The sequence below is a fragment of the Streptomyces sp. NPDC054872 genome (genome assembly GCF_053610705.1).
This window is the reverse complement of record NZ_JBSGYY010000058.1, coordinates 1-48,985: the sequence shown is the minus strand read 5'-3', so window position 1 is coordinate 48,985 and position 48,985 is coordinate 1. Positions and strand designations below refer to the sequence as shown.

The window sequence follows — 48,985 nt, the reverse complement described above, 5'->3', positions numbered from 1 at the left end:
CGCCGACCTCCTAGATCTACACCAACCAGATCGACGGCAGCGTCCGATGTGTTTAAGAGACCTGGACCTGCATAAGACGCCGTCGGAGCAGGTAGTTCCCGAGACCCCGGCGCTCGAGGTGCGTCACAAGCCCCTTACATCTATGACGACTTGAAGAATCCGGTCACGCGGTGTCCGATCTGCCGACGGGGGCCCGTTTTGTTATTACAGAACCTTGTTGAACAAGTCACAGGTGCATGTAGGTATTGATCTGCGCGCGTCAATCAGACATGGTTTCGTCCCAACGCCCGGAGATCTTCCGGATCTCGGGGGCCGTTGCAGCGAAGTTTTGAAACCCCCCACATCCCCCCACATCACCACGAGGAGACCCCTCTTCATGGCAACTCACAAGCGTGTCCGCTCGGTGAAGCTCGTCGCGGCGATAGCCACGGCGGCCACCGCGGTCGGCGTCACCGTCTTCGCCACCTCGTTCGCCGGCGCGGCAACCCCCGCCGAGGGCAAGGTCTACGGAGCGAACGCCGAGGGCGCCGTCTCCGGCAGCTACATCGTCATGCTCGACGAGAAGGCCGACAAGGGCGCCAAGACCGACCTGGCCGAGGAGTACGGCGGCGAGCTCAAGCGGAACTACTCGTCCGCGATCAACGGCTTCTCGGCGAAGAGCCTCACCGAGACCGAGGCCAAGCGCCTGGCCGCGGACCCGGCCGTCGGCAAGGTCGTCCAGTCCAAGAAGTTCTCCATCGACGCCACCCAGGACAACCCGCCGTCGTGGGGCCTGGACCGCATCGACCAGGCGGACACCGCGGGCGACAAGAAGTTCACGTACCCGGACGCGGCCGGTGAGGGCGCCACGGCGTACGTCATCGACACCGGTGTCCGCGTCAGCCACAAGGACTTCGGCGGCCGCGCCACGTCCGGCTTCGACGCCATCGACAACGACGACAACGCGGACGACGGCAACGGCCACGGCACGCACGTCGCGGGCACCATCGCCGGTGACGCGCACGGCGTCGCCAAGAAGGCGAAGATCGTCGCGGTCCGCGTCCTGGACGACCAGGGCTCCGGCACCACCGAGCAGGTCGTCGCGGGCATCGACTGGGTCACCAAGAACCACAAGGGCCCGTCGGTCGCCAACATGAGCCTGGGCGGCGGCGCCGACGAGGCGCTCGACGCGGCGGTCCAGAAGGCGATCGCCTCCGGCGTCACCTTCGCGGTCGCGGCCGGCAACGAGTCCTCGGACGCCGGTCAGGGCTCCCCGTCCCGCGTGAAGGAGGCCATCACGGTCGCCTCCTCCACCAAGGACGACGAGCAGTCGGACTTCTCCAACTTCGGTTCGGTCGTGGACATCTACGCCCCGGGTTCGGACATCACGTCCGCCTGGAACACGGACGACGACGCCACCAACACGATCTCCGGCACGTCGATGGCGACCCCGCACGTCGTGGGCGCCGCCGCCGTCTACGTCGCGGCCCACCCGGACGCCAAGCCGGACGCCGTCGCCAAGGCGCTGACCGACGGCGCGACCGCCGACAAGATCTCGAACCCGAGCGAGGGCACGCCGAACAAGCTGCTCAAGGTCGTCGAGTAACACCCGGTCGGGCAACACCCATAGGACCGACGGCCGTCGCGCCCACCCCCACGGGGTGCGACGGCCGTCTTATGGTGTGCGGATGACGGTCAAGGCATACGCGGCGCTCCTGCGCGGCATCAACGTGGGCGGCAGCCGAAAGCTGCCGATGGCGGAGCTGCGCACGCTGCTCCCCGGTCTCGGATTCGGCGACGTACGCACCCATCTGCAGAGCGGCAACGCGGTCTTCACCTGCGCGGCCGACGACGAAGACGCCCTGGCGGCGCGGGTGAGCGAGGCCATCCAAGGGCACTTCGGCTTCGAGGTGAGCGTCCTGGTGCGCGACGGGGCCTACCTGAAGGCGGTCGCCGACGCCTGCCCCTTCCCCGCCGCCTCACTCGAAGGCAAGCAGCTGCACGTCACGTACTTCTCCGAGCCGGTCGACGCGACCCGGCTCGACTCGATCGACCGGGCGGCCTTCCTGCCCGAGGAGTTCCGGATCGGCGACCGCGCGCTCTACCTCTACGCGCCGGACGGCCTCGGCCGCTCCAAGCTCGGCGAGGTCCTGTCGCGGCCCGCCCTGTTCAAGGGCGTCATCGCCACCACCCGCAACTGGAACACCGTCACCAAGCTGGTGGAGCTGACCCGGGAGCTGGACCATGGCTGACCGGGTGCCCGCCGTCGACGCGGCCATCGAGGCCGAACTGCGCCTGCTCGCCCCCGAGGTGCGCGCGTCGCCCGAGCTGCTCGGGCAGCTGCTGCACCCGGAGTTCACCGAGTTCGGCACCTCCGGCACGCACTGGGACCGCGCGTCGATCATCAAGGCCCTGACCGAGAGCACGAACAGGACGGGACGCCCGATCATGACCTCCCGTATGCGCGGCACCCAGCTCGCCGACGACCTCGTGCACCTCACCTTCGACACCGACAGCAACGGCCGCCTGGCGCACCGCAGTTCGCTGTGGCGGCTGTACGAGGGCGAGTGGCTGCTCTGGTTCCACCAGGGAACGCCGTTTGACGAGGACGGGCCGCCCGCAGCCTGAGGCCGCCGGACGCCTGATCTTCACGGCCCGATGTGCGAGGCTCGGCTCCATGCGCTACATCATCATCGGAGCAGGGGCGATCGGCGGCACCGTGGGCGGACGCCTCGCCGAGAGCGGACACGACGTGGTCCTCGTCGCGCGAGGTGCGCACTACGAGGCGGTGCGGGAGAACGGCCTTCGGCTCAGGACGCCCGAAGGGGAGCTGACACACCGGCTTCCCGTCATCCAAGACCCCGCCGAACTGGGTGAGTTGCGGGCGGACGACGTGCTGTTCCTCGCCGTGAAGACACAGGACTGCGCGGCCGCGCTCGACACCTGGGGCGGCCGTCCGGTGGCGGGCGGCGGTACGGCGGGCGAGATCCTTCCGCTGGTCTGCGCGCAGAACGGCGTGGAGAGCGAGCGCATCGCGCTGCGCCGCTTCCGGCACGTGTACGGGATGTGCGTGTGGCTGCCCGCGACCCACGTCGAGCCGGGCTCGGTCTCGGCGGCGGGTGCCCCCTATACGGGCATACTGCACATCGGCCGCTACCCGCGGGGCACGGACGACACAGCCCGGCTCATCTCCGCCGACCTGGAGAAGTCGAAGCTGCTCTCGCCGGTCGTGGCGGATGTGATGCGCTGGAAGTACGGCAAGCTGCTCGCGAACCTGGCCAACGCCGTCGAGGCGGTCACCGGCGTGCTCTCCGACAACGAGGCCGTCGCGCTCTACCGCCGGGCCCGCGCGGAGGGCGAGGCGGTGCTCGCGGCCGCCGGCATCGAGGCGGTCGGCGAGCAGGAGCAGAAGGAGGCCCGCGGCGACCGCATCCGCTTCGAGCCGTTCGACGGATCGGAACGCGGCGGCGGTTCGTCCTGGCAGAGCCTGAGCCGGGGCACGGGCACCATCGAGGCGGACTACCTCAACGGCGAGATCGCCCTGCTCGGCCGTCTGCACGGAGTGCCGACGCCGGTGAACGACGCCCTGCAGGCGGTGGCGAACACCTTCGCGCGGGAGCGACGCGCGGCGGGGTCGATGCCGGTGGCCGAACTCCTGGGCCTGGTGGCTCGCGCGCAGGAGCGGGTCAGCTGAGCACCGAGGTCATCAGGAGCGTGGTGCGGCCGTTGTCCTCGGGGACCGAGCGGCCCTGGGTGAAACCGAGGCGCTTGAGGACGGTGAGCGAGGCGGTGTTCTCCGCGTCCACCGTCGCGTGCACCTCGGCCAGGGACAGCGTCTGGTGGCCGTACGCGGTGAGCAGGCGGGCGAGCTCCGTGCCGAGACCCTTGCCCCAGCTGCCCCGGAAGAGGCCGTAGACGATCTCGTGGCCGTCGAGCCAGCTCTCGGGCGACGGCTTTATCTCCGCGTGGCCGATGTAGTGCCCCTCGTGCCGCACGGCCCACACCGGGAACTGGTTCTCGGCGTACACGAGGCCGAATATCCGGCAGAACAGCGCATGGGTCTGCTCCACGCTCTGCATCCCGTCCCCGAACCAGCGGCCCACGGCCTCCTCCTGGAGGAGTGCGACGAACTGCTCCTCGTCGGCGGCGACATAGGGGGACAGAATCAGGCGCTCGGAACGGAGTACGGGGGTCATCGGCGTGACGGTAGGCGCACGAGCGGCACTTCAGCAACCCGATTGACTAATTCATGGGCCGCGGCAGCCCGATCGGATTGGGGAAGGGGATGACCTCCGTCGCCAGTATCTGCCGCACCGGCCGTTCCAGTGCCGCCAGGAGCGTGTCCGCGTCGCGTGCGGCCAACGGGCGCAGCAGCCGCGCCGACAGGCGATCCGTGGCGTCCTCGATCAACTCGCGCTCCGTGCGGCCGTGTTCGGTGATGCGCCCGTCACCGTCCACCAGGCCGCGTCCGCGCAGCCGGTCCACCGCCTGCTCCCACTCCTGCTCCTGCCACCCTCGGTCGTGCCGGATGGTGTCCTGGTCCACGCGGCCCGTGGCGGCGGCGAGCACCAGCGCCTCGCAGGCGTCGAGGCCATGGTCGGCGAGCGCGGCGACATGCGCGTCGCCCCGGAACTCACGTACACAAGTGACCAGTTGCCACAGCCGCTGCACCGGGTCGGTCCGCTCGCTCACGTCCCGGTTGGCGGTGAACAGCGGGCGGGCCAGCGACGGGGCGTCCTCGACCATCGCGGTGAGCGGCGGACAGAGCGCGAGGGCGTGGTCGTCGATGTCGGGGACCAGTGCGCGCAGGGCCCGCGCGGTGTAGGCGGCGCGCTCCTCCACGATCCGGCCGGGCGACACGTACTGCCAGGCGGACGGAAGGGCCCGCTCCACCATGCCCGGGGCGAAGACACCGAGCGCGGCCGTCGCCGGACCCGACTCGACCGGGCCCATGGGAGCAGTGCGGGCCGCGAAGTAGCCCATCCAGAAGCCCTTGAGGCCGAGCGCCCTGCCCAGGTCCCGGCAGTGCTCCTCGAAATAGATCACGGCGTGCAGGGGCTCGGTCCGCAGCCAGAGCGTGCGGGATCTGGAGAGGGTCATGAACCCACAAGCTAGGCCAGCACGGGAACCCGCGCCACCCGCCCGACCACACCGTTCTCGCCACATGCCTCGTCGTAACGCCGTACGAGCAGCCGCGCCAAACCCGCCGACGGGCCGAGGACTTGGGCCAGGACGTCGGCTTCGGCGGCGCCGCGCTCGATGCGGTCAGGCAGGAAACCGGGCGCGATGACATAGGGAGCCACCGCCACTCTGCGCACCCCGAGAGCGCGCAGCTCCCGCACGGCGTCCTCCGTGCGGGGCAGAGATGCGGAGGCGAACGCAGGCCGCACGGCGCACCAACCGGTGTGCCGCCACTCCCGCGCGATTTCAGCGATCACTGCGATCGCCTCCGGGTCCGATGACCCCGCCGAGGCCAGCACGACCCCGGTCGAGGACTTGTCGGCGGGGGTGAGCCCCGCCTCGTACAACCGCTGGTCCAGAGCGGTCAGGAGCAGGGGAGAGGGGCCGAGCACCGCCGCCTGCCGGATGCGGAGGCGGGACGGCGCCTGGGCCAGGACCGCCGGGATGTCCGACTTCGCGTGGAACGCCCGCGTCAGGAGCAGGGGGAGGGCGATCACGTCGCGTACTCCCTCGGCGTCCAGGGACTCCAGGACCTCGGGGACCGAGGGCGAGTTGAAGTCCAGGAAACCCGTCTCCACCCGCAGCCCCGGTCGCTGTTCCCGCACCCGGCGCATCAGGGCGCGCACCGTCGCGGCATGCCGCGGGTCGCGGCTGCCGTGGGCGACGACGAACAGGACGGGACGGGGGTACATGGTGTGGCCTCAGCTCTTCACGAGGAGTCCGCGGCTGCGCAGCACGCGCCGCTCAAGGGGGCTGAAGATCAGCAGGTCGATGGCGATGCCGACGATCAGGATGAGGAGGATCGCGAAGAACACCTGCGACATGCTGCTGTTCGTGCGGCCCGCCTCCAGGAGCTGGCCGAGCCCCATGCCCAGGTCGGGCGACTGCGCGATGATCTCCGCGGCCATGAGCGAGCGCCAGGAGAACGCCCAGCCCTGCTTCAGACCCGCCAGATAGCCGGGCAGCGCCGCCGGCATGACGATGTGCCAGGTGTGACGCAGACCCGTCGCGCCCAGCGTGCGGCCGGCCCGCAGGAACAGCGGCGGCACCTGGTCGACGCCGGCCACCAGGCCGTTGGCGATCGAGGGAACCGCGCCGAGCAGGATCACCGCGTACATCATCTGGTCGTTGAGACCCAGCCAGATCACGGCGGGCGGCACCCACGCCACCGACGGCAGCGACTGCAGGCCCGACAGGATGGGGCCGATCGCGGCCCTGATGAACCGCACCCGGGCCACGATCAGACCCAGCGGCGTACCGATCGCGAGGGCCATCAGGAAGCCGAGCAGACCGCGCGAGACGGACGTCCAGATGTACTCCAGGAGCGTGCCCTGCAGCCAGGCGTCCTCGACCTCGTCCCATACGACGGAGGGCGCGGGCAGCTTGTAGGAGTCGGTGACCTTCGCCCAGACCAGGACCTGCCACACCACGAGCACCAGCACGATGGCGGTCACCGGCGGCAGGATCTTCTGGACGAGGGTCTGACGGAAGGGCGTACGCCGGGTCTGGACCGCGTCCAGGGCGTCCAGGCCCGCCTCCAGACCTGCCAGGTCCTGGCTGCTGTCCCTCTCGGCCTTGTCGACCGGAGTGTCAGTGCTGGCCATGTCGGCGGATCTCCCCACGCAGTTGTTCGGTGATCTCGACGGACAGTTCCGCGACGGCGGAGTCCTCGATGCGGCGCGGGTGGGGGATGTCGACCCGCCACTCGTGCGCCACCCGGCCCGGACGCGACGAGAGGAGCACGACGCGCTCGGCGAGGCGCACGGCCTCGCGCACGTTGTGCGTGACGAAGAGGACGGAGACGTTCGTCTCGCGCCAGATGCGGGTCAGCTCGTCGTGCAGGACGTCACGCGTGATCGCGTCGAGCGCCGCGAACGGCTCGTCCATCAGCAGGATCTTGGCGTCCTGCGCGAGCGCGCGGGCGAGCGCCACCCGCTGGCGCATGCCGCCGGACAGCTCGTGCACCCGCTTGCCGTAGGCCCCCTGGAGCCGTACGAGACCCAGGAGCTCCTCGGCCCGCTCGCGCCGCTCCGTCTTCGCGACGCCGCGCAGCTTCAGGGCGAGCTCGATGTTCTTGCCCGCGGTCAGCCACGGGAACAGCGCGTGCTCCTGGAACATCAGGGCGGGGCGGCCGTCGGTGGCGATGTCGCCCGCCGACGGCTTGTCGAGCCCGGCCACCAGATTGAGCAGCGTCGACTTGCCGCAGCCCGAGGCTCCCAGGAGGGTGACGAACTCTCCCGGAGCGACATCGAGCGTGATGTCGTCCAGGACGAGCTGCTGCCCGGCGGGTGTGGCGAAGGACTTCGAGACATGCTCGATCCGGGCTGCGTGCGGGGCGGCCGCGATGTCGTCCGCCGCCTTGGCGAGGGTGGTCGTCGCCATGGTCGTCACCTCCTGGGAACTGGTCTGCGTCCGGGGTTACTTGACGCCGAGACCGGCGTCGTCGACAGCGGGCTTGCCCTCGGCCTCGAGCACCTTGTTCAGCGGCTTGAGGTCGTAGATGCCCTTGAGGTTGGGCTTGTCGAGCAGCCCCGCCTTGACCGCGTGCTCGGCCTCGGAGTCCAGCGTCGCGGCCAGCGGGTCGTCCGTGGTCTGGATGGACTTCCACGCCGGGTCGATGACCTCGGCGGGCAGCTCCTTGCCGGACGCCTCCTTGAGGGCGGCGTTCGCGGAGGCCTTCGCCTTCTCCGGGTTGTCCTTGATCCACTGGTTGGTCTTCACCGAACCGCGCAGGACGGCCTCGACGACCTTCGGGTGCTCCTTCAGGAATTCCTGCGACACGATGATGTTCGTGATCACGAACTTCTTGTCCGGCCACAGGTCGGCCTCGTCGAGGATCGCCTTGCCGCCCTCGGCGACCAGCTTCGACGCGGTCGGCTCGGGAACCCAGGCGCCGTCGATCGAGCCGGACTTGTAGGCGTCAGGGGTGATCTTGTTGTCGGTGCGGACCACCGAGACGTCGCCCTTGCCGCTCTCCGCGTCGACCTTCCAGCCCTTTTCCTTGATCCAGTTGAGGAAGGCCACGTCCTGGGTGTTGCCGAGCTGAGGCGTCGCGATCTTCTTGCCCTTGACGTCGTCCAGGGACTTGATCTTGTCCGGGTTGACCACCAGCTTCACGCCACCGGAGGCCGAGCCGCCGATGATGCGCAGGTTCTTGCCCTGGGACTTGGTGAAGCCGTTGATGGCGGGCGACGGGCCGATCCAGCCGATGTCGATCGACTTCGAGTTCAGCGCCTCGATCTCCGAGGGGCCCGCGTTGAACTGCGTGTACTTCGCCTTCGTCGCGCCGAGTTCCTTCTGGAACAGGCCTTCCTGGTCACCGACGAGAGCGGTGGCGTGCGTGAGGTTCGGGAAGTACCCGATCTTCACCTCGTCCAGGCCCTCGATCTTCTTCGCACCGGCAGCCACCTCGGCCTTGTCGTCCTCCTTGTCGGCGGAGGATCCGTAGCCGCAGGAGGTGAGCACCACGGCGAACAGCGGCAGGGCGGCCACGGCGGCCAGGGCGCGTCGGCGGCCGGTGGTGCGTGGAGTGCGGAAGCTGGCAGGCACGGGAGGTGGTCCTCTCGTCGGCCCGGTCCCTACGCCCTCAGGGCGTGGCCGGGAGATCGGCAGGTTTTCGTCTTCGCAGGTGGAACTCGCGGGGGGTGTGGGCGCGCAAGCGGTGCGCGTACGTCACTACGCACATCGCCCGACTCCGCCCTGCCCCGCGCCGAGGGCGCCGCTGCCGATGCGGCCGCCCTCCTTCGCGAAGGTCGAGAAATAGTCGATCGTGGCCATGGTCAGAAGTCCCAGCCCTCGTCGTCCGCGGCCTTCTTGGCCTCTTCGACCGTCTCGACGGTTTCGGCGAACGCGTCGCCCGCCATGCCCGCCGCGAGCGTCGTGCCGTCGGCCGGGTCGATCAGGAGGAACGAACCGGTGCGGCGCGAGGCGGCGTACGAGTCGACGGCGATCGGCTCGGCGGTGCGGACCACGACGCGGCCGATGTCGTTGGCGACCAGCTGCCCCGGCTCCGGGTGCTGGGAGAGGTCGTCCAGGGTGAGCCGCGAGGGGATCTCCTTGACGATCGCCTTGACCGTGCGGGTGGTGTGCTTGAGCAGCACCCGCTGGCCGACGGTCAGCGCGGTGTCCGCGACGTGGCAGACCGTCGCCGTGAGGTCCTGCGAGGTCCCCGGCTGGTCACTGCTCGGCACGATCAGGTCGCCGCGCGCGATGTCGATGTCGCTCTCCAGGAGCAGCGTCACGGACTGCGGCGTCCACGCCACGTCCACGGACTTGCCGAGGAGGTCGATGCCCGCGATCTTCGACGTCTTGCCCGAGGGCAGCACTGTCACGGACTCGCCGACCCGGAAGGTGCCCGCCGCGATCTGTCCCGCGTAGCCCCGGTAGTCGGGGTGCTCCGCGGTCTGCGGGCGGATCACGTACTGGACGGGCAGGCGCGCGTGGCAGGAGGTCAGGTCGTGGCTGACCGGGACCGTCTCCAGGTGCTCCAGGACGGTGGGCCCGCCGTACCAGTCCATGTTGGAGGACGGCTCCACCACGTTGTCGCCGGCGAGCGCCGAGATCGGGATCGCGGTGATCTCCGGGACGCCCAACTCGCTGGCGTACGCGGTGAATTCCTCGGCGATCCTCGCGAAGACGGTCTCCTGGTAGTCGACGAGGTCCATCTTGTTCACGGCGAGCACCACGTGCGGGACGCGCAGGAGCGCGGCGACGGCGGCGTGCCTGCGGGTCTGCTCGATGACGCCGTTGCGGGCGTCGACGAGCACCACGGCGAGGTCGGCCGTCGAGGCGCCGGTGACCATGTTGCGGGTGTACTGCACGTGGCCCGGGGTGTCGGCGAGGATGAACCGGCGCGCGGGGGTGGCGAAGTAGCGGTAGGCCACGTCGATGGTGATGCCCTGCTCGCGCTCGGCCCGCAGACCGTCGGTGAGCAGCGCCAGGTCGGGCGCCTCCTGGCCACGGCCGAGGGACACGCGCTCCACGGCCTCGAGCTGGTCGGTGAGGACCGACTTGGAGTCGTGCAACAGCCGTCCCACGAGGGTGGACTTGCCGTCGTCGACGGAGCCCGCGGTGGCGAACCGCAGCAGGGTGGTGGCCGACAGCTGCTCGGCGGAGAGCGGCTGCGCCTTGTCGGGTTCGGTGGTGCTGGTCATGTTTAGAAGTACCCCTCGCGCTTGCGGTCTTCCATCGCGGCCTCGGACATCTTGTCGTCGGCGCGGGTGGCGCCACGCTCGGTCAGCCGGGACGCGGCGATCTCGGTGATGACGGCGTCCAGCGTGGTGGCGTCGGAGTCGACGGCTCCGGTGCAGGACATGTCGCCGACGGTGCGGTAGCGCACAAGGCGCTTCTCGACCGTCTCGTCGTCCTTGGGGCCGCCCCAGTCGCCGGCGGTCAGCCACATGCCCGAGCGCCGGAACACGTCCCGCTCGTGCGCGAAGTAGATCTGCGGCAGCTCGATGCCCTCGCGGGCGATGTACTGCCACACGTCCAGCTCGGTCCAGTTGGACAGCGGGAACACGCGGACGTGCTCGCCGGGGGCGTGGCGGCCGTTGTAGAGCTGCCACAGCTCGGGGCGCTGGCGGCGCGGGTCCCACTGCGAGAACTCGTCCCGCAGCGAGAACACCCGCTCCTTGGCGCGGGCCTTCTCCTCGTCACGGCGTCCGCCGCCGAAGACCGCGTCGAACTTCTCGCTCTGGATCTTCTCCGTGAGCGGCACGGTCTGCAGCGGGTTGCGCGTCCCGTCGGGGCGCTCGCGCAGCTTGCCCGCGTCGATGTACTCCTGGACGGAGGCGACGTGCAGCCGGAGGCCGTGCTCCGCGACGACGCGGTCGCGGTACTCGAGCACCTCGGGGAAGTTGTGCCCGGTGTCCACGTGCAGCAGCGAGAAGGGGATCGCCGCGGGGGCGAACGCCTTCAGCGCCAGGTGCAGCATGACGATCGAGTCCTTGCCGCCGGAGAAGAGGATCACCGGCCGCTCGAACTCTCCTGCCACCTCGCGGAAGATGTGCACCGCCTCGGACTCCAGCGCGTCCAGGTGGGACAGGGCGTACGGGCTGTCCGTCCCCTCGGTCACGGTGGCCACGGTCGTGGTCATGCCAGACCCCTCTCGATGAGCAGCGCGCGCACGGCCGCCGCGGACTCCTGCACGGTCTGGTCCTGGGACTCGATGCGCAGATCGGGTGACTCGGGTGCCTCGTACGGGTCGTCGACCCCCGTGAGCCCGGAGATCTCGCCTGCCGCCTGCTTGGCGTACAGGCCCTTCACGTCGCGTACGGAGCAGACCTCCACCGGAGTGGCCACGTGCACCTCCAGGTAGGGCGTGCCGCCCGTCTGGTGACGCTTGCGCACCGCCTCGCGGCTGTCGGCGAAGGGCGCGATCACCGGCACCAGGACCTTCACGCCGTTACGGGCGAGCAGTTCGGCGACGAAGCCGATGCGCTGCACGTTCGTGTGCCGGTCCTCGCGGCTGAAGCCGAGGCCCGCCGAGAGGAACTCGCGGATCTCGTCGCCGTCGAGCACCTCGACCCGGTGGCCGTCCTCGCCCAGCTTGCCCGCGAGTTCGTAGGCGATGGTGGTCTTGCCCGCGCTGGGCAGGCCGGTGAGCCAGATGGTGGCTCCGGTGGTCACGTGCTTCTCCGATTCGTGTCGAGGCTCGGTCATCAGTGGATCCCGCACTCGGTCTTGGCGTTGCCCGACCAGCGTCCGGCGCGCGCGTCCTCGCCCTCCAGGAGGCGGCGGGTGCAGGGCGCGCAGCCCACGGAGCCGTAGCCGTCCATGAGGAGGGGGTTGGTGAGCACCCCGTGCTCGGCGACGTAGGCGTCCACGTCGTCCTGCGTCCAGCGGGCGATCGGGGAGACCTTGACCTTGCGGCGCTTCTCGTCCCAGCCCACGACCGGGGTGTCGGCCCGGGTGGGGGACTCGTCGCGGCGCAGGCCCGTGGCCCACGCGGCGTACGAGGTCAGGCCCTCCTCGAGGGGCTTGACCTTCCGCATGGCGCAGCACAGGTCGGGGTTGCGGTCGTGCAGCTTCGCGCCGAACTCGGCATCCTGCTCGGCGACGCTCTGCCGCGGCGTGAGCGTGATGACGTTGACGTCCATCACGGCGGCGACGGCGTCACGGGTGCCGATGGTCTCCGGGAAGTGGTAGCCGGTGTCGAGGAACACGACGTCCACACCGGGGCGGGCGCGCGAGGCGAGGTGGGCGACGACGGCGTCCTCCATCGAGGAGGTCACGCAGAAGCGCTCGCCGAAGGTGTCGACGGCCCACCGGAGGATCTCCAGGGCGGAAGCATCCTCCAGGTCGCGCCCGGCCTGCTCGGCGAGAGCCTTCAACTCCTCGTCGGTGCGCTGCTCATGATCCTGAACGGTCGTCATATCTCTTCCCCTCCACCGTTGTCGCGCTGAACTCCGCGGGCAAGCAGCCCGAGGAACTTCAACTGGAAGGCTCGATTGCACGCGGCGCATTCCCAGGCGCCGTGACCGGTCTCGTTGGGGCGCAGGTCCTCGTCGCCGCAGTAGGGGCAGTGGAAGGGGGCGGCACGCTCGCTCACTTCAGGGCCTCCTCGCTGGCGCGGGCGACCCAGGTGGCGAAGCGCTCGTCGTCCGCGCGCTCCTCCTGGAAGCGGGTGAGGACCCGCTCGACGTAGTCGGGCAGCTCGGCCGAAGTGACCTTCAGGCCACGGACCTTGCGGCCGAACCCGGCCTCCAGGCCGAGCGCGCCGCCCAGGTGCACCTGGAAGCCCTCGACCTGGTTGCCCTCGTCGTCCAGGACCAACTGCCCCTTCAGACCGATGTCGGCGACCTGGATGCGGGCGCAGGCGTTCGGGCAGCCGTTGATGTTGATGGTGATGGGCTGGTCGAACTCCGGGATCCGGCGCTCCAGTTCGTCGATGAGCTGGGCGCCGCGCGCCTTGGTCTCGACGATCGCCAGCTTGCAGAACTCGATGCCGGTGCAGGCCATGGTGCCGCGCCGGAAGGGGGAGGGGTTGACGCGCAGGTCGAGGGCTTCGAGCCCGGCGACGAGGGATTCGACCTGCGCCTCCTCCACGTCGAGCACGATCATCTTCTGCTCGGCGGTGGTGCGCAGCCGGCCCGAGCCGTGGGCGGCGGCCACATCGGCGATCTTCGTGAGCGTCGTGCCGTCCACGCGGCCCACGCGGGGGGCGAACCCGACGTAGAAGCGGCCGTCCTTCTGCTTGTGCACGCCGAGGTGGTCGCGCCAGGTGCCCGCGGGCTGCTCGGGGGCGGGCCCGTCGAGGAGACCGCGCTTGAGGTACTCGTCCTCCAGGACCTGCCGGAACTTCTCGGGCCCCCAGTCGGCGACGAGGAACTTCAACCGGGCGCGGTTGCGCAGCCGCCGGTAGCCGTAGTCACGGAAGATGCCGATGACGCCGGTCCACACCTCCGGCACCTCGTCGAGCGGCACCCAGGTACCGAGCCGCACACCCAGCTTGGGGTTCGTGGAGAGGCCGCCGCCGACCCAGAGGTCGAAGCCGGGCCCGTGCTCGGGGTGGTTCACCCCGACGAAGGCGACGTCGTTGATCTCGTGCGCGACGTCCAGCTGAGGAGAACCCGAGATGGCCGTCTTGAACTTACGGGGCAGGTTCGAGAACTCCGGGCTGCCGATGAAGCGGCGCTGGATCTCGTCGATGGCGGGGGAGCCGTCGATGATCTCGTTCTCGGCGACACCGGCGACGGGCGAACCGAGGATGACGCGGGGCGTGTCACCGCAGGCCTCGGTGGTGGAGAGCCCCACTGCCTCGAGCCGCTCCCAGATGGCGGGAACGTCCTCGATACGGATCCAGTGGTACTGCACGTTCTGCCGGTCGGTGAGGTCGGCGGTCCCGCGCGCGAACTCCTGCGAGATCTCGCCGATGACCCGCAGCTGCTCGGTGGTCAGCCGCCCGCCGTCGATCCGGACGCGCAGCATGAAGTACTCGTCGTCCAGCTCCTCCGGCTCCAGGATCGCGGTCTTGCCGCCGTCGATGCCCTGCCGGCGCTGGGTGTAGAGCCCCCACCAGCGCATACGTCCACGAAGATCGTTCGGGTCGATGGAATCGAACCCACGCTTGGAGTAGATCGTCTCAATGCGTGTCCGCACATTGAGACCGTCGTCGTCCTTCTTGAACTGTTCGTTGCCGTTGAGCGGCGTGAAGTGGCCCACGGCCCACTGGCCCTCACCACGGTGACGGCTCGCCTTGCGCCGGGGCGCGGCAGTCGTGGGCTTTTCGGGGGTGGCAGCCATGGCTATACGTCCTTCAAGGCGGGCTGAGGGCGGGGCTGACCTGCACACTTCGCGCAGGAGGCGCGGCGGTGCGCAAGGGAGTGGTCAGGAAAAGAGAGGCGGCGGTGCTGGTGCTGTCAGCTCGCCGGACACATGGCGCTGGACATGCGGCAGAGATCGACGTGACGCCGACTCACCAAGGCAATTCCAGTGCGATCCATGACGGAAGCGTGTCACGGGACTTTCGACCCAGTCCACCACTGTCCGAAGTATGGACGTTGTGGTCCCACTGAGTGAGACGGAGTGATGTGGGTCACTTTGGCCCTGCCGCTTCCCGCCCTCCCCTGCCGTCCTCTGGTCCTGCTTTCACGCCCCCGGCCAAGGCCCCGGCGTAGCCACGTCCGCCTCCTGTTCCACCTTCGTGTCGAACAGCTTGAAGCCGCGTCGCAGGTAGTTGTCCATCGCGTGCTCGCCGTCCTTGGAGCACGTGTGCAGCCATACCCGCTTGGTCGGGGTGAGGTCCGGCCAGCGGTCCGCGAGGTCCCAGGCGCGCCGCACCCCGTACGAGAGCAGATGGCCGCCGATGCGCCGGCCCCGGAAGGCCGGAATGAGCCCGAAGTACACGATCTCGACGACGCCCTCTTCCTGCGCCGCCAGTTCCACGTACCCGGCCGGTGTCCCCTTCTCGTACGCCACCCACGTCTCGACGCCCGGCTTCCCGAGCTCCTCCTGCCACTGGGCGTAGGAGAGGGAGAGGCGGTCCGTCCAGCGGATGTCGCCGCCGACGGAGGCGTAGAGGAAACGGCTGAACTCGGGGGAGGGGATCTCGGCCCTGACGATCCGCAGCTCGTCGCCTTCGGGTGCGGCGGCGGGGAGCAGATCGGTGGGAGCGGTCTGCTCCAGGGACCAAGTGGTGACAGTGAGGCTCATGCGGGTCAGCGAATCACGTGCCACGCACCCTGGCCAAAGGTGCCCGGGATGCGGGAAGATCCCGCAGCGCCCGCCACCCCCCGCATTCTTCAACCTGGAGGATGTCCCATGGCCCGCCGCACACCCCGCGGCCTGCTCGCCGCGGCCACCATCACCGTGGCCCTCGCGACGCTCGCCGCGCCCGCTTCGGCCTCCGCCGACCCGCAGGCCCGTGTCTTCATGGTCAACCCCGTCCAGTCGTCGGGGGACCAGACCCTCGCCGACGCCAAGGATTCCGCCACCTCGGTTCCCGCGTCCGCCTACGCCACCGCCGCGCTGCGCAATCTCGACTCCAGCGGTGGGCTCTCCGGCAAGTGGGCGTACATCAGATCCGACACCGGCGCCTCGGCCAAGGTCGCGGACGCGGGCGGATATGCCCGCGACGACGACCAGTTCGAGCAGGTCATGGCGTACTTCTGGGCCAACGAGTCACAGGAGTATCTGCAGAGCCTCGGCTTCGGGACCGAACTGCCGGGGGCGAACGACCGGGCACAGCCCGTTCGCATCAATCAGTGGGGCGCGGACAACTCGTTCTTCACCGACAAGAAGGCCGAGATCCGGTTCGGCAAGGGGGGCGTCGACGACGCCGAGGATGCCGAGGTCGTCGTCCACGAGTACGGGCACGCCGTGCACCACGCCCAGGTGCCCGGCTTCGGCACATCGGTGGAGGCGGGCTCGATCGGGGAGGCCTGGGGCGACTACCTGGCGGTGTCGGTCGGCGCGTACGCGGATGCCAAGTACGGCTGGCCCGCCAGGGCCGACTTCGCCTGCGTCGCCGACTGGGACGCCGTCTCGTACTCGGACGCCGTCTCGTACTCGGACGCCCCGCACTGTCTGCGCCGGGTCGACAGCGACAAGACGTACGCCGACAAGGTGGGGGAGGTGCACGCGGACGGCGAGATCTGGTCCCGTGCGCTCTTCGACATCCGTGGCGCGCTCGGCGCCCGTACCGCCGACCGGATCATCGTCAACGCCCAGTTCGGCTTCGCGCCCGACACCAGCTTCGAGGACGCGGCCCTGACGACGATCGCGACCGCCCAGAAGATGTACGGCAAGAGCGCGGCGGACGCCGTGCGCAAGGCGTTCGCGGCGCGGGAGATACCCGGCGTGTGAGCGGTCCCGTGCGTCCCGTCGGCGGGTGGTCAATCAGGCCGCCCGGCGGCGGGCGGGGAGAGGAGAGGGAGGAGAGGGGGGAGGGAAGAGGAGGGGCAGCGGCATTCAAGGCTCCGGTACTCGCCGTGCCTCCCGCACCGCCGGTGCCGTCGAGTGCGGCAGCAGGTTCGCCGGGTGCTCGGGGAGGATCACGTCCACGTCCACGTCCTCGGGGAAGCGGTAGGGGCGATGGGCCAGGAGTCCGCCCAGGTAACGCCGGACCCGGGAGATCTCGGCACGGACCGTGACCGTGCGCGCCGGGTCGCCGAACATGTCCTCGGCGAGGCCCGAGGCGCTGCGGCCCTTGCGGTGGCTGCTCAGGAGGAAGAGCAACTCGGCGTGCCGCGGGCTCAGTTCACGCGTCCAGCCGCCCGCTCGGCCGCCCTCGACGGTGACCGTCCAGCGGCGCGGCCCGCTCACGTCCAGGATGACGCGCGTCGTGGCCGGCGGCTGCGGGTCCTCCTCGACGCGCAGCAGCCAGCCGCCCGGCAGCGGCTCCACCGCGCAGGTGCCGAGCGAGGGCAGCCATATCTGGCCCGCGGTCATGGCCTTGGGCAGGGAGAGCCGGTCCGTGGGCGGCATTCCCGTGACCGCCGCCGTCCACCCGTGGCGGTCCACCGCGACGGCGCGCCCGTCGAGGCGGGCGAGGACCGGCGCCGCCACCGAGCGCAGCCGGTCGAGCGCCGCCCAGTGGATCTCCCGCAACCGTGCCTCGGCGAGCTTGGCCACCGAGTCGACCAGGGCGAGCGTCGCCGGATGCATCGTGTTCAGCGGACCGCTGATGTCGACCACGCCGAGGAGGCGGCCGTCACGGGGATCGGTGATGGGCGCCCCCGTGCACGTCCACGCGTGATGCGTCTCCACGAAGTGCTCGGCGGAGAACACCTGCACGGGACGGCGGACGACGAGCGGTGTCCCGACGCCGTTGGTGCCGACGACGCCCTCGTTCCAGTCGGCGCCCAGCTCGAACCCGAGCGAGTCCGCCTTGCGCAGCACCGGGGAGCTGCCCTCGCGCCACAGCACCCGGCCGTCCGCGTCACAGACGACCATGATGTGGTGCGCCGCGTCCGCCACCGTGACCAGCGCCTCCCGCAGCACCGGCATGATCTCCGTCAGCGGCGACGCCCGCCTGCGTTCCTCGAGCTCCTCGACGCTGAGCAGCCGGGCGCGGAAGTCACGGTCGGGGTCGACCCCGCCGAGCTTCATCCGCTCCCAGGACTCCTCGATCACGGGACGCGGCAGCATGCGCGGCCGCTGCCCCGCGAGCGACGCCTGACGGACACCGGCGAGCAGTCGTGCGGCCTGGGCGCAGTCCATGGTGGAGATCCTCGCGAGGTCGATCGTCGAAGTGGCGTTCATGACCGGTCCTTCCCGAGCAGAGCCAGTGCGTCGGGGGCATCCGCTCATCGTGCCCTCTCGGCGTCCGCAAGGGTATTGGTTCAGTAATGAACTGTTGCTTTGCAACCGTCTGCAACTCTCGCGAACGGCCGTACGGAGATCGAAGCTGATGTCCGACGCCGTTCGCGCGGCGTCGACGCTCCTCAACGGGGCTTGGGAGCGGGGGTGGTGCCGTGTCGGCGCAGCACCACCCCCGCGACTCTCCGCTCGCCTAGGCGTCGCGCGGAGCCGCCCGTTCCACCACGGCGGCCAGATCGAGGGTGTGCGGCAGCGTCCCGAACGCCGAGCCCCAGTCCCCGCCGAGCCGCGAGGCACAGAACGCGTCGGCCACCTCCGGGGGCGCGTACCGCACGAGCAGCGAACCCTGGAGCACCAGAGCCATCCGCTCCACGAGGCGGCGCGCCCGCGCCTCGACGCCGTCCAGGTCGGCCAGTTCGGTGAGCAGCCCCTTGATCGCGCCGTCCAGGCGGTGGTCGGCGCCGCGTGCGCCGCCGACCTCCTGGAGGAAGGCGTTCAGGGCCTGCGGCTCCCGCTGCAACGCACGCAGCACGTCAAGCGCCTGTACGTTCCCCGAGCCCTCCCAGATGGAGTTGAGCGGCGACTCGCGGAGCAGCCGCGGCATCCCCGACTCCTCGACGTAGCCGTTGCCGCCGAGCACCTCCAGGGCCTCCACCACGAGCGGCGTGCAGCGCTTGGTCACCCAGTACTTCGCGGCCGGCACCGCGATGCGCAGGAACGCGCGCTCCTGCTCGCTCCCGTCGTCGTACGCGGCCGCGAGGCGCAGCGCGAGGGTCGTGGCGGCCTCCGACTCCAGGGCGAGATCCGCCAGTACGTTGCGCATGAGCGGCTTGTCGATGAGCTTGCCGCCGAACGCCTCGCGGTACGTGGCGTGGTGCACGGCCTGCGCGACGGCCTGCCGCATGAGCGCCGCCGAGCCGATGACGCAGTCGAGCCGCGTGGCCGCCACCATCTCGATGATGGTGCGCACCCCGCGCCCCTCGTCCCCGACCCGGCGCGCCCATGTCCCGTCGAACTCGACCTCGCTCGACGCGTTCGACTTGTTGCCCAGTTTGTCCTTCAGGCGCTGGATGGCGAAGGCGTTCCTCGTGCCGTCCTCGAGGACCCGCGGCACGAGGAAGCACGTGAGTCCCGCGTCGGTCTGACCGAGCACGAGGAAACCGTCGGACATGGGGGCGGAACAGAACCACTTGTGCCCCGTGAGCTCATAGGCGCCCTCTTCCGCGAGGGCACGCGCACGCGTCGTGTTCGCGCGTACGTCGCTGCCGCCCTGCTTCTCCGTCATGCCCATCCCGAAGAGCGCTCCGGCCTTCCGCGAGGCGGGCCGCAGACCTTCGTCGTAGACGAGAGAGGTGAGCCGGGGCTCCCACACGGCGGCGAGCGCGGGGTCGGCCCGCAGCGCGGGAACGGCCGCGTGCGTCATCGAGACCGGGCAGCCGTGCCCCGCCTCGACCTGCGACCACACCATGAACCCGGCGGCGCGCCGCAGATGCCCGCCCGGACGCGACCAGGCGGTGGTCAGACCCGATGAGACCGCCTTGCCGAGGAGTCGGTGCCAGGACGGGTGGAAGGCCACCTCGTCGATGCGATTCCCATAGCGGTCATGGGTGTGCAGAACGGGCGGATTCTCGTTGGCGAGGAACCCCCATTCGCGCGCCTGCTCCGAGCCCGCGGTCCGCCCCAGCTCGGAGAGTTGCTCGCGGGCGGTGTCGAGGAGCGCGGGGTCGAGATGCCGTTCGACCCCCTCCGAGAGCGCGCGGTCAGACGTAAAGACGTCATATCCCACCAGGGGCGGAGCCTGGTTGGTCACTGTGTGGGTGGTGGCTGCCATGCCGCTACGGTAAGGAGGTGCACCAGGCAAATGAAACACCCGGGAGGCCGTCGGGCCGCTGGAACCGGGCCCGCGCTCTCTACAGCAACGTCTCCAAGCGCAGGACTGCCTGGCTGCTGCTCAAGGACACGGTCAACTCATGCGTGGAGTACCGCATCCTGGGCCTTGCCGCGGAGGCGGCGTTCTTCACGCTGCTCTCGGTGCCGCCGCTGCTCCTGAGCCTGATCGGGCTGCTCGCGTACGTGGACCGGTGGACCGGTGCGAACACGATCGCCAGCGTCGAGAACAACATCCTGGAGGCGTCCCGCACGGTCCTCTCCGACAAGGGCGTCAGCCAGATCGCGCAGCCGATACTGGAGGACGTCATGCGGGTCGGCAGGCCCGACGTCATCTCGATCGGCTTCGTGTTCGCCCTGTGGTCGGGCTCGCGCGCCGTGAACGTCTTCATCGACACGATCACGGTGATGTACGGCCTGGACGGCGCCCGCGGCATCGTCAAGACCCGCCTCCTGGCGTTCGGTCTGTTCATCGTGGCGCTGCTGATCGGTTCGGTGGCGCTGCCGCTGATGGTGGCGGGCCCGGACGCGGTGGTGAAGCTGGTGCCCGGCTCCACGACGGTGGTGCAGATCCTGTACTGGCCGGTGGTGACGCTGCTCTCGGTGGTGTTCCTGACGACGCTGTACCACGTGTCGGTGCCGGTGCGCTCGCCCTGGGTGGAGGACATGCCGGGTGCGCTGATCGCCCTGGGGATGTGGGTCCTCGGCAGCTTCCTGCTCCGGATCTACCTGACGAGCACGGTCGAAGGCCCCACGATCTACGGCTCGTTGGCGGCGCCGGTGGCCGTGCTCCTGTGGATCGGTGTGTCGGCGTTCGCGGTCCTCGTGGGGGCGGCGGTGAACGCCGCGATCGACCGGGTGTGGCCCTCCGTCGCCACGGCGGCCGCCCGAGCGGCCAACGACCGGATCCGGGAGGCGCGTGCGGTGGAGATGGTGGCGCGTGCGGCTGCCGCGCGGGAGGCCTCGCAGGACCCGGACGACCCCGACATGCCATCGGAGTTCCCGGAGCGGTGGTCCCGCTTCCTGCCCCCGGACGACGTCTCCTCACGACTGCGGACGCATGTGAAGAAGCCCGGGGGGAACGGGGAGAAGCCGCCGGAGTAGGGCGGGCCCCAGACCCGCTTCTCAATGGCCGGAGGGGCTGATTTCTCAGCCCCTCCGGCGATTGAGGAGGACCCTCGCGCCGAGCGAGTTTTCGGGAAGGGGCGGGGTGGGGGAAATTAGCCCTTCCAGACGCCCGCCTCCGCCTGCTCCCGGGCGAACTCGGCGAAGTCACGCGGCGCCCGCCCCAGTACCTCCCGCACCCCCTCGGAGAGATACGCGTTGCGGCCGTCCAGGTTCGTCTCGAAGAGCTCGATCAGGAACTCGACCTCCTCCGCGGGCGCCCCGTACTCGGCGAGAGCACCCCCGTACTCCCTCGCCGAGACGGGGACATACCGAATCTCCCGCCCCGCAGCCGCCGACACCTCGGCCACGGCGTCACGGAACGAAAGAAGCCGCGGCCCCGAGATCTCCACCACCCGTCCCGCGTAACCCGATCCGGGGCGGAGCACCGCCACCACCACATCGGCGATGTCCCGCGCGTCGATGAACGGTTCGAGCACCTCATCGGCCGGGAACACCAGCTCACCGGCGCGCATCCCGTCGAGCAGCGGCCCCTCGCTGAGGTTCTGGGCGAACCAACTCGCCCGTACGACCGTCCACTCGGCCCCGGAGTCCCGCACCGCCCGCTCGGCCGGCTCCGCCTGGTCCTCGCCCCGCGCGGACAGCAGCACGAGCCGCCGCACACCGAGCGCCACCGCCTGCCGGGCCAGCGCGCCCACCGTCTCGCCAGCGCCGGGCGCGCCGACGTCCGGCATATAGGCGAGGTAGGCGGCGTCCGCGCCCCGCAGCGCGTCCTCCCACGTCGAGGGGTCGTACCAGTCGAACCGCACGGCTCCCGACCGCGAAGCGGCCCGCACCGTGTGGCCCGCGGCCCGCGCGGCCTCCGCGACCCGGCGCCCTGTCCTGCCGGTGGCTCCCGTGACCAGCACGGTCATCGGCTGGGTGTGCTGCGTGTGCTGCGTGTTCACTGCGCTCTCTGTCATGACTCCAGTGAACTGGCCCGCGCCACAAGGAACCATCCGCCAGGGACTCGCCCCCATACGCGTACGTCTACGCTTCCCGCATGGACGTACTCGCAGGCTTGCTGGAAGGCCCCCGTGCGCGAGGAGCCTTCATGATCCGCGCGTGCTTCGACCCGCCCTGGTCCGTCCGTATCGCGGACGAGGCACCCCTGTCAGTCATGATCATGGTGCGGGGCACCGCCTGGATCGTGCCCGATGACGGCGAACCCCAGCTGATCCGGCCCGGTGACGTCGCCGTCGCCCGTGGGCCCGACCACTACACCGTCGCCGACGAGCGGGCGGCGCCACCCCAGGTGGAGATCCGGCCCGGCGAACACTGCGTGCCCCTCGGCGACACACCCGCCGACCAGTACCGGGACCTCGGGCGGCGCACCTGGGGCCAGTCGCTCGACGGCACCTCCGAGATGCTGATCGGCACCTACCAGGCGCGCGGCGAGATCACCGGGCGGCTCCTCGACGCGCTGCCCCCGCTCCTCGTCCTGCCCACCGAGGTGTGGGACTGCCCGCTCACCCCGCTGCTCGCCGACGAGATCACCAAGGACGAGCCCGGGCAGGACGTCGTGCTCGACCGGCTGCTCGACCTGTTGATGATCGCCTCGCTGCGGGCCTGGTTCTCCAGGCCGGAGGCGGAGGCCCCCGCCTGGTACCGGGCGATGAGTGACCCGGTCGTCGGGCAGGCGATCCGGCTGCTCCAGGACGACCCCGCGCACCCGTGGACGATCGCCGGGCTCGCCGCCAAGGCGGGCGTCTCGCGGGCCGCGCTCGCCCGGCGGTTCACCGAACTCGTGGGCGAGCCGCCGATGGCGTACCTGACGGGCTGGCGGCTCGCGCTCGCCGCCGACCTGCTGCGGGACGGCGAGCAGACGATCGCCGCGATCGCCCGCCGCGTCGGGTATGGCAGCGCGTTCGCGCTGTCCAGCGCCTTCAAGCGGGTGTACGGGGTCAGCCCGCAGGAGCATCGCACACGCGCCGCGTAGCCTCGGGCGGCGTAGCCTGGGAGCGTGTCGTTCGCGCCTGTCCAGTACGCGGAGAGGCCGTCCCGGGTCACCGGCGCGGTCCTGTGGACCCGTGCCGGGGGCGTCGAGACCGGTCCCGTGTACCCCGTCCTGCCCGACGGCTGCATGGACCTGCTGTGGACCGGCGGCAGGCTCCTGGTCGCGGGCCCCGACACCCGTGCGTACCGCCCCGAGTCGAACGGCGCCGCACGGTACGTGGGCATCCGCTTCTACCCCGGCACCGCCCCCGCCTTCCTCGGCGTGCCCGCACACGAACTGCGTGACCGGCGCGTCGACCTCGCCGACCTGTGGCCTTCCGCCGAGGCGCGCCGGCTGACCGAGCGGATGGACGCGGCCCTCGATCCCGCCGCCGTCCTGGAGTCCGCCGCCCTGGCGCGGGCGGACGTCGTGGGACCGCCGGACCCGCTGCTCACGCACATCGTCACGGCCCTGGACGCGGGGCGGTCCATCGCGTCCACCGCCGAGGAAGTGGGCATCAACGCCCGTCTCCTGCACCGGCGTTCACTCGCCGCGTTCGGCTACGGCCCCAAGACGCTGGCCCGGGTCCTGCGGCTGCAGCGCGCGCTCGCCCTGGCCAGGGGAGGCCTGGCGTACGCGGAGACCGCGGCCGTCGCGGGCTTCGCCGACCAGGCCCATCTGGCGCGTGACGTCAAGGAGTTGGCGGGCGTACCGCTGAGCGAGCTGCTCAGCCCGCGGTCGGCCCGGGCGGCGTAGGCAGCGGCGCGAACAGGTCGACGCCGTTCCCGTCCGGGTCGAGGACGGACGCGTACCGCTGACCCCAGAAGGCGTCCCACGGCTTGAGCTCACCGCGGTACCCGGCGTTCATCAGCTCCGCGTACGCCGCGTCGACACCCTCGGGGGTCTCGCAGTGGAACGCGAGCCCGATGCGGCCCGAACTCTGCGGCGGCTCCCAGTTCTCGGTGAAGGAACGGATGGTCTCCTCCGTGTCGAACGCGAGGCGCAGACCGCCGGGGAGCGCCGCCTCGACGTGCGGCTGCTCCTCGGAACCCGCGGGAAACTCCAGGCCGAGGCGGCGGTAGAAGGCGAGTGTGGCGGCCATGTCGGCGACGACGATGCCGATCAGGTCGAAGCGGGGTGTGATGTTCGTGTTCATGCTTCGCAGCCTAGGCAGCCTCCCTCGGCCCGTCTTGAAGAAAACGGACGACGCGCCACTCCTTGCCGCCGCCCGCGCACGGCCGTACATGTGGGCAGGAGCGCAAACACGGCGACAAGGGGAGCTGACCGCGATGTCCGCCATGTCCGCCACGCCCACGGTGACCGCGCCGAGCAAGCACCGGGCCGGTCCCGTCCGCCTGGAATCGCAGTACGACCCGCTGCTGTCCCGCTGGCTCTGGCTGGTGAAGTGGCTGCTCGTCGTCCCGCACTACATCGTCCTTGCCTTCCTGTGGGTCGGTCTGCTGCTCGTCACCTTCGTCGCGTTCTTCGCCGTCCTGTTCACCGGCTCCTATCCACGAGCGCTGTTCGGCTTCACCGTCGGTGTGCTGCGCTGGACCTGGCGCGTCGAGTACTACGCGTACGGGTCACTCGGCACCGACCGCTATCCGCCCTTCACGCTGCGCGAGGTCGACGACTACCCGGCCCACCTGGACGTCGCCTACCCCGAGCACCTCTCCAGGGGACTCGTCCTGGTCAAGAGCTGGCTCCTCGTCCTGCCGCAGCTCCTGGTGGTCGGCCTGTTCACGGGCGGCCTGCGCCTCAACGTCGGCCTCGCCGGTCTCATGGCCTTCTACGCGGGCGTGACCCTGCTCTTCACGGGCGGCTACCCCCGCGGCATGCACGACCTCAACATCGGCCTGCACCGCTGGGTGGCGCGCGTCGTGGCCTACGGCCTGCTGCTCACGGACGCCTACCCGCCCTACCGGCTCGACCAGGGGGATCGGGAACCCCTCGGCTGACCGCCCTACGACGTGCCTCCCCGACGCGCGAAGGTGAAGGCGAACTCCGCCGGGGCGGCATGGAGTTCGTACTGCGGCAGCACCCCGGGACCGCACGACTGCGACCCGATGCCGTGCTGCCCGTGATCGAGGTGGACCCACACGGTGTCGCCGGCGACGAGGTCGGTGCGGTGCGTGGCCGCGTCGAGCTGCTCGGTGGTCCAGCGGCGCGCCGTGAACCAGAAGGCGGGCTCACCGACCACCCGCAGGCCCTCGCCCGCGAAGCCCGCCCGCAGTTCGGCCCAACGGACGTCCGCACGGGCGCCGTTCTCCTGCGGCCGCACGTACGGGGTCTGCATGCGGTCGACCGGCAGGGAGTGGCGACCGATGTGGGACGCCGCCGCCGTGTCCGGATACGCCTCGCCGGAACCGCCGAACCAGTGCGCGTACCCGTACGCGGCGGGCAGACCGAGCCGGATGCCGAGCCGGGGCAGCGGCACCGTCCACTCGCCCTCGGGCACCACGGACACCGTGAGGCGCAGGCGGGCGCCGTCGGACGTCCAGCGGTAGACGGTACGCAGCCCGATGTCACGCGCGGCGGGCGCCACGCGGGTGCGGACGGTGAGGGTGTCGTCCGTCGACTCGACCGCGTCGAGGCGGTGTTGCATCCGGTGCAGGCCGAGCTCGCGCCACACGAGGCCGTTGCGCTGCCCGCCCTGCCAGGATGCCCCGTTGTCGTTGTCGGTGGGGGCACGCCAGATGTCCAGGCGCGGGGCGCTGCTCAGCGGGACGTCGTCCACATGGAGCAGCTCGCCGGTGCGGGCGTCGAAGGTGCCGGGGCCGAGCGTGATGAGGTCGCCGCCGCGCACCGGGGGCTCCCCGGTGGCGGGGCGGGCCGGGGGACGGGGGGTGACCGCGAACCCGGTCCGCGCGACGACGTGATCCAGCTTCGTCCAGTTCGTCTCGACGCCCACCGTGGCCGTGAGATGCAGAAAGGTCTCGGTGTCGCGGCTCGCGGGCGGCGCGCCCGGCAGTTTCAGCTCGACGGACTCGCCGGGCCCGAGCTCCGGTGGCACGGGCAGCTCGCCGGCCTCGAAGGGGGCCTCCTCGTCGTCGCTGATGAACTGCCACTCGAAGGACAGCTGGGACAGGTCCGCGAAGTCGTGCAGATTGGTGACCCTGACCGTCCCCGCATCGCCGTCGTACGCGAAACGCACGGGCTGGATGACCCGCTTGTACACGTCGAGTCCGGGTGACGGCTGCCGGTCGGGGAAGACCAGGCCGTCGCAGACGAAGTTCCCGTCGTGCAGCTCCTCGCCGAAGTCACCGCCGTAGGCGTAGCCGAACTCCGGGTGCCTGAGGCCGTGGTCGATCCACTCCCAGATGAAGCCGCCCTGGTTGCGTTCGTGCGCGTCGAACAGCTCCTGGTACTCGCTCAGACCGCCGGGCCCGTTGCCCATCGCGTGCCCGTACTCGCAGAGGATGAAGGGGAGTTGGCGCCGCTCCTCGGGTCCTCCAGTGTCCGCTCGGTGCCCGATGCGCTCGACCTCGGCATGGTCGGCGTACATGCGCGCGTACAGGTCGGTGTCCGCGCAGGTCGGGTCACCCTCGTAGTGGATCAGGCGCCCCGCGTCCCGCGCGCGGATCCAGCGGGCCATGGCGGTCAGGCCGCGGCCCGTCCCGCACTCGTTGCCGAGGGACCAGATGATCACCGAGGCGTGGTTCTTGTCGCGCTCGACCATGCGGGCGGCCCGGTCCAGGAGCGCGGGCGTCCAGCGGTCGTCGTCTACGGGGTTGCCGCGCCATCCCTGCTCGGTGAAGCCGTGGGTCTCCAGGTCGCACTCGTCGATGACCCACAGGCCAAGATCGTCGCAGAGGTCGAGGAAGGCGGGGTGCGGCGGATAGTGGCTGGTGCGGACCGCGTTGATGTTGTGCTGCTTCATCAGGAGCACGTCGGTGCGCATCGTTTCGAGGTCGAGCGCGCGGCCCGTGTCCGGATGGAACTCGTGCCGGTTCACGCCCCGGAACAGGATCCGGCGTCCGTTGACCTTGATGACGCCGTCCTCGACGGCGACCGTGCGGAAGCCGATCCGCAGCGGGACACGCTCGCCCGGCGTGGCCAGGACCCCGTCGTACAGGCGTGGCGTCTCGGCGGTCCAGGGTTCGACGGCCACCGTCACGGACTCACCCGTGGCGACATCGATCCCCAGCTCGGGGACGCTGATCCGCCCTTCGACGTCCGAGTCGACGCGCAGGGTCCCCGTCCCCGCGCGATGGTCGTACGAGGCATGCGTGAAGAAGTCGAGGGCGCAGCCCTCCGGGCGGTGCAGCAGGGTCACGTCCCGGAAGATGCCCGGCAGCCACCACTGGTCCTGGTCCTCCAAGTAGGAACCGGACGACCACTGGTGGACGCGGACCGCGAGGACGTTGCCCGACGGCTTCAGGAGGTGGCCCACCGAGAACTCGTGCGGGAGCCGGGAGCCCTTGAACTCGCCCAACTCCGTGCCGTTCAGCCAGACGCGGGCGCACGACTCGACGCCGTCGAAGCGGAGCGTGCCGTCGCCGGTCTCCGGCCAGCCGTCCGGCAGGTCGAAGACGCGCAGGTGGTCGCCGGTCGGGTTCTCGGTGGGGACGCGGGGCGGATCGACCGGGAAGGGGTAGACCATGTTCGTGTAGAGGGGGGCGCCGTGGCTCTGCAGCACCCAGTGGCCCGGCACCGTCACGGTGTCCCAGGCCCGGGCGTCGTAGCCCTCCGAGGTGAAGGAGAGATCGGCGGTGTCGGCGGCCGGAGAGAGCCGGAAGCGCCAACTGCCGTTCAGCGAGAGGGAGATGGCATCCGACTGCGCATACCACGCGCGGGGCGGGAGGCTGCCGGTGCCGGGGGATACGTCCTCAAGGTAGGGGAGCTCCATGACCTCCATCAGACAGCGGGGAGGCGAGGCGTCACAACCGTCACGCGGCGGAGGTTGTTGGATTCTCGGAGACCGAGTTGGACAAAAGGCGCATGGGTTGCGGATTTCGTCGCGAGCAGTCCAGTTATCAAGCGCAATTCGTTGAGGTATGGCATTTCAGTCGCGATATCGGTAGCTTGCGGAGGCGTGACCACCAGCGAACAAGAACACCGGCCGCAGGGCGGGCAGCCCGCACCGCCGCCCCCGCACCTGCCCGCCACGCTCCCGCAGACCGACCGCACCCGCCACCGCCGTCTGCGCGACCAGGGCAGCCTGGAGCGCGCCGACCTGGAGGCGATACTCGACGCGGGGTTCGTCTGTCATCTGGGTGTCGTGGTCGACGGCCATCCGATGGTGGTCCCCACCGTCTACGGACGCGACGAGACCCAGCTGTATCTGCACGGCTCGGTCGCGAGCCGCAGCCTCGCCGCCGACCCGGCCGCCGAGATCTGCGTGACCGTCACCCACGTGGACGGCCTGATCCTGGCCCGCTCGGTCTTCGAGCACGGCGTCAACTACCGCAGCGCGATGATCTACGGAGTGCCGCGCGAGGTCACCGACCCGGAGGAGAAGCTGACCGGCCTGCGCCTGCTCACCGAGCACGCGGCACCGGGCCAGTGGGACCACGCCCGACGCCCCAGCCGCAAGGAGCTCGCCGCCACGACACTGCTCGCCCTCTCCTTGGAGGAGGCATCGGTCAAGACGAGCGCGGGCCCACCGGACGACGGCGACGGACCCGACGCCCAGCTCGGGATCTGGGCCGGAAACCTTCCCCTGACGGCCAGTTGGGGCGCCCCGGTCGCCGACCCACTGCTCCCGCCGGGCATCGCGGCCCCGCCCCACATCGCCGCGCGCGGCGGGACGCGCTAGGGCTGAGACGCGGCAGGGCTGAGGCGGGTCAGGGCCTCGCGGCGGAGGGCGTCCCGCAGCCGTGCGCCCTCGCCGAGCCCTGGGCGAACGCCTTGAGCGCGGCGCGCTGATAGGCGCGATCGGCAGGCGTGGTCTCGTCCTTCTCGTCCTTCTCGTCCTGTCCGTAGAAGCCGTCGCCGGACCCAGGTGGCTCGACGGTGAACAGGGCGCGCTCGCCGCCCTCCTCGCACGCCGCGCTCACCCAGTACCCGCCGTCCGGGAGGCGGCCCGACGGCTGCGCGCCGGGGATGCGGCTCCGGCCCAGGTAGTCGTAGTGGTCCTGGTAGCGGTAGCGCTCGTCCTGCGCGTACGGGCCGTAGTACGCGGTCAGCCGGTGCCGCCCGCCCACGTCCTCGGACGACGCGGCCACCGGCAGCCCGGCCCGCGTCACGGTGGCGGGACCCAACACACATACCTCGACCGGTGTCCCGCGCCGCCCGCCCTCCCACGCGCGTGCGGCCTCGGAGCCGCGCCCGGGGACGCCACGGCAGGACGCGGCGGCGTCGCGGAGCGGCACGGACTCGTCCGTGTCCACCGGCAGCGGCACCGTGCGCGGCGGCTTCCCCAGGTCGGCGTCGCAGTTCCAGTGGGCGGAGGCGTTGGCCGCCGTGGCGGTGGCGATCCGGGCGAACGCGGTGCGCTGCCCGGGGTCGTCCACGCTCGTGTCCTCGCGCTCGGCGTCCACCGTGACCAGGAGCCCGCCACGGCCGCGCGCGCAGTCGAGGAGGACCGCGGCGGTGGCCGACGCGTCAGCGCCGCTCGAACCACTCGAACCAGTCGAACCGCTCGAACCGCTCGCCGTGAAGACGCCGTTCCAGCCGGAGCCGACCGCCACCGGCGGCAGTGCGGAGCGCACGTCCGGATACACCCCGTCCCACTCGCCGCTGAAGGCGTCCCGCCGCCACCCGCGGGTCTCCGGGCCCTCGTCGTCCTTCGCGGGCCGCTCCGGCACCGCCCGCACGCTCACCGTCACCGAGCCGTCGCGTGCCGACCTGCCCTCGGCGTCACGGGTGATCGTGCAGTCCACGCGCAGGGAGGCGTCGCCCAGCTCGCCGTGCCCCCGGTCACGCGTCTCGTCCTTGAAGGGCCCGTCGCCCAGTACGTCACGCACCTCGGCGGCCGGGAGCACGCCGTCACAGGCCCCGCCCACCAGTCGCTGCGCCACCCACCGGTCGTAGCCCCCGCCGAACCAGAAGTACCCGCCCGCCACCAGCGCGAGGGCGAGCACCGCCCCGGCAGCCGTGGCGAGCCCCCGTCCGGCACCGGAACGCCAGGTCAGCCCTGCCACTCCTCCACCTCTCCCATGATCTCGGTGTCCCGGCAGTGCGCGCGTCGCGGCCAGCCGTCGTCCGCCGCCAGATAGCGGTCGAGCAGGGCCCGCGCGTCCGCCGAGACCCGGCGCCACTCCTTCTTGTCCAGGACGACCTCGTCCTGGTGCCGGAAGTCGAGCGCGGGTGTCACCGTGACACGGTGGAACGTCGGCCCGCCGTCGCACACCGACCGCGCCCAGAGCGCGAGCAGCGGATCGTCGCCCGACCGCTCGAAGGCCAACTGCCCATCGGGGCCCCGCTTGTGGCGGCTCGTCCCGGTGCCGGGGACGTCACCGCCGCCGCCGAACCTCTCGTACGCGCCGGGCGCGAGAACGCCGGACCAGCTCTCCGCGCTCGCAGCCTTCGCCCTCGGCTCGGGCGCCTGCCCCGCCGCGTCGTCCCACTGACCGCCGCAGGCCCCGGTGCGCTTGTTGTACGTGGTGGCGTTCGCGTCGAACTTCCAGCGCCCGGGCGCGAACTTCAGGGCCTCGGGGGAGAGCCAGTCGCAGAGCGGGTCGGCCCGCTTCGGCTCCTTCGCGTCGGCCAACGGCCTTCCTCCGCAGCCCTGTTTCCGGCTCACCCAGTCGGCGACCCGGACCGCCGTGCGGGACGCCAGGAGCCGGTCGGCCTTCGGCACGTCGTACTCGCTGTCGGCGTGTGAGGGCAGATCCACCGAGACGAGCAGATCCTTCGACGGCTCGACCCGGCCGCTCAGCCCCTTGGGACATTCCGTGAGCAGCGTGGCCGACACCAGGCTGCCGTGCAGACGGTCATCGGTGGAGACCCCGCCCACCGCATGGCTCGGCAGCGGCAGTGCGAAGCCGCCGGCCGGTGCGTCGGCCCGGCCGAGCGCGGCCTGGGCCCGCACCCTCACCTGCGCTTCCGGCTCCCAGCGCTCGTCGCCTCCGCCCCACGACAGCGTGCAGTCGAGCAGCGCCCGGCTCTGCTGCCCCGGCGCGAGGAGCGTGCCGTACTCGTCCAGTACGCCCGCCGAGTCGTCCGGCACGAAGGAACTCAGCTCCTCGGGGAGCAGTCCCGCGCAGGCGTGGGTCAACTGGTCCTGGTTGGCGGCAAGTCGGTCGTCGCGCTCCTGGGACCGCGACACGGAGATCCCGGTGCCCCCCACCACCAGCGCGAGGACGGCCACCCCGGTGGCCACGAGCCAGGTACGTCTGCGGACGTCACGCATCCCCGGCATGGCCCCCCTTCCAAGATCGGAGAGGAGACGCTACCAACCGGGCGCCGGACTCCGGGCGCCGGGCCGCGGGTGGTGGCCGTCGGCTCCTAGAGCTCCATCGCCCCGGACAGAAAGCGCCGGGCGACCACTTCGGGGGGCTCGCCGTACGCGAACGCACGGGCCTTGATGAGCGCGAGGGAATCCGCGAGTGATCTGCCCCCTTGCGCGGACAGGGCGCCCGCAGCCTGGTGGACCACCGCCCGGATGTCGGCACCGCCGTACAGGTCGAGGTCTCCGTCCGGTCCGAGCAGTACGCCGTTCAGGAGGGCGCGGGCGACGGTGTGGAACGTGTCCGACCGAGCCGGCGGCGCCGCGGGGTCGAAGAGGGTGAGCGCCCCGACGCAGTTGCCGGACGCCTTCAGCGGCAGTGCGGCGACCGCACTCAGGCCGAGGGCGGCGAGGCCCGCCCCGTACCCCGGCCAGCGCCGCTCGAGGACGGCGCCCGACGCGAACACCGTGCGGCGGCTCCCGGCGGCGTCGAGCCCGGGCCCGGAGTTCAGGACGAACTCCAGATCCTGGGCGCCGCGTGCGCGACCGTCGGAGGCGGCGACGGCGAGCTGGCCCAGGTCCTCCCCGACGAGGGTGAGCGCCGCACTGCGCGTCCCGCACGCCTCGGCCACCCCGGCCATGAACAAGGGGCGGTGCTCGTCAGAGGGCGGGGGCCTGGGTGACGGCCGCTTCGCCGCCCAGTTCCACATCCTGCGTGCGTAACTTTCCTGGAGCCGGGCAGTGGTGAGGTGTCTCTTGGCCGCCGAGTGGTGCCGCTCCGCCGCCTCCGCGTCGAACGGGAGGCCGCTCTCCGCGTACTGACGGTCGTATCGCTCGGCTGTCGCCGATTCCCGGGCCGCGCGTTCCCTCGCCCGGACGGCGCGCCCCCAGGCGATGTCGCCCTGGTCGCCCGCTTCTCGCGAACTGCCTTCCATGGCGCTCATGTTCAACAGAATACGACTCACGGGGTCAGTTACCGCCTCCTGCCTTGATGTCTTCCATCAGAAGGACGACACCTCCGCTGCGCGCGTCGAAGGGCGAGCAGATGACGGAACAGTCGATGCGCCGACCGATGCGGTTCACGGCGGGAATCACCACCGGGCCCGACCGCTCTCCCGACGCGACGCACTCCGGGATGAGTTCACGCAGCTTCTCGGTGGGCAGGCCGAAGTCGAGGGAGAGGAAGTTCTTGCCGAGCACCTCGTCGGCGCGCAGTCCCCACAGCTCGATCGCGCCGCGGTTCCAGCTCCGGGTGCGCATGTCGGCGGAGAGGACCACCACGCCGGCGGCGATGCTGCTCACCACGCCTTCCAGGAGGGCCCGGGTCTCGTCCAGGTCCGTGGAGCGCAGCCGCAGCTCGTCGTTCATGGTCTCGAGCTCTTCGTTGCCCGACTGGAGTTCCTCGTTGGTGGTCTGCAGTTCCTCGTTGGTGGACTGAAGCTCTTCATTGGTGGTCTCCAGTTCCTCGTTCGTCGACCGGAGTTCCGCGTACGCCGTCTCCAAGCCCGCGCGCACACGCTCGGCTTCGGCCTTCAGCCGCGTGGCCACCGTGACGTCCGTGAACATGACGACGGTGGCGACCGGGGAACCGTGGCTGCCGGAGACCGGCTGGACGACGATGTCGAAGTACTGCGTCTCGTTGCCCGCGCGCCGCTCGGCGGCGTTCACCCGCAGCGGCCTGCGCTCGCAGGTGGACCGGTCGATCAGCGAGCGCAGTTCGGTGGGCCGGCAGGACAGCTCCAGGTCCTGGAAGGGGCGGCCCACGTCGTGGACCGAGAGGCCGAACCGGGCACGGGCCCCGTGGTTGATCATCACCACGAGACCGTCCAGGTCGAGCGCGACGGAAGCGCCCTGCGAGGCGTCGAGGAGCAGGTCCCGCAGATGACGGGAGACGGCGGTGCCGGGCCGGCGACGGAACACCCGCCGACGGACGTCGACCGCCTCGAAGCGTTCGCTGCCGCTGTCACTCAGGAGCATCTCGGCCCTGCCGAGGAAGAGATAGCCGCCCTCGCGCAGCGCGAGATGGAAGCGGTCGACGATCTGGGTCTGCGTCTCGATGTCGAAGTACATCAGCGTGTTGCGGCAGACGAGCAGGTCGAGACGGGAGACCGGGGCGTCGCGCGTGATGTCGTGCCGACCGAAGACCACCTGGCGCCGCAGGTCGGGGCGGACGACGTAGTGGGTGCCGTGCCGCTCGAAGTACTTGTCGCGCAGCTCGGTGGAGAGGGTCTCCAGGTTCTTCGCGGGGTAGCGGCCGGCGCGGGCGCCGCGCAGCGCCCCCTCGTCCACGTCCGTCGCGTGGATCTTCACGCGGCTCAGGCTCTCCTCGACGCCGAGGGCCTCCGCGAACATGATCGCCAGCGAGTACGCCTCCTCGCCGCTGGAGCAGCCCGCGCTCCATACCCGGATCTCCCTCTCGGGGCCGGAATCCGCGAGCAGTTGGGGCAGCACCTCGCGCCGGACGAGGTCCCAGGCGCCGGGGTCGCGGAACACCGAGGTGACGTTGATCAGGATCGTGTCGAACAGGGCGCGGAACTCGGCCGTGTCGGTCTCGAGGAGATCTCGGTAGTCCGCGTAGTCCCGCGCGCCGACGACGCCCATGCGCTCGCGGATACGGCGGCCGAGGGCGGCCCGCTTGTAGCCGGTGAAGTCGAAGCCGCGGGCGTCGCGGATGAATCCGAGCAGGTTCTCAAGACCCTCGCCGACCGCGTCACCCGAGCGTCCGGACTTCTGCGCGGGCACCCGTTCGGTCGTGGGCTCCGGCGCCTGGTCCTTTCCCGCGCTCTTCGCGGCCCCGTCCACGGGACCGGACGGCTCGCTCATCGCTGCCTCTTGCTCTCGACGGGCCCGCGCAGGACCGCGGCGATCCCTTCCGGGCGGAGTACCCGGTCGGCGGCCCCCGACTCCAACGCTGCCGCGGGCATGCCCGCGAACTGGGCCGTCCGCGGGCCCTCGACCAGCACGATGCCGCCGTGGGCCCCGATCGCGGTCACCCCTCTCGGGCCGTCCACGCCGGTGCCGGTGAGGACACGCGCGATCGCCCGGGGTCCGTGGGAAGGCTGAGCAGAGCCTGAAAGACACCGGCCGACGACGCGATGACGACGATGGCGAGGACGGCGTAACCCTCCGGGTCGTGCTGCTCGGCCAGCATGCACTGAGCCTATCCGGTGATGGTCACGCGGCGTGGCGGCGTGGAACGGCAACACCCTTGTCGCCGGTCGGGTCGTCTGCTTGACTCCGCCCGCCAGCACGCCAGTTCCCCCAGTAGCGCCCACGTACGGCGGAGGAAGCCATGGAGATCACCCGCAGACGCCTGCTGTCCGCTCTCTCGGCCGCCGGTCTCCTGGCGGTGATCCCCGCGCTTCCTGCGAGCGCCGCCGAGGCCGCGGCGGACAGCGCCCGACTGCTGGCCAACACCGTGGACGTCTTCGCCGGGACCGCCGAATCCAACGCGCGCCCCGAGACCGCCGCCAAACTCACCGCGATCGACAGGACCGCGCGGACGAACCTGAAGGCGATGGACGACGCGGGCGAGGGCGAGCTCTTCGCCGGTCTGGTGCTCGGCACCGACGACGCCCTCCTCAACACGGCCTACAGACGGCTGTACGAGATCGCCCTCGCCACCCGCGCACCGAACCCCACGCCCTCGGACCTCTACGGGAACACCACCGTGCAGCGCCGCGTCATCGACGGCCTCGTGTGGCTGCACGAGCGCCACTACGGGGACCAGGCCAAGGGCTACTACGGCAACTGGTTCAACTGGGAGATCGGCATCTCCCAGCACGTCAGCAAGACCCTCGTACTCCTCGTCGACGAGGTGCGGACCTACCGCCCCGAGCTCATCGGCACCTACGTCACCTCGATGGACGCCTACCTGCGCAACGGCACCGACGGCGACGTGAACCTCGACTCGCGGTTCCACACCGGTGCCAATCTCGCCGACATCACCACCAACCGGATCCTGCAGGGCGCGCTCCTGGGCGCGAGCGGCGAGGCCCGCATCCGCAAGGCCCTCGTCGACCAGCTGACGGTCTTCGTCACCGTCGACCCCTACCACCTCGTCCACGGGGTGACGGACGGCCACTACGCCGACGGTTCGTTCATACAGCACGCCTCCGTCGCGTACACGGGCTCGTACGGGAAGGGACTGCTCACACGCGTCGTACAGACCCTCAAGATCCTCGACGGGACGGGTTTCGCGCACGGCGAGGAGCTGGTGCCGACCGTGCGGAAGTGGGTGCGTGACGGCTTCGCGCCCGTCATCTTCGAGGGCTGGATGATGGAGATCGTGAAGGGGCGCGCCGTGTCGCGGCCGGACGGCGGATACGTCGACGTCGCCGTGGTCGTGGAGGCCGTCGTCGACCTCTCCTCCCTCTCGACGGGCGCCGACGCCACCGCCCTGAAGAGCTATGTGAAGCACATCCGCGCCACCTCGCGCGCCGCACTCGACCCGGCGGGGTTCGTCTCGCCCGTCAGCATCGTGCGCTACGCGGACATCATCGGCGACACCTCGCTGCCCGCCGCTGACCTCAACCCCGCCTCCCGCAGCGTCGCCTTCAACGCCATGGACAAGAACGTCCACCGCAGACCGGGCTACGCGTTCGCGCTGGCCCGCAGCTCGGACCGGATCAGCAAGTACGAGTACATGAGCGGCGAGAACCTCATGCCGTGGTTCCAGGGCGACGGCGCGTACTACCTCTACCTCTCCGGGCAGGACCAGACACAGGCGTACGGGGTCGACTACTTCACCACGGTCTCTCCGTACGGCCTCGCGGGGGTCACCGCGCCCGTCGAGCAGCGGCGCACGGTCCCCGCCCTCTACGGAAAGCCGTACTACGACAACCCGAGCCACCCCCTGAACTTCACCTCCTCCTCCGAGTCGCAGAACAAGTACGTCTACTTCCCGCGCGGCTCCAACCAGCACTCCGGGGGCGCCGTCCTCGGGGCGTACGGCGCGGCGGGTGCGGTGCAGTCGAGTGATGCCGCCTTCCAGGAGCGGGAGTTGCTGCCGGACGACTTCGTCGTGTACCGCAACGCCACGGCGACGAAGTCGTGGTTCCTGCTCGACGAGGAGATCGTGGTGCTCGCCGCCGGGGTGGGCGACCGCGCGGGGCGGGCCGTGACGACCACGATCGACGCCAGGACCGCGGCGCCGGACGACGAGGTCACCGTGACGGGGCAGCTGCGTGACGGCCGCGCGTGGACCGGGGCGGGCACGGGTGACCTCCGGTGGCTGCGGTACGCCGACGCCACGCGAGGCACCTCCGTCGGCTACGTCTTCCTGGACACCCCGAAGGTGCGCGTCAGCCTGGACGAGGTCACCCGAAGCCGCCGGGTCGTACGCACCGCCAACCCGGACACCGCCGTGACGCGCACGGTCCTCGGCGTGACGGTGGACGGCGCGGCCGGGGCCGAGCCCGCCTCGCTGGCCTACGCGTTGGTGCCGAACGCGGGGGAGGCCGCGCTGCGGTCGTACGGGCCGGGGCAGCCGCTGAAGGTCCTCGCGAACACGGTGCGGCTGCAGGCCGTCAGTCACGCGGGCCTCGGCCTGACCGCCGCGAACAGCTTCACCGGGGGACGGCGCGAGACCGCCGGGCTGCGGATCGACGGCCCCGCGTCGGTGCTCGTGCGGCGTGAGCGGCGTGGCACGACCACCGTGGCGGTGTCCGATCCGACGATGGACCGCGACAGGATCAGCGTGCTGGTCCGGGGGCGCTCCCTGCGGCAGGTGAAGGCCGACGAGGGGGTACGCGTGAGCCGGGCCCATGGCGGCACCCGGATCGACGTGGACACCCACCACGCGTACGGCCGGAGCTTCACGGTGACGCTGCGAGGCTGACGGCTGCCTGCCCCCGCCTGCCTGCCCGCTTGATGTGTCTCACTCCTCCACGGTGACGGCCCGCACCGGGCAGGCCCGCACGGCCTCACGTACGAGGGGATCGCCGCCGCCGTCCTCGCGGCCGGGGAGTACCTCGCTGAAGCCGTCGTCGTCCTGGGTGAAGACGCTCGGCGCGGTGAGCGCGCACATCCCCGCGCCCACGCACCGCTCGGTGTCCACCGTTACGCGCACGCTCATCTCAACTCCTACCAGATGACGGGGAGTTCGAGCATCCCCTGAATGGTGTCGCCGGGCTTGAACGGGATCTCCCGCGCGGGCACCGCGAGGCGAAGCCCCGGCAGCCGTGCGAAGAGCGTCCGCAGGGCGATGTCGATCTCGGCTCGGGCGAGGTTCTGGCCGAGGCACTGGTGGATGCCGAAGCCGAACGCGAGGTGGTGGCGGTCGGCGCGGTGGAAGTCCAGCTCCTCCGGGGTCGCGCGGGCCGCGGCGTCGCGGTTGATGAGGGAGGTGGAGAAGATGACGCCGTCACCCGCACGGATGCTGCTGCCGGCGACGTCGATGTCCTCCTTGGCCACCCGCAGCAACCCGTCCGCGATGGACAGGAAACGCAGCAACTCCTCGACGGCCGCGGGCATCAGCGACGCGTCGGCACGCAGCTCGGCGAGCCGATCGGGGTGCTGGAGGAGGGTGAAAGTCCCCAGGGAGATCATGTTGGCCGTGGTCTCGTGCCCCGCGACCAGCAGGATCGTCGCCAGGCTGACGAGCTCCTCGGGGTCGAGCGCGCCCTCCGCGAGCTGCCGGTGGATGAGTTCGTCGAGCAGCCCATCGCCCGGCTCGCGCCGCTTGCGTTCGATCAACGCGTAGAAGTAGGCGTCGAGTTCATCACGTGCGCGCTCGGTGTCCTCGGCGAGAGGACCACGCAGCAGGCGCCGCGACTGCTCCTCGAAGAACTCGTGGTCGGCGTAGGGCACGCCGAGCAGCGCGCAGATCACCATGGACGGCACCGGCAGCGCGAACGCGCCGACCAGCTCGGCGGGCGGCCCCTGCGCCTCCATGGCGTCGAGGAGCCCGTCGACGGTCTCCTGGATGCGGGGCCGCAGCGCGGCGATCCGCTTGACCGAGAAGCTGGGGATGAGCATGCGGCGCTGCGTGTTGTGCACGGGGTCGTCGACGCCGAGCAGGGCGACACGGCGGTTGCGTACGTTCGCGAAGCGCTCGGTGGGGGCGGGGAACGCCTCGTTCTCACGGTCGGTGGAAAGCCGCGGGTCGACGAGCAGGTCACGCGCGGCCCCCTGCCCGGTGACCACCCAGACGGACCGCCCGTCGAAGAGCCGGACCCTGGCGAGAGGCCGGGCCTCGCGGAGCGGGGCGTAGGACTCCGGGGGGTGGTAGGGGCAGGTGCGGTCCTGGGGGAAGGGGATGGGGGAGGGGGTGGGGTCGGATTCGGTGGGTTCGGAGGCGATCGGTTCGGACGCGACTGATTCCGTCATGGACTGACCTCACAAGCGGAAGGGCTCCTCTTACCTCTCCTATTGGATGCCTGGGGCATCTACTTGGTCCACGACAAGACCAGCCAGATAACGGCCTGTCCGGCGTCCGAAACTGGCCGGAACCGACCCCTCCGCCCGGACGTGCGCTTGCCTTGCGCGCTTAGAGGGAATGTTCGATGCGCGATGGCCGTGGAAACAGCGATATCAGACCTCAGTTGTCGCTAGGGTCCCGACCATGCTCATCCCTGCCTTCGTCGACATGCGGCCCATCGGAAGGTGCAATCTCAGCTGCCCCTTCTGCTTCGGCCCGAGGCACGAGGTCCCCTCCATGTCCCGGGGCGTCGCGCTCAAGGTCGCGGCAGCACTGAAGGACGGGGGCGTGCGCGGCGTCGTCATCTCCGGAGGTGAGCCGACCTTGCTTTCCTATCTCCACGAGCTCGCGGCCGCATTGCGCGAGCCCGGCGAGGACGGCACCGCGCCACGAGTCGTCCTGAGCACCAACGGCCTCGCCCCGCTGCGCACGATGGAACGCGTCCTGCCCAGCCTCTCCTGGATCGCGCTGCCCCTGGAGTCCGCCGACGCGGACGAGCACCGGGCACTGCGCACCGGCGTCGCGCCGCACCGCGACAAGATGCTGGCGCTGCTCAAAGAGGTGCGGGAGAACCACCGGCGCGTCCAGGTGAAGCTCGGCACGGTCGTCACACGGTTGAACGTGCGGGGCGCGCCCGACGTGCTGAACCTCATCGAGGACTCCTGCAGGCCCGACGTCTGGAAGGTCTACCAGATGTCGGAGACCAACTACGGCGCCGACAACAGGGATTGGCTCGCCGTCGGGGACGACGAGTTCGAGGACGTCGTGCACCGATGCGAGATCGCGGCCAAGGAGCGCGACGTCACGCTGCGGGTCTACCGGAACAAGACCCGCACGGGCAGTTACTTCTTCATCGACCCGGACTGCGAGGTCGTCGTCGTCGACGAGGACGGGGAGCGCAGGATCGGCAACTTCTTCGAGCGGCTCGCGGAGAGCTTCGACGAACCGTCGCCTCCGGTCGAGGGGGCCAGGAACATCGAGAACTTCACCGGCACCTATCCGGACGCGTGAGGAGCCCGCGATGACGACACAGGTACGCGTAGGGGTTCAGGCGATCGTCCGCGCGGGCGGCCGCGTGCTGCTCGGGCTGCGGGCCAACACCTTCGGCGACGGCACCTGGGGACTGCCCGGCGGACATCTCGAAGTGGGCGAGTCGCTGGCCGGCGCGGCCTGCCGGGAGCTGGCGGAGGAGACGGGCCTCCGCGCCATCGGCACGCGCGTCGCCTGCGTCACCGATCCCGACCCGGCGGCCAATCACCACATGCAGGTGGGCGTGGAGATCCTCGACTTCATCGGCGAGCCACGGGTACTGGAGCCCGAGCGGTGCCTGCGCTGGCAGTTCTGGCACCTGGACGACCTGCCGGAGGCGCTGTTCGTGGGGTCGGTGGGGGTGCTGCGCAGCGTCAGGGGCGGGGCTCTCCATCTCCCTTGAGCTCTCCATCTCCCGTACCGGTCTGCGGTAATCCGGTCTCCTTGATCAGACGGTCGTCGGCCTGCGCGCGCACGGCGTCCCGCAGAGCCTTCTTGTGCTGCTTCTCGTTCGCCTCGAACTGGTCAAGAGGGCTGGCCAGCTCCCACTGGATCCCGAATTCGTAGTCGCTGTCCGTGTAATACCTGCTGTCCCTGTGGAACTCCACCTCGAACACATTGAACTTGCGTCGGGTCCTGCGCTCGGGATTGGACGTGATGTAGGGCTCGAAGAACCCCTTGTGCGTCGTGAGAAGCGTCGAACCAGGTATGTCGATATGAGTGAGACGCAACTCGATCTGGCCGGGGTACGTCTCCGCGAGCGTACGGTAGGAGTCGATCACCGGAAGGAAGGTTTTGTCGTAGTAATCGCTTGCCGCGACCATGTCGATGATGTTGTGAGAATTGGGCCGTTCGGCCGTCGCGTCGTGTTTGGTGAACATGGCGAGGGAGTTCCAGGGGCTGCTGATGATGGCGTAGAAGTTGCTGCCGTGGTTCAAGGCGTGGACCACCTGCGGGTGAAAGCGCTTCAGGTCCTTCAGGAAGAAGGACGCCCCCGCGTGCGCGATCAGCCTGATCATGTTGCGCTCGCGTTTGACCGCCTCGCCCTTGGCCTTGTTGCGGGTGGTGCTCTCCTGAGGTGTGTAGACGTGGTCGATGTCGTACGGGAGTTCATCGGGCGGAGCCGAGTCGCTCCGTATGACTGCGAGAGCCGCACGCAGCGCGATCGTCTGGGAGTGGTCACGGCCCAGGGTTCGGGCGGCCGTGGTGGTGGCTGAGTCAAGTAGGGCCACGGCCTGCTGTTTGCGCGTAGCGCCGAGCATGGCGCCGTCGGCGGCGTCGTATTCCGCCGCGGCGAGGGCGGCCTGGGCGATCAGTGTCTGCTGGTGGTCGGGGCCGAGCAGCGCGACTGCGCGCAGATGGGCGATCTCCAGCTCGCCGAGCTGCTCCTCGGCTCGCTCGTCGTCATGTGTGGCCCTGGCCAACTGGAACCGCGCCTGGGCCAGCGCGGACCGGACGGCAATGGCCTTGGGGTCGTCGTCGTCCGTGAGGCTGGTGATGAACCAGTCGACGGATGCGGCGAATTCGTTGCTGGCACGCTTCAGCTCTGTGGTGTCCCGCCGGATCGATGCCACCTCCACACGCACCCAGTCGGCGGTCAGCCGGGCCTCCGGGTCGCTGCCGTAGGACTGGCCGAGGACGGTGACCGCCTTCTGCGCCCAGACCGAGGCGTCCTCCAGGTGCCCGGCCCGCAGGCTCACCGCGCTCAGGTTGGCGAGGATCCTGGCGTGCTCGGGAGCAGCCCTGCGCTGCGCCCTGTTCAAGGCATAGTTCAGGACCATGCGGGCCCGGTCGAGATCGTCGTGCTCCGCGAGCAGCGAGCCCAGTTCGTTCCAGGTGTCGGGCGCGAACACCTCCCTGTCCACCTCGGCGATCTCCATGTGCCGCAGGGCCACATCCGCCACCGAGAAAGAACGCTCGGGCATCCCGAGCGCGAGGAGGAGCTGCGCGAGGGTGATGTGCTGCCGGGCGGTGGTCCGCAGAGGTACGGACGATGCCTCGGGGCTCGTGAGGCGTTTCACGTAGCCGGCGAGCGACTCCTTGAGATCCACGCGGGCGCTGCCCTGCGCTTCGAGTGCGTCCTCGGCCGCGGTCAGTGCCTCGCCGATGTGTGCGATCGTCGTCATGTTCCCTCCAGGAGGCGGGCCGCCCCTGTGCGGGGCGCGCTCTTCACGGCCGGTGGTTCCAGCGGAGGTTCACGTAGCTGGACACGCCGGCCCGCTGCAGGCCGGCCCGGACCGTCTCGTCCTTGCGGGCCGCCGCCTCCGCCAACGGATCCTGGAGGACCGTGTAGATCCTTTCGGACTCGGGCAGCGCCCGCGACGGCTCGGCACGAAACCTGAAGGAGTCGAACCGGCGCACCGCCTCTTTGATCACCCCGGCGAAGAGTGTGTCCGCCGGAGCGGTCGTGGCGGTGGGCCGCGCGACGAGGAGGCCGAGCACGACCGACGGGCGGTCGGGGTCTTGGTGCTCCCGGTCGATGGGGCTGCCCGCGTACTTCTGTATGTTGTCGCACGAACCGTCGTGCCGGAGCTGATGGCAGTTGACGACTTGGTTGTCGCGCGTGCTCTGATAGATGACCGACGCGTCGCTCACGGTTCCCCGAAGCACAACGCCATTTCCCGGCGTCCGGTGGGCCGCCGTCCAGGATTCGCCCGGCTGCGCCACGTCGAAGTCGATGCCGGGCAGCGGCACGCTCTCTCCCTTGCGGAAAATGATCCTCACGAGGGCCATGTCGGTCAGGAGGTCGCAGTCCGCGACCTTGCCTTCCAGGCGCCTGCCACCCGGAAGCCGGACGATGACCGGCCGCTGACGCTGCTCCCGGTCTTCTCCCAGGCGGTGCGCCACGGTCAAGGCGAAGTACTTCGTCAGCCGCACACCGGATGCGATGCGACGGTTTCCCCGGAATATCTGGATCAAGTGCTTGGGGTGGGTCATGGGTTCGTCCCCCCGTCCGATCCCAGGAATGAATCGCGCCATTGCGCGTGGAATATGCAATGGTAGCCAAGAAGGGCCCTGGATCGGGAGTGGCCCCACAAGTGTCTTTGCGAGGACGTGAGTTGCGGAGATCCTTTCAGGGGCGCGCGCCATGGAGGGGTGCCCCGCTGCCGCACTGATCACGGCTGGCGTGTTTCTCCTTTCCTCCCGCGCACCTCCTTTCGCAGAGTGATCCAGAACTGGCGGTCCGATTCCTCCGACGCCTCGACGCACCGGATGAATTCCCGCCACAGCTCATCGGCTTCGGATACCCGGGGATTGTCCCCCTCCTGGTTGTCCCACTCCTCCCACGCGTGCATCCACGCCTGCATCGTCGTGAAGGTGGCCCAGTGCGCTTCGAGAACCTCGGTCGTGGCGTAGATCTCGAGGCGGGCCGCCAGAGCGTGACTGTCGGTCTGCGCGGAGCTGGTGCCGCCCGGCCAGGTGCCGGTCCTGCTCAGTTCCGAACGCAGTTCGGCCAGCCGGTGGACGGTGATCATGGCGTCTTCGTAGACGGTCATGCACCGTGACCAGACGCGGTTCTCGCGCTCACGTTTGTTCGTCGCGACCTGGGTGAGCAAGACGCCGGAGATGGAGGCGATGGCTCCCAGGGTCGTGCCGACGATCGCCGCGATGGCCGGATTCAGTGTCACCCCGTCAGCATGGCGGGTTCTCCCGGAACTGCGCACTGCCGTACTGGAGTTGGTGGCCGAGGGCGTCGGACTCTGCAGCCTCCCCCCGCCGCACCCCCCGCGGCGTCACCCCCCACCACCGCCGGCAGCAACGGTTCAGGGCCGACTGTTCGGAGAGGCCGAGGAGCAAGGCCACCTGGCCCAGCGGGAGTTCAGTGGTGGTGAGGTAGCGGTGCGCGGCCCCGCGGCGTTCCTCGTCGACGATCCGGGCGAACGTCGTGCCCTCGTCCCGCAGCCTTCGCTGGAGCGTCCGGGGGTGGACGTTGAGCAGGTGGGCCACCGTGCCGATCTCCGGCGGCGCGGTGCCGAGCGACCTGGCCACGACCGCACGGACACTGCCGACGACGTCCGCCCGTTCCTTCAGGAGCTGCTCGTCGAGGTACGCGAGCGCGAGCCGCCGCAGATGCGCGTTGCCGCCGCCGAGCGGCCGGTCGGCCAGGCTCAGGGGGACCCGCAGCAGCGCCGCGGGGCGGTCCGCCTTCACGGGTACGCCGAAGAAGTCCTCGTACACCGAGAGCGGGGCCAGCAGCGGATGCGGGAGCTCGACGGAACCGAGACCGTACGGGCCGACCAGGTAGACGATCGCCCGGTGCATGAATCCCAGGGAGAGGTCGATGCCCTGCGGTGGCGCCTCGAATCCCTCGCGCACGCCGTAGCGCAGGGCGGCCACCCCCGGAGTGCCGTACGGGTCCGGCTCCAGGCTCAGGCTCAGCGAGCGCGCGTGGACGAACAGATAGCGCGTGGTGCACTCCAGGGCATCCCCGAGCGTCTCGGAGTTCTGGATGGCGAGAGCGAGGGCGCCGAGCATGCCCAAGTCCTGCCGGGCCGCGATCCGCAGACCGAGGTCGGGACAGCCGAGGTCCGCGGCGGCCAGCTCGAGTACGGTGGCCATCGCCGCCTCGGGCACCAGGAGGTCGTCCGCGTCCAGCGCGGCCGTGGGGCAGCCCGCCTGCCGGGCGTACGCCTCGGCGTCGCCCCCGAGCTCCGCCACCGCGGCGCGGAAACCCCGCAGCCCCGCCGATCTGATCACGGACATGTCGTCCAGGGTCAAAGATCTGTCGCCCGGGGTCAATTCCTGCCGGGTGTGCTTCCGGACACTGGAGAGCATGACGTACACCGCAGACTCAAGGACCGCAGGTACCGACGCTCCCGCCGAGCACATCGACGTCGTGATCGTGGGCGCCGGTCTGTCCGGTGTCGGTGCCGCCTACCGGCTGCAGACCGAATGCCCGGAGCGTTCGTACGCGATCATCGAGGCGCGGCAGTCCATGGGCGGGACGTGGGACCTGTTCCGGTACCCGGGGGTGCGCTCGGACTCCGACATGTTCACCCTCGGCTACGCCTTCAAGCCCTGGCGCGACTCGAAGGTGCTCGCCGACGGCCAGTCCATCCTGAGCTACATCAAGGAGACGGCCGCGGAGTTCGGCATCGACCGCAGGATCCGCTACGGGACCAAGGTCGTCGCCGCCGACTGGTCCACCGCGACGGCACGCTGGACGGTGACCCTGGAGCGCACCGACGAGGACGGCAGCCGCACCCTGACCACCGTCACCTGCGACTTCCTGTACTCCTGCGCGGGCTACTACAACTACGACCAGGGCCACGCCCCCGAGTTCGAGGGAGCCGACTCCTTCACCGGCTCGGTCGTGCACCCGCAGTTCTGGCCCAAGGACCTGGACCACGCGGGCAAGCGCGTGGTCGTCATCGGCAGCGGCGCCACCGCCGTCACCCTCGTCCCCGCGATGGCGCGGACCGCGGCCCACGTCACCATGCTGCAGCGCAGCCCCACCTGGATCGGCTCGCTCCCCTCGCGGGACAGGCTGGCCGACGGCGTCCGGCGCCTCCTGCCCGCGGGCGCGGCTCACCGGGTCGTGCGGACGAAGAACATCCTCTTCACCATCGGCCTCTACCAGTTCTGCCGCCGCAGCCCGAAGGCCGCACGGCGCCTGCTCACCGGCCTCAACAAGCGCATCGTCAAGGATGACCAACTGGTCGCCGACCACCTCACGCCGTCGTACGACCCGTGGGACCAGCGGCTGTGCGCGGTGCCGGACGCCGATCTGTTCGAGGTCCTGAAGACGGGCGAGGCGGAGATCGTCACCGATCACATCGACCGCTTCGTCCCCGAGGGCATCCGGCTCACGTCAGGCCGTGTCCTGGAGGCCGACGTCGTCGTGACCGCCACCGGGCTCCAACTGCTCGCCTTCGGCGGTATCGCCCCGTGCGTCGACGGCCGGCCGGTCGAGCTGAACAAGCAGTTCGTGTGGCGCGGCGCGATGATGACGGGCGTCCCGAACTTCGCCGTGTGCATCGGCTACACCAACGCCTCCTGGACGCTGCGCGCCGACCTCACGTCCCGCCTCGTCTGCAAGGTGCTCAACCACCTGCGCGACAACGACTACGCGGCGGTGGAACCGAGGCCCACGAGCACTCTCAACGAACGCCCGCTGCTCGACCTCGCGTCGGGATACGTCCAGCGCTCCATCGACGCCTTCCCCCGCCAAGGCGACCGAAGCCCCTGGAAGGTCCGGCAGAACTACGTGCTGGACGCCGCCTCGACGATGCGCACCAACCTCCGCAAGACACTGGCCCCCACACCGCTGTCCGCCGTGCGCCGGGCCCGTACGGCGGCGGCCGAGCGGCCCGTCGCCGCCGGGAGCGAAAAAGGTTGGCGCTCCGCCTGAGGCCGGGGCTAGGGTTGGTCCCGTTCTTCCGGCGGTCCGTTGACCGCCGGTGCCGGTCGAATTTGATCCAGGAGGTGTGACCGATGGCTGTCGTTGAGATGGGCGCTGCCCGCATCGAGAAGTCCGTCCATTCCACCTCCGTGGCCACCGGCTGACCTTCCTCTTCTTCACGTGCCGACGCGCGCGTGCGCCGGGGCCACCCTGTGAAGGGTCACCCCTTGTCTTCCTCTTCCTTTTCCTCCGCTTCACCCTCTTCACCTTCAGCTTCTTATTCGTTCTCGGACCCGCTCGTGCCCTACGGCTGGGACGGGAACTGGGAGGCCGAGTTCACCCCGTACGCGGCGCAGGGTCTGCTGCCCGGCCGTGTCCTGCGCGTCGACCGCGGTCAGTGCGACGTCGTCACGCCGGACGGCACGGTGCGCGCGGACACCGAGTTCGTCGTGCCCCGCGACCCGATGAAGGTCGTGTGCACGGGGGACTGGGTCGCCGTCGACGCCGGAGGCGGCGATCCGCGGTACGTACGGACGCTGCTGCCACGCCGTACGGCGTTCGTCCGCTCCACCTCGTCGAAGCGGTCCGAGGGGCAGATCCTCGCGGCCAACGTCGACCACGCGATCATCGCGGTGTCGCTCGCCGTCGAGCTCGACCTCGGCCGGATCGAACGGTTCCTGGCCCTGGCCTGGGAGTCCGGGGCCCAGCCACTGGTCGTCCTCACCAAGGCCGACCTCGTCCCGGACGCCACAGGCCTGTCCTACCTCGTCGAGGACGTCGAGACGTCGGCCCCCGGCGTCCAGGTGCTTCCGGTCAGCGCCACCACCGGGGAAGGCGTCGACATCCTGTGCGCCGTCGTCGCAGGCGGTACGTCGGTCCTGCTCGGCCAGTCAGGAGCGGGCAAGTCGACGCTGGCCAACGCACTGATCGGCGAGGACGTCATGCTCGTCAACGCCGCCCGTGACGTGGACGGCAAGGGCCGCCACACCACGACGACCCGCAACCTCCTCGTGCTCCCCGCCGGGGGTGTCCTCATCGACACGCCGGGCCTGCGCGGCGTCGGCCTGTTCGACGCGGGGTCGGGCGTCGGCCAGGTCTTCTCCGAGATCGAGGAGCTCGCGGCCGACTGCCGCTTCCACGACTGCGCCCACACCGCCGAACCCGGCTGTGCGGTGCTCGCGGCCGTGGAGGACGGCACGCTCCCCGCCCGCCGCCTCGACAGCTACCGCAAGCTGATCCGCGAGAACCAGCGCATCGTCGCCAAGACGGACGCGAAGCTCCGCGCGGACATGCGGCGCATGTGGAAGCTGCGGGGCGCGGAGGGCAAGGCGGCCATGGAGGCCAAGCGGGGGCGCATCCGCTAGAGGCAGCCGCGGTGCGGGGGCGTGCGTCCGCGCCCCCGCACCGCGGTGTCCGAATTCCGCCAGCCGAAGCCCGGCCGACCCCGCACACTGGACTATGTGATCGATGAAGAGACCAGGTACGAGGCGGTTCGCAGCCGCGACGCGCGCTTCGACGGAGAGTTCTTCTTCGCCGTCGAGACCACCGGCATCTACTGCCGCCCCAGCTGCCCCGCCGTCACCCCGAAGCGCAAGAACGTCCGCTACTACACCACCGCGGCCGCCGCCCAGGGCTCCGGGTTCCGGGCCTGCCGACGCTGCCGCCCGGACGCCGTGCCGGGGTCCGCGGAGTGGAACGTACGCGCGGACGTCGTAGGGCGCGCCATGCGCATGATCGGTGACGGTGTCGTCGACCGCGAGGGCGTCTCCGGTCTCGCCGTGCGGCTCGGCTACAGCTCCCGGCAGGTGCAGCGTCAGCTCACCGCCGAACTGGGGGCCGGTCCCGTCGCCCTCGCGCGGGCCCAACGGGCGCACACCGCCCGCGTGTTGCTGCAGACCACGGGTCTGCCGATCACGGAGATCGCGTTCGCGGCGGGGTTCGCGAGCGTCCGGCAGTTCAACGACACGATCCGCGCGGTGTACGCCCTGACGCCCACCGCGCTGCGGGCCGCCGCGCCGCGTGGCGGGGGCGCCGGGCAGGCGACCCCGGCGGCCGGGGTGCCGCTGCGGCTGGCCTACCGGGGGGCCTATCAGGCGGGCGCCGTCCTCGACCTGCTCGCCGAGGAGGCCGTCGCCGGAATCGAGCAGGTCAGCGGGGAGCCGGGTGGGCGGACCTATCGGCGTACGTTGCGGCTGCCGTACGGCACGGGAATCGTGGCCGTCGAGGAGAGTGACCACGGGGTCGGCGGGTGGCTGGACGCGCGCCTTCATCTGACCGACCTGCGCGACCTCACGACCGCCGTACAGCGGTTGCGCCGGCTCTTCGACCTCGACGCTGATCCGTACGCCGTCGACGAGCGGCTCGGCGCCGATCCCCGGCTGGCCCCGCTGGTCGCGGCGCGACCGGGCCTCCGGTCGCCGGGCGCGGCCGATCCCGAGGAGTTCGCGGTACGGGCGCTGGTGGGGCGGCAGGCGGCTTCCCTCCTTGTGGAGCGGTACGGGAAGGCGCTGGACGCGCCGTGCGGGGCGCTGACCCATGTGTTCCCGGAGCCTGGCGCGCTTGCCGGGGAGCCGGGGCCCTTGGGGGAGCTGGCTGCTGCGCTCGCCGATGGGCGGGTGCGGTTGGACGCGGGGGCGGACCGGGAGGATGCGGAGGAGGGGCTCTTGGGTGTGGCGAGGCTGGATGCGGGGGTCGTGGCGGTTGTTCGGATGCGGGCTCTGGGGGACCCGGATGTGGGGTTGCCCGGGGTGGGGGCGCCTGATGCGTGGCGGCCTTGGCGGTCTTACGGGGTCCGGCATGTGCTGGCGGCGGGGTAGGCGCCTTTTCCCCAACCCCGCCCCTTCCCGGCTGTGACATGTGCGGCTCCGCCGCGTGGCGTGCCCGCGCCCCGGGCCTACCTGGGGCTCCGCCCCAGACCCCGAACAAGATGTCCTCAAACGCCGGACGGGCTGAATT

The 48,985-nt window shown here is 70.6% G+C and carries 46 protein-coding genes; 16 read left to right on the top strand and 30 right to left on the bottom strand.

The features are described from left to right. Window positions 1-376 precede the first annotated feature (376 nt). The 4 genes from ACWGIH_RS41095 to ACWGIH_RS41080 all read left to right on the top strand — a co-directional run bounded on the left by ACWGIH_RS41095 (window position 377) and on the right by ACWGIH_RS41080 (window position 3,673). Window positions 377-1,585: a S8 family peptidase gene (locus ACWGIH_RS41095; RefSeq protein WP_453451608.1), complete on the top strand. Its 1,209-nt coding sequence runs from the start codon at window positions 377-379 to the stop codon at window positions 1,583-1,585. A gap of 82 nt (window positions 1,586-1,667) precedes the next feature. Then, window positions 1,668-2,231 (top strand): DUF1697 domain-containing protein, encoded by a 564-nt coding sequence (locus ACWGIH_RS41090; RefSeq protein ID WP_453451609.1) that lies wholly within the window; start codon window positions 1,668-1,670, stop codon window positions 2,229-2,231. Further along, complete coding sequence (locus ACWGIH_RS41085) at window positions 2,224-2,607, top strand: nuclear transport factor 2 family protein (RefSeq protein WP_453451610.1); 384 nt, start codon at window positions 2,224-2,226, stop codon at window positions 2,605-2,607. Before ACWGIH_RS41090 ends, ACWGIH_RS41085 begins: the two co-directional genes overlap by 8 nt. A gap of 49 nt (window positions 2,608-2,656) precedes the next feature. Then, window positions 2,657-3,673, top strand: coding sequence for a ketopantoate reductase family protein (locus ACWGIH_RS41080; protein WP_453451611.1), 1,017 nt, complete (start codon window positions 2,657-2,659; stop codon window positions 3,671-3,673). Here the strand turns inward: ACWGIH_RS41080 and ACWGIH_RS41075 are convergent. From ACWGIH_RS41075 to ACWGIH_RS41010, 14 genes are all read right to left on the bottom strand, one after another. After that, the gene (locus tag ACWGIH_RS41075) at window positions 3,666-4,175 is read right to left on the bottom strand and encodes a GNAT family N-acetyltransferase (protein ID WP_453451612.1); all 510 of its coding nucleotides are present in this window, start codon (window positions 4,173-4,175) and stop codon (window positions 3,666-3,668) included. The two genes, ACWGIH_RS41080 and ACWGIH_RS41075, sit on opposite strands and share 8 nt — an antisense overlap. A gap of 46 nt (window positions 4,176-4,221) precedes the next feature. After that, a complete protein-coding gene (locus ACWGIH_RS41070; protein WP_453451613.1) occupies window positions 4,222-5,079 on the bottom strand; it encodes an SCO6745 family protein in 858 nt (285 codons plus the stop codon). A gap of 11 nt (window positions 5,080-5,090) precedes the next feature. Further along, on the bottom strand, window positions 5,091-5,852 hold the full coding sequence (locus tag ACWGIH_RS41065; RefSeq protein ID WP_453451614.1) for a sirohydrochlorin chelatase: 762 nt from the start codon (window positions 5,850-5,852) through the stop codon (window positions 5,091-5,093). Between the two features lie 9 nt (window positions 5,853-5,861). Then, entirely contained in the window at window positions 5,862-6,764 is a 903-nt protein-coding gene (locus tag ACWGIH_RS41060; RefSeq protein WP_453451615.1) for an ABC transporter permease, read from the bottom strand. Beyond that, window positions 6,751-7,542 (bottom strand): ABC transporter ATP-binding protein, encoded by a 792-nt coding sequence (locus ACWGIH_RS41055; RefSeq protein ID WP_453451616.1) that lies wholly within the window; start codon window positions 7,540-7,542, stop codon window positions 6,751-6,753. The genes ACWGIH_RS41060 and ACWGIH_RS41055 overlap by 14 nt, the downstream gene beginning before the upstream one ends. Before the next feature lie 36 nt (window positions 7,543-7,578). Continuing rightward, window positions 7,579-8,709 carry an ABC transporter substrate-binding protein gene (locus ACWGIH_RS41050; protein WP_453451617.1) on the bottom strand — a complete coding sequence of 377 codons (1,131 nt, stop codon included), beginning with the start codon at window positions 8,707-8,709 and terminating at the stop codon, window positions 7,579-7,581. 230 nt (window positions 8,710-8,939) lie between these two features. Continuing rightward, window positions 8,940-10,313 carry a sulfate adenylyltransferase subunit 1 gene (locus tag ACWGIH_RS41045; protein WP_453451618.1) on the bottom strand — a complete coding sequence of 458 codons (1,374 nt, stop codon included), beginning with the start codon at window positions 10,311-10,313 and terminating at the stop codon, window positions 8,940-8,942. Between the two features lie 2 nt (window positions 10,314-10,315). Then, entirely contained in the window at window positions 10,316-11,254 is a 939-nt protein-coding gene (gene cysD / locus ACWGIH_RS41040; protein ID WP_453451619.1) for a sulfate adenylyltransferase subunit CysD, read from the bottom strand. Beyond that, window positions 11,251-11,820, bottom strand: a complete 570-nt coding sequence (gene cysC / locus ACWGIH_RS41035) for an adenylyl-sulfate kinase (RefSeq protein ID WP_453451620.1) — start codon at window positions 11,818-11,820, stop codon at window positions 11,251-11,253. Before cysC ends, cysD begins: the two co-directional genes overlap by 4 nt. After that, window positions 11,820-12,533, bottom strand: coding sequence for a phosphoadenylyl-sulfate reductase (locus ACWGIH_RS41030; protein WP_453451621.1), 714 nt, complete (start codon window positions 12,531-12,533; stop codon window positions 11,820-11,822). The genes cysC and ACWGIH_RS41030 overlap by 1 nt, the downstream gene beginning before the upstream one ends. Continuing rightward, on the bottom strand, window positions 12,530-12,709 hold the full coding sequence (locus ACWGIH_RS41025; RefSeq protein ID WP_453451622.1) for a hypothetical protein: 180 nt from the start codon (window positions 12,707-12,709) through the stop codon (window positions 12,530-12,532). Before ACWGIH_RS41025 ends, ACWGIH_RS41030 begins: the two co-directional genes overlap by 4 nt. After that, on the bottom strand, window positions 12,706-14,403 hold the full coding sequence (locus tag ACWGIH_RS41020; RefSeq protein WP_453451623.1) for a nitrite/sulfite reductase: 1,698 nt from the start codon (window positions 14,401-14,403) through the stop codon (window positions 12,706-12,708). Before ACWGIH_RS41020 ends, ACWGIH_RS41025 begins: the two co-directional genes overlap by 4 nt. A gap of 116 nt (window positions 14,404-14,519) precedes the next feature. Beyond that, window positions 14,520-14,603: a putative leader peptide gene (locus ACWGIH_RS41015; RefSeq protein ID WP_323178717.1), complete on the bottom strand. Its 84-nt coding sequence runs from the start codon at window positions 14,601-14,603 to the stop codon at window positions 14,520-14,522. Window positions 14,604-14,748: 145 nt separating this feature from the next. Next, window positions 14,749-15,312 carry a GNAT family N-acetyltransferase gene (locus ACWGIH_RS41010; protein ID WP_453451624.1) on the bottom strand — a complete coding sequence of 188 codons (564 nt, stop codon included), beginning with the start codon at window positions 15,310-15,312 and terminating at the stop codon, window positions 14,749-14,751. Between the two features lie 108 nt (window positions 15,313-15,420). Between ACWGIH_RS41010 and ACWGIH_RS41005 the strand changes: the two genes are divergently transcribed. Next, window positions 15,421-16,464, top strand: coding sequence for a M4 family metallopeptidase (locus ACWGIH_RS41005; RefSeq protein ID WP_453451625.1), 1,044 nt, complete (start codon window positions 15,421-15,423; stop codon window positions 16,462-16,464). Window positions 16,465-16,569: 105 nt separating this feature from the next. On the opposite strand, the gene ACWGIH_RS41000 is transcribed toward ACWGIH_RS41005, so the two are convergent. After that, window positions 16,570-17,862, bottom strand: a complete 1,293-nt coding sequence (locus ACWGIH_RS41000) for a GAF domain-containing protein (RefSeq protein WP_453451626.1) — start codon at window positions 17,860-17,862, stop codon at window positions 16,570-16,572. Window positions 17,863-18,112: 250 nt separating this feature from the next. Further along, on the bottom strand, window positions 18,113-19,750 hold the full coding sequence (locus ACWGIH_RS40995) for an acyl-CoA dehydrogenase family protein (RefSeq protein WP_453451627.1): 1,638 nt from the start codon (window positions 19,748-19,750) through the stop codon (window positions 18,113-18,115). 17 nt (window positions 19,751-19,767) lie between these two features. Here ACWGIH_RS40995 and ACWGIH_RS40990 point away from each other — a divergent pair, with 17 nt between their 5' ends. Beyond that, window positions 19,768-20,910 carry a YihY/virulence factor BrkB family protein gene (locus ACWGIH_RS40990; RefSeq protein ID WP_453451628.1) on the top strand — a complete coding sequence of 381 codons (1,143 nt, stop codon included), beginning with the start codon at window positions 19,768-19,770 and terminating at the stop codon, window positions 20,908-20,910. Window positions 20,911-21,026: 116 nt separating this feature from the next. On the opposite strand, the gene ACWGIH_RS40985 is transcribed toward ACWGIH_RS40990, so the two are convergent. After that, window positions 21,027-21,893 (bottom strand): NmrA family NAD(P)-binding protein, encoded by an 867-nt coding sequence (locus ACWGIH_RS40985; RefSeq protein ID WP_453451629.1) that lies wholly within the window; start codon window positions 21,891-21,893, stop codon window positions 21,027-21,029. 80 nt (window positions 21,894-21,973) lie between these two features. Between ACWGIH_RS40985 and ACWGIH_RS40980 the strand changes: the two genes are divergently transcribed. Both ACWGIH_RS40980 and ACWGIH_RS40975 read left to right on the top strand, forming a co-directional pair. Continuing rightward, window positions 21,974-22,909, top strand: a complete 936-nt coding sequence (locus tag ACWGIH_RS40980) for an AraC family transcriptional regulator (RefSeq protein WP_453451630.1) — start codon at window positions 21,974-21,976, stop codon at window positions 22,907-22,909. 24 nt (window positions 22,910-22,933) lie between these two features. Continuing rightward, complete coding sequence (locus ACWGIH_RS40975) at window positions 22,934-23,662, top strand: DUF6597 domain-containing transcriptional factor (RefSeq protein ID WP_453451631.1); 729 nt, start codon at window positions 22,934-22,936, stop codon at window positions 23,660-23,662. On the opposite strand, the gene ACWGIH_RS40970 is transcribed toward ACWGIH_RS40975, so the two are convergent. Then, a complete protein-coding gene (locus tag ACWGIH_RS40970; RefSeq protein WP_453451632.1) occupies window positions 23,634-24,062 on the bottom strand; it encodes a VOC family protein in 429 nt (142 codons plus the stop codon). The two genes, ACWGIH_RS40975 and ACWGIH_RS40970, sit on opposite strands and share 29 nt — an antisense overlap. Before the next feature lie 142 nt (window positions 24,063-24,204). Here ACWGIH_RS40970 and ACWGIH_RS40965 point away from each other — a divergent pair, with 142 nt between their 5' ends. Continuing rightward, window positions 24,205-24,864, top strand: coding sequence for a DUF4389 domain-containing protein (locus ACWGIH_RS40965; protein ID WP_453451650.1), 660 nt, complete (start codon window positions 24,205-24,207; stop codon window positions 24,862-24,864). Window positions 24,865-24,869: 5 nt separating this feature from the next. On the opposite strand, the gene ACWGIH_RS40960 is transcribed toward ACWGIH_RS40965, so the two are convergent. Beyond that, the gene (locus tag ACWGIH_RS40960; RefSeq protein WP_453451633.1) at window positions 24,870-27,764 is read right to left on the bottom strand and encodes a glycoside hydrolase family 2 TIM barrel-domain containing protein; all 2,895 of its coding nucleotides are present in this window, start codon (window positions 27,762-27,764) and stop codon (window positions 24,870-24,872) included. A gap of 240 nt (window positions 27,765-28,004) precedes the next feature. Between ACWGIH_RS40960 and ACWGIH_RS40955 the strand changes: the two genes are divergently transcribed. Then, window positions 28,005-28,664 (top strand): pyridoxamine 5'-phosphate oxidase family protein, encoded by a 660-nt coding sequence (locus ACWGIH_RS40955; protein WP_453451651.1) that lies wholly within the window; start codon window positions 28,005-28,007, stop codon window positions 28,662-28,664. Between the two features lie 28 nt (window positions 28,665-28,692). On the opposite strand, the gene ACWGIH_RS40950 is transcribed toward ACWGIH_RS40955, so the two are convergent. The 5 genes from ACWGIH_RS40950 to ACWGIH_RS40930 all read right to left on the bottom strand — a co-directional run bounded on the left by ACWGIH_RS40950 (window position 28,693) and on the right by ACWGIH_RS40930 (window position 34,393). Beyond that, entirely contained in the window at window positions 28,693-29,991 is a 1,299-nt protein-coding gene (locus ACWGIH_RS40950) for a hypothetical protein (protein ID WP_453451634.1), read from the bottom strand. Beyond that, the gene (locus ACWGIH_RS40945; protein ID WP_453451635.1) at window positions 29,979-31,211 is read right to left on the bottom strand and encodes a hypothetical protein; all 1,233 of its coding nucleotides are present in this window, start codon (window positions 31,209-31,211) and stop codon (window positions 29,979-29,981) included. The genes ACWGIH_RS40950 and ACWGIH_RS40945 overlap by 13 nt, the downstream gene beginning before the upstream one ends. Before the next feature lie 86 nt (window positions 31,212-31,297). After that, window positions 31,298-32,182 carry a GAF domain-containing protein gene (locus ACWGIH_RS40940; RefSeq protein ID WP_453451636.1) on the bottom strand — a complete coding sequence of 295 codons (885 nt, stop codon included), beginning with the start codon at window positions 32,180-32,182 and terminating at the stop codon, window positions 31,298-31,300. A gap of 25 nt (window positions 32,183-32,207) precedes the next feature. Then, window positions 32,208-34,061 (bottom strand): CheR family methyltransferase, encoded by a 1,854-nt coding sequence (locus ACWGIH_RS40935; protein WP_453451637.1) that lies wholly within the window; start codon window positions 34,059-34,061, stop codon window positions 32,208-32,210. Continuing rightward, window positions 34,058-34,393 (bottom strand): chemotaxis protein CheB, encoded by a 336-nt coding sequence (locus ACWGIH_RS40930; RefSeq protein ID WP_453510472.1) that lies wholly within the window; start codon window positions 34,391-34,393, stop codon window positions 34,058-34,060. The genes ACWGIH_RS40935 and ACWGIH_RS40930 overlap by 4 nt, the downstream gene beginning before the upstream one ends. A gap of 137 nt (window positions 34,394-34,530) precedes the next feature. Between ACWGIH_RS40930 and ACWGIH_RS40925 the strand changes: the two genes are divergently transcribed. After that, window positions 34,531-37,077 (top strand): polysaccharide lyase family 8 super-sandwich domain-containing protein, encoded by a 2,547-nt coding sequence (locus ACWGIH_RS40925; RefSeq protein ID WP_453451639.1) that lies wholly within the window; start codon window positions 34,531-34,533, stop codon window positions 37,075-37,077. A 39-nt stretch (window positions 37,078-37,116) separates the two neighbouring features. Here the strand turns inward: ACWGIH_RS40925 and ACWGIH_RS40920 are convergent, their stop codons facing one another. Both ACWGIH_RS40920 and ACWGIH_RS40915 read right to left on the bottom strand, forming a co-directional pair. Next, complete coding sequence (locus tag ACWGIH_RS40920) at window positions 37,117-37,314, bottom strand: ferredoxin (RefSeq protein ID WP_453451640.1); 198 nt, start codon at window positions 37,312-37,314, stop codon at window positions 37,117-37,119. 8 nt (window positions 37,315-37,322) lie between these two features. Further along, window positions 37,323-38,567, bottom strand: a complete 1,245-nt coding sequence (locus tag ACWGIH_RS40915; RefSeq protein ID WP_453451641.1) for a cytochrome P450 — start codon at window positions 38,565-38,567, stop codon at window positions 37,323-37,325. A gap of 235 nt (window positions 38,568-38,802) precedes the next feature. On the opposite strand from ACWGIH_RS40915, the gene ACWGIH_RS40910 reads away from it, so the two are divergent. Both ACWGIH_RS40910 and ACWGIH_RS40905 read left to right on the top strand, forming a co-directional pair. Continuing rightward, window positions 38,803-39,669: a radical SAM protein gene (locus ACWGIH_RS40910; protein ID WP_453451642.1), complete on the top strand. Its 867-nt coding sequence runs from the start codon at window positions 38,803-38,805 to the stop codon at window positions 39,667-39,669. 10 nt (window positions 39,670-39,679) lie between these two features. Continuing rightward, window positions 39,680-40,090 carry a nucleotide triphosphate diphosphatase NUDT15 gene (locus tag ACWGIH_RS40905; protein WP_453451643.1) on the top strand — a complete coding sequence of 137 codons (411 nt, stop codon included), beginning with the start codon at window positions 39,680-39,682 and terminating at the stop codon, window positions 40,088-40,090. On the opposite strand, the gene ACWGIH_RS40900 is transcribed toward ACWGIH_RS40905, so the two are convergent. The 4 genes from ACWGIH_RS40900 to ACWGIH_RS40885 form a co-directional block, all read right to left on the bottom strand. Continuing rightward, on the bottom strand, window positions 40,062-41,813 hold the full coding sequence (locus ACWGIH_RS40900) for a hypothetical protein (RefSeq protein ID WP_453451644.1): 1,752 nt from the start codon (window positions 41,811-41,813) through the stop codon (window positions 40,062-40,064). The two genes, ACWGIH_RS40905 and ACWGIH_RS40900, sit on opposite strands and share 29 nt — an antisense overlap. 43 nt (window positions 41,814-41,856) lie before the next feature. Further along, complete coding sequence (locus ACWGIH_RS40895) at window positions 41,857-42,624, bottom strand: hypothetical protein (RefSeq protein WP_453451645.1); 768 nt, start codon at window positions 42,622-42,624, stop codon at window positions 41,857-41,859. A gap of 179 nt (window positions 42,625-42,803) precedes the next feature. Further along, window positions 42,804-43,316, bottom strand: coding sequence for a hypothetical protein (locus tag ACWGIH_RS40890; RefSeq protein WP_453451646.1), 513 nt, complete (start codon window positions 43,314-43,316; stop codon window positions 42,804-42,806). Between the two features lie 4 nt (window positions 43,317-43,320). Further along, entirely contained in the window at window positions 43,321-44,391 is a 1,071-nt protein-coding gene (locus ACWGIH_RS40885) for an AraC family transcriptional regulator (RefSeq protein WP_453451647.1), read from the bottom strand. A 70-nt stretch (window positions 44,392-44,461) separates the two neighbouring features. On the opposite strand from ACWGIH_RS40885, the gene ACWGIH_RS40880 reads away from it, so the two are divergent. The 3 genes from ACWGIH_RS40880 (at window position 44,462) to ACWGIH_RS40870 (ending at window position 48,846) form a co-directional block, all read left to right on the top strand. Next, window positions 44,462-46,039, top strand: a complete 1,578-nt coding sequence (locus ACWGIH_RS40880) for a flavin-containing monooxygenase (RefSeq protein ID WP_453451648.1) — start codon at window positions 44,462-44,464, stop codon at window positions 46,037-46,039. Window positions 46,040-46,257: 218 nt separating this feature from the next. Then, on the top strand, window positions 46,258-47,394 hold the full coding sequence (gene rsgA, locus ACWGIH_RS40875) for a ribosome small subunit-dependent GTPase A (protein WP_453451649.1): 1,137 nt from the start codon (window positions 46,258-46,260) through the stop codon (window positions 47,392-47,394). 99 nt (window positions 47,395-47,493) lie between these two features. After that, complete coding sequence (locus tag ACWGIH_RS40870; protein ID WP_453452838.1) at window positions 47,494-48,846, top strand: bifunctional transcriptional activator/DNA repair enzyme AdaA; 1,353 nt, start codon at window positions 47,494-47,496, stop codon at window positions 48,844-48,846. The last annotated feature ends 139 nt before the right edge of the window (window positions 48,847-48,985 follow it).

What these genes read in the sequence shown, in the direction of transcription:
- ACWGIH_RS40880 (WP_453451648.1), top strand. Translation starts at nt 44,462, where the DNA reads ATGACGTACACCGCAGACTCAAGGACCGCAGGTACCGACGCTCCCGCC.
- ACWGIH_RS40945 (WP_453451635.1), bottom strand. Translation starts at nt 31,211, where the DNA reads ATGCCGGGGATGCGTGACGTCCGCAGACGTACCTGGCTCGTGGCCACC.
- ACWGIH_RS41055 (WP_453451616.1), bottom strand. Translation starts at nt 7,542, where the DNA reads ATGGCGACGACCACCCTCGCCAAGGCGGCGGACGACATCGCGGCCGCC.
- ACWGIH_RS40900 (WP_453451644.1), bottom strand. Translation starts at nt 41,813, where the DNA reads ATGACGACGATCGCACACATCGGCGAGGCACTGACCGCGGCCGAGGAC.
- ACWGIH_RS41030 (WP_453451621.1), bottom strand. Translation starts at nt 12,533, where the DNA reads ATGACGACCGTTCAGGATCATGAGCAGCGCACCGACGAGGAGTTGAAG.
- cysD (WP_453451619.1), bottom strand. Translation starts at nt 11,254, where the DNA reads ATGACCACGACCGTGGCCACCGTGACCGAGGGGACGGACAGCCCGTAC.
- ACWGIH_RS40940 (WP_453451636.1), bottom strand. Translation starts at nt 32,182, where the DNA reads ATGAGCGCCATGGAAGGCAGTTCGCGAGAAGCGGGCGACCAGGGCGAC.
- ACWGIH_RS41060 (WP_453451615.1), bottom strand. Translation starts at nt 6,764, where the DNA reads ATGGCCAGCACTGACACTCCGGTCGACAAGGCCGAGAGGGACAGCAGC.
- ACWGIH_RS41005 (WP_453451625.1), top strand. Translation starts at nt 15,421, where the DNA reads ATGGCCCGCCGCACACCCCGCGGCCTGCTCGCCGCGGCCACCATCACC.
- ACWGIH_RS40985 (WP_453451629.1), bottom strand. Translation starts at nt 21,893, where the DNA reads ATGACAGAGAGCGCAGTGAACACGCAGCACACGCAGCACACCCAGCCG.
- ACWGIH_RS40905 (WP_453451643.1), top strand. Translation starts at nt 39,680, where the DNA reads ATGACGACACAGGTACGCGTAGGGGTTCAGGCGATCGTCCGCGCGGGC.
- ACWGIH_RS41080 (WP_453451611.1), top strand. Translation starts at nt 2,657, where the DNA reads ATGCGCTACATCATCATCGGAGCAGGGGCGATCGGCGGCACCGTGGGC.
- ACWGIH_RS41070 (WP_453451613.1), bottom strand. Translation starts at nt 5,079, where the DNA reads ATGACCCTCTCCAGATCCCGCACGCTCTGGCTGCGGACCGAGCCCCTG.
- ACWGIH_RS40980 (WP_453451630.1), top strand. Translation starts at nt 21,974, where the DNA reads ATGGACGTACTCGCAGGCTTGCTGGAAGGCCCCCGTGCGCGAGGAGCC.
- ACWGIH_RS41020 (WP_453451623.1), bottom strand. Translation starts at nt 14,403, where the DNA reads ATGGCTGCCACCCCCGAAAAGCCCACGACTGCCGCGCCCCGGCGCAAG.
- ACWGIH_RS40995 (WP_453451627.1), bottom strand. Translation starts at nt 19,750, where the DNA reads ATGGCAGCCACCACCCACACAGTGACCAACCAGGCTCCGCCCCTGGTG.
- ACWGIH_RS40965 (WP_453451650.1), top strand. Translation starts at nt 24,205, where the DNA reads ATGTCCGCCACGCCCACGGTGACCGCGCCGAGCAAGCACCGGGCCGGT.
- ACWGIH_RS41085 (WP_453451610.1), top strand. Translation starts at nt 2,224, where the DNA reads ATGGCTGACCGGGTGCCCGCCGTCGACGCGGCCATCGAGGCCGAACTG.
- ACWGIH_RS40925 (WP_453451639.1), top strand. Translation starts at nt 34,531, where the DNA reads ATGGAGATCACCCGCAGACGCCTGCTGTCCGCTCTCTCGGCCGCCGGT.
- ACWGIH_RS41090 (WP_453451609.1), top strand. Translation starts at nt 1,668, where the DNA reads ATGACGGTCAAGGCATACGCGGCGCTCCTGCGCGGCATCAACGTGGGC.
- ACWGIH_RS41075 (WP_453451612.1), bottom strand. Translation starts at nt 4,175, where the DNA reads ATGACCCCCGTACTCCGTTCCGAGCGCCTGATTCTGTCCCCCTATGTC.
- ACWGIH_RS40910 (WP_453451642.1), top strand. Translation starts at nt 38,803, where the DNA reads ATGCTCATCCCTGCCTTCGTCGACATGCGGCCCATCGGAAGGTGCAAT.
- ACWGIH_RS41065 (WP_453451614.1), bottom strand. Translation starts at nt 5,852, where the DNA reads ATGTACCCCCGTCCCGTCCTGTTCGTCGTCGCCCACGGCAGCCGCGAC.
- ACWGIH_RS40960 (WP_453451633.1), bottom strand. Translation starts at nt 27,764, where the DNA reads ATGGAGGTCATGGAGCTCCCCTACCTTGAGGACGTATCCCCCGGCACC.
- ACWGIH_RS40970 (WP_453451632.1), bottom strand. Translation starts at nt 24,062, where the DNA reads ATGAACACGAACATCACACCCCGCTTCGACCTGATCGGCATCGTCGTC.
- ACWGIH_RS41015 (WP_323178717.1), bottom strand. Translation starts at nt 14,603, where the DNA reads ATGGATCGCACTGGAATTGCCTTGGTGAGTCGGCGTCACGTCGATCTC.
- ACWGIH_RS40935 (WP_453451637.1), bottom strand. Translation starts at nt 34,061, where the DNA reads ATGAGCGAGCCGTCCGGTCCCGTGGACGGGGCCGCGAAGAGCGCGGGA.
- ACWGIH_RS41000 (WP_453451626.1), bottom strand. Translation starts at nt 17,862, where the DNA reads ATGAACGCCACTTCGACGATCGACCTCGCGAGGATCTCCACCATGGAC.
- ACWGIH_RS40895 (WP_453451645.1), bottom strand. Translation starts at nt 42,624, where the DNA reads ATGACCCACCCCAAGCACTTGATCCAGATATTCCGGGGAAACCGTCGC.
- cysC (WP_453451620.1), bottom strand. Translation starts at nt 11,820, where the DNA reads ATGACCGAGCCTCGACACGAATCGGAGAAGCACGTGACCACCGGAGCC.
- ACWGIH_RS40915 (WP_453451641.1), bottom strand. Translation starts at nt 38,567, where the DNA reads ATGACGGAATCAGTCGCGTCCGAACCGATCGCCTCCGAACCCACCGAA.
- ACWGIH_RS40885 (WP_453451647.1), bottom strand. Translation starts at nt 44,391, where the DNA reads ATGTCCGTGATCAGATCGGCGGGGCTGCGGGGTTTCCGCGCCGCGGTG.
- ACWGIH_RS41045 (WP_453451618.1), bottom strand. Translation starts at nt 10,313, where the DNA reads ATGACCAGCACCACCGAACCCGACAAGGCGCAGCCGCTCTCCGCCGAG.
- ACWGIH_RS40920 (WP_453451640.1), bottom strand. Translation starts at nt 37,314, where the DNA reads ATGAGCGTGCGCGTAACGGTGGACACCGAGCGGTGCGTGGGCGCGGGG.
- ACWGIH_RS41010 (WP_453451624.1), bottom strand. Translation starts at nt 15,312, where the DNA reads ATGAGCCTCACTGTCACCACTTGGTCCCTGGAGCAGACCGCTCCCACC.
- ACWGIH_RS41095 (WP_453451608.1), top strand. Translation starts at nt 377, where the DNA reads ATGGCAACTCACAAGCGTGTCCGCTCGGTGAAGCTCGTCGCGGCGATA.